Genomic DNA, 57,671 nt, shown 5'->3' with positions numbered 1-57,671 from the left:
GGCGACCTGGCCGCCGCGGGCGACCTGGCCGGCTGTGCCGTGGGGCGAGTCCGCGGTTCTCCTGCTGCCGGTCCTCCTGGTGGAGGTCCTCAACACGGACTTCTCGCAGGTCTCGTTCCTCGCGCTGGTGGCCGTCGTCGGGCACACTGCGTTCGGTGCGTGGTGGCACCGCCGCCGGGCCCTTGGGCGCCCGAATCCGGGCAAGCCGGCGCCTTCTGGCGAATCGCGGCGATCGAGCTCCTCGTGTTCGCGATCACCCTCGGGCGGGCCGTGGGGTTGTCCCGGACGCCGGCGCCCGTCCACGCGCCGACCGAGGTCGAGTCGAGCCTGCCCGTACCTAGTGCCCGCTGACCGACGCTCAGCCGATCGGATCCTGCCCGGGGCCCGGTTGGACCGTTCCCCCTGTCGACGAGCGGGGCTCGCGTCCGGCGAGAATAGCGTCCAGCACCTCGGCCAGCAGCTGGCTGTCCATCTCGCCGGTGATCTTGGCGACGATCGTCCCGGTGCGGTCGATGAAGAACGTCTCCGGTACGCCGTAGACGCCGAACTCGAGGGCCGCCCGAGAGCCGGGGTCCGCGACGTACCGATATCCCTCGCCGCGGCCCAGCTCGTCGAGGAACGCCACGGCGGATTCTCGCCGGTCCTGGAAGTCGACGCCGACGAAGGTGACCCCGGCATCTGCGTAGGCATCGTTGGCGGCAACGAGGACCGGGTGTTCGTTGCGACAGGGCACGCACCAGGAGGCCCAGAAGTTGACGACGACGATCTGGCCGCGCAGCTCGGACAAGGACACCGCACCGGACCCCTCGAGGTCGGGGAGGGTCAGATCCGCGGCGGCCCGACCGATCAACGGGCTGTCCACCAGGGTCGGGTCCTGCTGGATGCGGCTGCCCAGCACTGCGGCCACGCCGATCACCAGAGCGACGACGGACAGGGCCACGAGCCGAACCCTCCGCCAAGAATCTTGCTGGCGGGAGAGTGGGGGTGGCGTCATCCGCTACCGGCCTGGGCGCGGGCCTCGGCGATCAATGTCTCCACCTGACTCCGGGTTGCCGGCTCGATGTCGGTCCGCTGCTGGAGCTGCTCGAGCACGGTGAGCGCACCGGCCGGATCGGACAGGCCGTAGAGCGCGATGTTGGCCCTGAACCAGAGAGCCTCCACCGCCCGCGGGTCCTGGGCGAGTGCCCGGTCGACGTACTCCAAGGCCTGATCCGGCTCGCCGGCCTGCATCAGCAGCCATCCGTAGTGTGACTGCGCCTCGACGTTGCGGGGCTCGCGATCCAGTGCGACCAGGTAATGGCGGGCGGCAGCGAGGTAGTCGCCCTCGTCGAGGTAGCGATGAGCCAGTGCCAAGCGCATGTCGAGCACGTCGGGTTTCTGCGCGACGACGTCCTCCATCTCCTCGTTGGTGACCGTGGACAGGTCCCGCGGGGCGGTGTCCTCATCAGCGCCAGATGCGACCGGGCCGAGTGCCTCGTTGCCGCTCACGGTCCCGCCGGTCGGCCGCTCCCCGAGATAGACGGGGAGCAGCACGACCGCAGCGAACAGCGCGACGGCGACGGCGAGGCCGTACGCAACCAACCGCCCCCGCCGGGACGACCGGTCGGTCACCGAGGTGGCGCCCACCTCGTCGGGCGTCGGGGCGGCCAGCAGGGCGAGTGCCCTGGCTGCGGTCCGCTCGTAGGTCTGCCGCAACCCGTCGGCGACATCGGCAGGGAGTTCACCGTCGCGGACCTGCCGCTCCAGGTCGAGCAGATCGCGCAATGCCTGATCCCGCCCTTGTTCCAGGCGCAACCGGTCGACCGTCACAGTCGGTCCTCCTCCTCGGCGGTGGCTCGCATTCCGGCGACGGCCTCGGTGACCCGCTGCCGGTCGGCGTCGTCCAGCTGCCCCTGCTCGTCCGCAGGTCGTCGGCGGGTGAGGACCACCACGCCCGCGACCGCCGCGACCCCCAGTGGGATCAACCACAGCAACAGTGTGTCACCGCCCGCCGGCGGGTCGAGGAGGATCCAGTCGCCGTAGCGCGCGGTGAAGTACGCGACGATCTCTTGATCAGAGCGCCCAGCATCGACCTGCTCGCTGACGGTGGCCCGCATGGCCACGGCCGTGTCCGACATGGACTCGGCGATGGACACCGACTTGCAGACCGGGCAGCGCAGTCGCTGCTCTAGCTCGTACGCCCGGTCGGGGGGCTGACCGCTCCCGAACACCAGGCCGGCCACCACGACACCGAGGAGAGCGACGATCGCGCCCAGCACACCTGCGCGCTGAAACAGCTCACGCATGTCCGTCAGCCCCCACCGGGCCGCTCACTGTGGACGTCGTCTCGGCGGGCCGGCGACGGCGTCCCCCGAGCGCCCACAGTCCACCGGCGGCCATGAGCACGCCCCCGGCCCACAACCAGGACATGAGCGGGTACTCGTACACGTTGACCGCGACCGAGTCCGGTTCGAGGTTCGACAGCGCCACGTAGATGTCGCCGCTGGGCCGGTTCCACACCGACGGTGCGCCGATCGCCTGCGGCTGGTTGTCGAACGCGGTCAGCCGTGGGGTGGCGACGTAGTCGACCCGGTCACCGGTGCGGAAGACCAGGTGCGCGTCGGTGATCAGGCGATCTGCCTCGCGGTGCTCCTCCGTCTTGTCGAAGGTGACCGAGTAGCCGTCGAACTCGAGCGAACCCCCGAGGTCGAGGTTCTCCGAGGCCCGGGTCGCCAGGCCGCCGGAGACGGCGATGGCCAGGGCGACCACCGCCACGCCGAGATGGGCCAGCTGACCGCCCCAGTAGGCGCGCTGACCACGCAGCAGGTGCAGCGCCGCCCGCGGCGTGGCGCTGGGCAGGGTGACGACGAACTGCCGGACGGCGGCTGCGGCGATGGTCACCGCGAGAAGCACCACGGCGACCACGCCGACGGAACGGACGCCGGCCACCACAACCGCCGCGGCCGCGGTGCTACCTGCGAGCAACGGGATCCGCAGCCTGTTCCACAGGAGCGCCCCGGTGGCCCTGCGGTAGGGCATGAAGGGGCCAGCTCCCATGGCCAGCAAGAGGGCGAAGGACAGCGGTACGGCCATCCGGTCGAAGAATGGCCGGCCGACCGAGACCTGGCTGCCGACGATGGCCTCGACCAGGATCGGGTACACGGTGCCCAGCAGCACCACGAAGGCGAACAGGCTCAGGAGGAGGTTGTTCACCAGGAACGCGCCCTCGCGGCTGACCAGGGACTCCGGGCGGGACATCGAGGCAATCCGCTCGCCGCGCAGGGCGAACAGCGTGAATCCGACGACCAGGACCAGCACGAAGAAGCCGAGCAGCGCCGGGCCGATCGGTGACTGGGAGAAGCTGTGCACGGATACGACCACGGAGGAGCGGGTGAGGAAAGTGCCCAAGATGGTCAGCGAGAAGGTGGCCAGCACCAGGACGAAGTTCCAGGCCTGCAGCATGCCACGCTTGATCTGGACGACCGCGGAGTGGATGAACGCCGTCGCGACGAGCCAGGGGATGAGCGCAGCGTTCTCCACCGGGTCCCAGGCCCAGTAGCCGCCCCAGCCCAGCACCTCGTAGGACCACCACGCGCCCAGGACCAGGCCTGCGGTGAGCGAGGTCCAGGCGACGAGGTTGGCCCTCCGGGTGCGGCGCAACCAGTCGACGCCCCCCTGCCGCAGGAGCAGCGCCGACATCGCGAACGCGAAGGGCACCGTGAAGCCCACGTAGCCGAGGTAGAGCATCGGCGGGTGGAAGGCCACCATCACGTGGTCCTGGAGCAGCGGGTTGCCACCGGCGCCGTCGGTCGGGGGGACCGCCTCGAGGCCGAAGGGGTTGGCGACGGTCGCCACGAGGCCGAAGAAGAAGACCCCGACCACACCCATGACGGCCAGCGCACCGGTCCCGAGCCGGTCGTCGGTCGTGCGGACCTGTCGTAGCACGACGGCGGTGTAGCCCGCCAGGATCAGGGCCCAGAGGACGATGCTGCCCTCCAGGGCCGACCAGGCCCCCGTGATGCTGTACAGCACGTTGGTGGCCCGGGAGTGGTTCTCGGCGACGTAGGTGATGCCGAAGTCATCGGTCAGCAGGGCGACCTCCAGCGCTGCCATGGACAGCACGGCGCCGCCCACCACGCACTGGACGGCCGCCTTCAGGTGACCGCGGTCGACGGATTCCGGTCGCCGCTGAGCGCGTAGGCCGAGAACGGCCAGGACGAGCGACGACACGGCACCGAGAGCCGCCCCGCTCCAGCCGGCCGCCGCAAGGATCACGGTCACGGGGCGCTCCCAGGGGCAGGTGTCGGGTCTGCATCGGGTGCCCGGTAGTTCTCGTCGTGCTTGACGATCATGGTGTCGGCATCGAAGGTTTCGCCGTTCCACGAGCCTTCCAGGACGACCCCGATCCCCGGCCGGAACAGCTGGGCGGGGGAGCCCTCGTAGGCCACCGGCACCGCGGCGGCGCCGGGCTCGGTGCCCGAGACGACGATGAAGCGGAGCCCGTCGGGGGTCGACTCTGCGCTGTCCTGCTGGACCAGGCCTCCGATCTGGAAGCGGCGGTCGTCGGCGAAGTCCGCCCTCTGCGCCAGCGCCTCATCCGGGGTCAGGAAATACACGAGGTTGCCGTTGATGTTGCCGACGAACAGCACGCCGAGAAGGACGACAGCCATGCCGAGCACGGCCACCGCGGCGAGCCGATAGCGCCTCACCGCAACTGCCCGATGCCGCGGCGGACGGTTGCGGTGCGGTGGCGCAACGTCAGCAGATACCCACCCATGGCTCCGTAGGTGATGCCGAAGCCCAGAGCGACCCACGCCCACTCAGACATCAGGTTCAGTCCTTCTTCCGTAGTCGGGAGCCGTCACGGCCGCCCCGGCCAGATCGGCCGTGGCAGCATCCTGGGCGGCCGCAAGGGCCTCCTCGTCGGCTGCAAGTCGGATGCGGGACCGCAGCAGGACGGCGTAGACCGCCGTGAATGCCAGGACGTTGAGCACGAGGGCGGCGAGCATCCAGTGGTCGATGCTCGGGTCGCCGGGCCTGAGCACGGTGGGCGGCTGGTGCAGGGCACGCCACCAGATCACCGACATGTGGACGACGGGCACCTGTCCGAAGGCCAGGACGCCGAAGACGGCGGCGCGCCGGGCACGCACGGTCGGATCGAGCGTGGCCCGGCGCAGGGCCAGGTAACCCAGGTAGACGAAGAACATCAGCGCCGTCGTCACCAGTCGGGGGTCCCAGGTCCACCACACGCCCCACACCGGCTTGCCCCACACCGATCCCAGCACGATGGTGAGGCCGGTGAAGAAGACGCCGACCTCCGCGCTGGCCGCCGCCAGCCGGTCCAGCCGGGCCTTTCGCTTCCACAGCCAGCCGACGCTCGCGCCGAAGGTGATCGCGAAGCTGAGGTAGGCCAGCCAGGCGGCGGGGACGTGCACGTACATCAGCCGCTGCAGGTTGCCCTGCAACTGGTCCGGTGGCGCGGTGAGCGCCACGGCCAGACCGGTGGCCATGGCCAGGACGGCCACCGTGCTCAGGTGTCGCGAGAGCGGTCTCACGAGCCCTCCTCCAAGGATCGGGCGGACAGGACGACGGCAAGGGCGGCGACGAGGTCGACCAGCAACAGCAGCGCGAGCCAGTTCCAGGGGGGCCTGCCGTAACGGGTGGCCTCGGCGGTCTGGGTGGCCGCGAGCAGGAGCGGAAGAGCGAGCGGGACGACGAGGAGCGGGCCCAGCGTCGTGCGGCCGGCCAGGCCCTGGGTCAGTGCGCCGGCCAGGGTGCCGAGGACCGCGAGGCCGATGGCGACGAGCGGCAGGACCAGTACCAGCCACGGCCAGTTGTTCAGCGGCGGGTCGTAGACGATGACCGCCACCGGCAACACGGCCAGTTCGAAGGCGAGCAGGAGGACGGCGTTGGCCCCTGCACGCCCGAGCAGTTGGACGGCGGGATGGATGCCGGTGAGCCGGAGCAGCTCGACCTGCTGCGGCGCATCCACGGCGCTCTGCCGGAGCGTGATCAGCACACCGAAGAGCAGGACCACTGCCCAATACATGCCGGACCCGACCGAACGCAGCATCGGCACATCGGTGCCGACGGCCAGGGGAACCAGCAGCAGAGCGACCCCCCCGAAGGGCGCAGTCACCAGCAGCGCCTCGCCGGCCCGGACCTCCAGCCGCAGATCCTTCCGGGTCAGCTCGAGGGCCTGCAGGAGGGGACGCGGCGCCTCGGTTCGTGGAGAGATCACCGGTGCGCCTCGTTCACGGCGGCTGCGGACCGATCAATGGGACGCAGGCCCCCGTTCTCGAGCTCGACGATCCGGTCCACGGCCCCGGCAAGCCGGTCCCGTTCGTGCGATACGACGACCGCACCGCCGCCTCGGGCCCGTACCGCGTCGACGACGACCTCCACGAGCCCGGCGGACGCGCGGTCGAGGCCGGCATGGGCCTCGTCGAGGAGAAGCAGGCGGGGGCAGGTGATCAGGACCCTTGCCAGCTCTGCCCGGCGGAGCATCCCGTGCGAGCAGCGCTCTGCGGCGCGGTCCGCCGCGCGGCCCAGTCCTACGGTTGCCAATGCTGCCTCGGCGGCCCCGACGTCGCGGCCGGTGAGCCGGCAGTAGAAGGCCAGGTTCTCGCCGAGGGTGAGACGGGGGTACAGCGCCGGGGTGTGGCCGATCAGCGCGATGCCGGGGCGGATTCCCTCGACGTCGCGGGTACCGAGTCGGGCGCCGAGGACCCAGCCCGCACCCCCGAGCGGGGGGAGCAGCGTGGCCAAGATCCGCAGGAGGGTGCTCTTGCCCGAGCCGTTGGCCCCGATCAGGCCCACGGCTTCGCCGGGCGCCACGGTCATCGTCAGGTCCCGGAGCACGCGTGACCGCTGCACAGTGACCGACAGCCCGGCCAGGTGGGCGACGGCGGACGACGATCCGCCCGACGACGGCACGTCACTCCGGGAGATGAAGGGCGATCGGGGCTCAGGCACGATCCAGCTCTCTGACGGCCGAGGTTGGGGACGGGGGATGGGCCGCGTCGCCTACGGTACTTAGTAGGTAGGCCGGAGTGGGAACCGGCTGCCGGCGTCACGGCACACGCCCGGATCTGAGGTAGGTGGGGATGGAGCTCTTCGCCCTGATGTCGTTGGCGCTGGTCGCCGGCGTCGTGTCCTTCACCTCCCCGTGCACGCTCCCGCTCCTCCCAGGCTTCGTCTCCTACGTCTCCGGGTTGTCCGGGGAGCAGGGTTCGGCGACGGCGGGTGGCGGGCCGCTGGCCGCCCCCGCGCGGCGGCGGGTCCTCGTGGGATCGCTGCTGTTCCTGATCGGCTTCGCGGCGGTGTTCACCACCCTGGGCGCCACGTCCTCAGCGCTGGGCTTCCTGCTGGTGCAGAACCTGCGGGGGATCAACCTCGTCGGTGGCGCTTTCGTCGTGCTGATGGGCTTGGCGACGGCCGGCCTGCTACCGCTGCCGTTCCTGCACCGGGAGTTCCGCACCGACCTTCGACGTTGGCAGCCCGGCCCCGGGGGTGCCCTGCCGCTGGGGGCTGCCTTCGCCTTCGGCTGGACGCCCTGCGTCGGACCGGTTCTGGCCTCCATCCTGACGACGGCCGCCGGTACGGCCACCGTCGGGCGCGGGGCCCTCCTCCTCCTCGCATACTCGCTCGGGCTCGGACTGCCGTTCCTGCTGCTCGCCAGGGGAATGGCCCGCGGCGGCGGCCGGCTCGGCTGGTTGCGGCGTCATTCCCGGCGGATCGAGGTCGCCGGGGGAATCCTGCTGGTCGGGATGGGCGTGGCCATGATGACGGGCGGATGGACCGCGCTGATGAGCCGGATGCTCGCGTTCTACGCACAACTGGGATGGCCTCCCATCTGACCGCCGGTTCACCCCCGGCTGCCGCGGTGGCCCGGCGCTCGACGCATACCCCCTCTCGTGGGCCGGCGCCGTCTGATGGTCCGCGGCCCCGGCTACTGGACGCCGTTCGTCCCTTCTGCGGCGCGTCGGGGTCAGGAGCGCGATGGCCTGCGGTCTCTGTGCCGGACCGGGCGGGAGTGGCCGTGAACGGCCACGTCAGCGGGATCTAAGAGGATCGTGGGCGACGAGGTGGGTCGCAGGACCCTCCCTCGCGGGTGCGCCCCCCACGACCGTCGGAGCTCCCCGCCCAGGCGTGCTCGTTCTGCAGACGCCCAGAGGGCGGTCGCGCCGACAGCCCGAGCACCGGGACCGCCAGCTTGTTGCACACCGAGCAGCTGACGGCAAAAGCGGCGAGCAGCCCCCGCGCCCGAGACCGGTTCGCTGGCGACCGGGCACCGTCACGGGGCGGACGCCGACGTGCTGGTCGTGGGTCTCCTCCGCGAGGCCTGAGGGTGCACTGCATGGAGGATCGGTGGGGCGCGTCACTGCGGCGCCGCGCCGGTCCTGTGCGCCTACTGCGCATCGGGGGAGAAGACGCGCGGTCTCCTGTGCGTCAGGCGACCACGCAGCCGACGACCTCGAGCGCCAGCCAACCTGCAGCGGCAGGGAGCGACAGTGCGGCGATCGCTGCTGCTGTGCAGCCCATCAGACGCATCGCTCGCGACGCGCCGATACTCCCGGTGGTCAGCCGTGTCAGCCTGGCCTGGGTGAGATGGCTGGCCATCGCCAGCCCGACTGCAGGCGTGGGTTGTCCGGTGAGACGAGACAATGCCTCCTGAACCGCGCCGGCACTGCAGCGGCGGGCAGCCTGGGCATCGGCGGCGAGTTCGATGAGGTCAGCGAGGGCGGCGGGTGCGGCACGCAGGAACGGACTCATCGCAAACGCGGCAGCGAGGGTCTCCACGATGGCGACGAGCAGGTGGTGTCGCCCGCGTAGATGTGCACGCTCGTGTTCCATCGTGGCCGCCAGCGCCCTGGGCGTCAGGTGGTGGCGGAGGGAGTCGCTCATGATGATGACGCCGGGACGACCGCCGATCGACAGGGCGAGCGGCCGGTCGTCGCGAACCCACAGGGGGTCACCCGACGGCATGCCGGCGGCCAGCAGGCGGAGCTGTTCCACGTGCGGGGCCGTCGATCGGCGACGTCGTCGCCGGACGGTGAGCGCCCAGCCGATCCGCAGGAGGATCGTCGCCACGCCGATGACGCCGACGGCGGCGAGGCCTTCACGCCAGCCAGGCAGAGATCCTGAGGAGAGAGCCGTCCAGCAGCCACCTGCCAGACGGAAGATTCCTGCTGCCGGGTGTTCGTCGGCTGGCAGGGCGAGCAGGGTGATGCTGGCGACCGTCGACACGATCAGCCCCACCGTGGACAACAACCATCCGGTCAGCAGGATCGTGGGGTCGAGCTGCCGGTCAGCGAGCCACTGCAGCGGACGGTGTCCGTGCATGCCTACGACTGCACTACCGACGAGCAGTCCGAGGACACCGTTCATGACTGAGACGCTCGCCGGGCCAGGGCCTTCCGCAGGACGGAGGATTCCTCCTCGGAGGCGGTCTCGGCGAAGTGCAGGAGAACCGACTGCGGGTCCCCCGACGCGTCGAGCACTTCGCGCAAGGACGCCGTCGCCGCCTCCTCGCGCGTGAGGCTGGGGCTGTACCTGTACGCCTTGCCGGTGGGTTCGCGGTGCACCACCCCCTTGCCGTGGAGGTGGCTGAGGACAGTCATGACGGTCGTGTACGCGAGCGTGCGGTGCGACGGCAGCCGCTCGAGCACCTCCCGGACCGTCAGAGGAGGGTGGGAGGACCAGAGGACGTCCATCACGGCGGCTTCCAGCTTCCCCAGTCGTGGCATCGCCGTTCCCTTCCGTCCGTCGGCGGCACCATCGAGCCTCCGCGTCGCGCTGGTCCTCTGACCTACGACCTGGAAAGAGAGCCTACGGGAGCGGAAGTTCTCCAGGTTCCTGTGCGGTGGACCATTCCAGCTCGAGTGGACGTGGGCGGTGGCTGCCCCACCGTGAGACCGGACGAGGTGCTCTGGGCAGGGACGGCGACCAGTCGGCTGCGGCTGCCCCCACTGCGCGGTGCGGCCGGTCTCCTGTCCGCCTGCGCCCATTCCACCAGCGCCGTTCCACTACGGCCGGTAGTACCGTGGCTGCCGTGACGGGACTTGGCGCACCAGCGCGGCGACTCGGAGTCGTGCTCGTGCTGTTCGCGCTGATCTCGATGCACGGGTTGCAGTACCTGTCGGTCGGCCCCACTTCGGACCGACCTGCGTCGGCGAGCCCGGCCCACGGGATGGAGGTCGCCACGGACGGATCGGGCGCGGACCCCGTCGGGCTCGCCGACGGACCGGTGACGACGGGCGCAGACGGGGGGGCCCTGGCCGAGTCCCGGCCGCTGGTGGGGAACATGCCCGGTCACGGCATGCCGGCGCACGTCTGGTCGTTGTGCCTGGCCGTTCTCCTGGTCGCGTTCGCCGTGCTGGGCGCGGTGTACAGCCTGCGCTCGATGACCGCGCAGGCGGACGGAGCAGCGGCCGTTCCTCGCGGGTCCGTGCGACCGTCACGGCCCTCACGACCGCCCAATCTCTCTGCTCTCTGCGTCCTGCGGATCTAGGCCGACCACACCCGACCCCAGCGCGCTGCACGGGGTCAGACGGCACGGCCAACGACCTCATCATCGACAGGAGACATGCAATGACCCGCACCAATGTTCGACTCCACCGCCTCGCTGGCGGCCTCATCGCCGGGGCGGTCGTACTGACCGGCTGCTCCGGCGGTTCCGCCACCAGCGACACGAGCGCTCGGAGCTCCGCCAGTCAGTCCGCCAGTCAGTCCGCCAACTTCAACGACGTGGATGTCACCTTCGCGCAGGACATGATCGTCCACCACGAGGGGGCGCTCCAGATGGCTCAGCTGGCCGATGGGCGCGCTCAAGACCCGCGTGTCCTGGACTTGGCGGGCCGGATCGAGGCCGCCCAGGATCCGGAGATCCAGACCATGACCGGATGGCTGGAGGACTGGGGGCAGCCGACGTCCCCTGCGCAGTCCGGTGACATGTCGGGTGGCATGGACATGGGTGGCATGAACATGGACATCGAGGGCCTTGAGGCAGCCTCGGGGCCCGGGTTCGACCGGATGTGGCTGCAGATGATGACCGAGCACCACCTCGGGGCCGTGGACATGGCCCAGACCGAGATCGCCGACGGACAGAACGCCGATGCCATTGCGCTGGCGGAGCAGATCGTCGAGTCGCAGAGCGCCGAGATCGACGAGATGGGGACGATTCTGACCGAGCTCGGGGGCTGATTCCGGGCGAGTGGTGCTGTCGTCGTGCGACGGCAGCGCCACTCGTGCCCGCCCGTGTCACCTGTTTCGGCTGGCTGGCGGTGTCGAGGTCGGAGAGCTCTTGCGAACCGGAGGGTCCCACGATGATGCTGCTGGACCCGGCACTCGGTGCCCTGCTCCTGGTACTGATCCTCCGCGATGTCTTCCACACGCTCTTCCATCCCGCCGGCCAGGGCCGTCTCAGCCACCTCGTCCTCTCCGGGACGTGGCGGGTTGCCCGGTGGATCGGCGGCCCGACCCGTCTCGCCGAGCTCGCCGGGCCACTGGGCATGGTGGCCGTGGTCAGCATCTGGAGTTCGGGGGTCGTCTTCGGTGGCGCACTGGTCTACCTGCCGTACATCGACGGGTTCATGTACTCGACGGGTCTGAGCCCGACTGCGCGTGCGGATTTCCTCGACGCGCTCTACCTGTCGCTCACGACCACGAGCACGCTGGGTTTCGGTGACGTCGTCCCGACCGAGGGGTGGCTGCGCGTCGTGACACCGCTGCAGGCGCTGGTCGGGTTCTCACTCCTGACTGCCGCGGTGACCTGGGTTCTGCAGGTGTACCCGGCACTCAACCGGCGGCGCACGCTTGCGCTGCGGCTCACGACGCTGGAGCAGGCAAGCCTCCGCGAGGCACTGCCGCGGGCGGACTCCGCGATGCCAGCGCTGCTGCTCTCCGAACTGGCGGGACAGGTAGCGCAGATGCGCGTCGACCTGACCCAGTACGCCGAGACCTACTACTTCCGCTCCCAGGACTCCCGGACGTCGCTGCCCGCCGCCCTGCCGTATGCCCTGGACCTGGTCACCGCGGGTCGTTCCGGGCACGCGTGCCGACGTACGCCTCGCGTCGGGCCACCTCGCACGGGCGCTGGAGGACCTGACAGACCATCTGGGCCGCGAGTTGCTGAGGACCACGGGTGACGTCGAAGGGGTGCTGATGGCCTACGCGCATGAGCACGGCGAGACGACGATCCTCGGTCGGGGGCGGGGGCCTGTGCCGGACAGTAGGAACTGACGAGGGCGTGGCACCCGACGAGTGCGTAGCCCGACGATGGGTAACCGGGCCGGCCGTCGCTCCCTCTAGGGGTTCCACCCGGATCGTCCCCGTCGGGCATCGGCAGTCGGAGTGGACGCACCTGGCAGGGGTTGCACACCACGGAGGGGCGTCGTACCGTTTGGATATACCCCTACCGGGTAATGGAATGCGTGGAGAGGGTGCATGGACACGAACGGTGGATCCGGACCGCATGGATACATCCATCGCAAGGACGACTACCTCAAGCGGCTACGCCGCATCGAGGGCCAGGCCCGCGGTCTGCAGCGGATGGTGGAGGACGAGAAGTACTGCATCGACATCCTCACCCAGGTGTCGGCCGTGACGAAGGCGTTGCGGTCCGTCGCTCTCGGTCTGCTCGACGAGCACATGAGCCACTGCGTGGTCGAAGCTGCCGCCGCAGGTGGTTCGGATGCCGAGCAGAAGCTGCGCGAGGCATCCGAGGCCATCGCCCGTCTCGTCCGCTCCTGAGCCAAGGCGTCGTCGAGGACCAGCGGGACCCAACCGGTCCCCGCTACGAGAACAAAGCGCAAGAACGACAAGAGATCCGAGAGGAACACCTGATGAGCACCACCACGTACACCGTCGTCGGCATGACCTGTGGGCACTGCGTCAACTCCGTGACCGAGGAGGTCACGCAGGTGCCCGGTGTCACGGGCGTCGACGTCGACCTGGCCAGCGGCGGCCTCACCGTCACCGGCGATGCCGACATCGACGACGCCGCCGTGCGGGCCGCTGTGGAGGAGGCCGGCTACGAGGTCGCCGCGCCGGTCGAACAGCCCGCGTCGGCGACATCGTCCGGCTGCGGGTGCGGCTGCAAGTGACGGGACGGCGGTCCGGGACACCGGACCGCCGTCCCGGCACCTCGAATCAAGAAGAGTGGACGTCAACAGCACTGCGGCCAAGGTCGGCGCCTATGTGGCCGGCCTCGCTGTCGCCTTCGCCTCGGCGTTCGGTATCGGCAGCGCCGTGGGCCCGGTCGGGCCGACGGCAGACCAGACCGAGTCGCCGGCACCGGCGTCGGACGCCGGCCACGACGGCATGGACATGGACGGCGACACCGGCAGCTGACCGGGTGTCCTCGGCCGACGCAGACCAGCGATTTCTGACAGGGAGAACCAGTGAGCTCCGCGACGAACAGCACGACATCGCCGGCCCCGGCCGGCGGTGACCAGGTCGAACTCGCGATCGGCGGCATGACCTGCGCGTCGTGCGCCATGCGGATCGAAAAACGGCTCAACAAGCTCGACGGCGTAAGCGCGACCGTCAATTACGCCACCGAGAAGGCCAAGGTGACCTTCGCCGATGGCGTCGCGCCCGACGACCTAGTGGCGGCCGTGGAGAAGGCCGGCTACACCGCCCGGCTGCCCGAGCCGCCCCGCCCGGAGATGACCGGTGCGGAGGGCGAGGAGCCCGACGGGCGGGATCCCGTCGCCCCGCTGCGCCAGCGCCTCCTGGTCTCCACCGTTCTCACGGTGCCCGTCATCGCGATGGCCATGATCCCGGCACTGCAGTTTACCTACTGGCAATGGCTGTCTCTCACGCTCGCCGCCCCGGTTGTGGTCTGGGGGGCCTATCCCTTCCACCGGGCTGCCTGGACGAACCTGCGACACGGCGCGTCCACCATGGACACGCTCATCTCGATGGGCACCCTGGCCGCCTTCGGGTGGTCGCTGTACGCGCTGTTCTTCGGCACGGCAGGCGTGCCCGGCATGACGCACGCGTTCGAGCTGACCATCAGGGCGACCGACGGCGCAGCGAACATCTACCTCGAGGTCGCCGCCGGGGTGACCACGGCGATCCTCGCCGGCCGGTACGTCGAGGCACGGTCCAAGCGGCGCGCCGGCGCGGCACTGCGGGCGCTGCTGGAACTGGGTGCCAAGGAGGTCTCCGTCCTGCGCGGCGGGCGCGAGGAGCGGATCGGCGTCGACCGGCTGGCCGTCGGTGACCTGTTCGTCGTCCGCCCGGGGGAGAAGATCGCCACCGACGGCGTGATCACCGAGGGCTCCTCGGCCGTCGACGCCTCGATGCTCACGGGTGAGTCGGTCCCGGTGGAGGTCGGGCCCGGGGACGGCGTGGTCGGCGCCACCGTGAACGCCGGCGGCCGCCTCGTGGTGCGGGCGACCCGCATCGGCTCCGACACCCAGCTCGCGCAGATGGCGCGGCTGGTGGAGGAGGCGCAGAACGGCAAGGCCCAGGTCCAGCGGCTCGCCGACCGCGTGTCGGGGATCTTCGTGCCGATCGTCATCGCCCTGGCCGTCGCCACCCTGGGCTTCTGGCTGGGCACTGGCGCAGGCATCACGGCCGCCTTCACCGCCACGGTCGCCGTCCTGATCATCGCCTGCCCCTGCGCCCTGGGGTTGGCCACGCCGACCGCGCTGATGGTCGGCACCGGCCGGGGTGCGCAGCTCGGCATCATCATCAAGGGCCCCGAGGTCCTCGAGTCCACCCGCAAGGTCGACACCGTCGTCCTGGACAAGACCGGCACCGTGACCACCGGCCGGATGACCCTGCTCGACGTCGTCCCCGCCGCCGGCGAGGACACCGGCCGGCTGCTGCGGCTGGCCGGCGCGCTGGAGGATGCCTCCGAGCACCCCATCGCCCGGGCGATCGCCACGGCGGCCACCGAGCGCCACGGCGCCCTGCCACCGGTAGAAGGATTCAGCAACGTCGAGGGACTCGGCGTCCAGGGGATCGTCGAGGGGCACGCCGTGATCGTCGGCCGGGCCCGGCTGTTCGCCGAATGGTCCCAGCAGCTGTCCGCCGACCTCGAGCGGGCCACGGCCGCCGCAGAGGCGGACGGGAAGACGGCCGTCGTTGCCGGCTGGGACGGCGCCGCCCGCGGAGTCTTCGTCGTCGCTGACGCCATCAAGGAGACGTCGGCCGAGGCCATCCGCCAGTTGCGGGACCTCGGGCTCACCCCGGTGCTGCTGACCGGGGACAACCAGACCGTGGCCCGGTCGGTCGCCGCCCAGGTGGGCATCACCGAGGTCATCGCCGAGGTGCTGCCGCGGGACAAGGTCGACGTGGTCAAGCGGCTCCAGGGCGAGGGCAAGGTCGTCGCCATGGTCGGTGACGGGGTGAACGATGCCGCCGCGCTCGCCCAGGCCGACCTCGGCCTGGCCATGGGCACCGGAACCGATGCCGCGATCGAGGCCAGTGACCTGACGTTGGTACGGGGCGACCTGCGGGCCGCGGCAGACGCGATCCGGCTGTCCCGGAAGACCTTGGGCACGATCAAGGGCAACCTCTTCTGGGCTTTCGCCTACAACGTCGCGGCGCTGCCGCTCGCCGCTGCGGGCCTGCTCAACCCGCTGCTGGCCGGAGGTGCGATGGCGTTCTCGTCGGTGTTCGTGGTCTCCAACAGCCTGCGTCTGCGTCGGTTCAAGGCCCTCGCATCGGACACAGCGGACGGCAGAGCGGGGACGGGTCGACCGATCGATGCAGGTCAGCGGTCGGATGAGGTTGTTGAGGACAGCCGACGGTGAGCGCGTGCCCGGAACCCCCACGTCAGGGGCAGCCGCGCCGCACACTCCTTCGGGGCATCAGCGAGGCAGCCCGGACCTGCGGGCCGGCGATCAGGAGCGCGGCCACCAGCCCGAGAACGTTGCCGTCCCCGGTGCGGGCGTAGACGGATCAGGTCGCAGCGCAGGGGGACGGTGGCGGTCGGGCCGGCCTGGAGGACCGCACGGCCGGTCTTGCGTGCACGCATCGGGGCGGCGGCCACCTTCGGTCGCCGGGACCTCCTCGGTGGTGCAGGAGGCGGCGTCGATCGGCACCAGCAGGATCGCACCCCCGCCGTGACCGCGGCCCGGGCGCAGTCGGGGCGAACACCTCGTAGAAGATCATCTCACCCAGTCGACCGGCCTGGGTGCGCAGCACCCCCCGCCACGCCCCGGGCCGGCAGCGCGCCGTCGGGACTTCACGCCACCGCAGCGCCCCGGAACCCGTCCTGGTGGATCTCGATCAGCCCGGCGACCACTGTGCCCCGGCCCGCCGGGGCACATCTGCGACCCCAGCAGCTTCGGGTGTTCCGGCGACGGGGCCGGTGACGCCCAAGCTGCGGGCCCGTCGGCCACAGCGTCGACGGACGCGGCGTGCGCCAGCTGGGTAATCCCGCTCAGGTCGGCCTGAGAGTCGGCTCCCGCGGTCAGCCCGGCCGACAGGGCGGTGTCACCGTCGGACCAGGCTGCCGTCGCCACGTCCACGCAGACGAGATCCCGAGGAACGGGTGGTTGGCGCAGGCGGAGGGCACGACCTAGATTGGGCGGGGCCGGGGCCGGGGGCGGGGGCCGCCGGCGAGGACCTGCCGGTGACAACCGGCGTCTACGGTCGCCGAGGCGACGCACACCTCGGTGCGGCCGGGGACGGGAGATCGTCAAGGGATGACTGTCGTGGGCCGTCGGGTCCGAACCAGGTACGGATCCCGAGCCGCCTTCTGGCTCACACCACTCGGGGTGGCCGTGCTCGTCGGCGTGGCCGCCGTGCTGGCCGTCGGGGCTGTCATGACTGTGCCCTCAACCGGCCACCCCACCCCCGACATCCGGGTGGGGTGGGTGCTGCCGGCCAGCCGGCTTGTCTCCGATGTCAGCGGAGCTGTCACCGTGGGCTGTCTGGTCGCGGCTGGATTGCTGGTGCCCGGGGCCCGGTTCGTCAGCCCGGCGGGATATCAGTGGCTGCGGGCCGCGACCTGGTCCGCCGCCTTCTGGGCGCTGGCCGGGGCGCTGGCCCTGCCGGGCCTGCTGGCCGAGTTCCTCGACTCCGGTCTCGGCCAGGCGTCGCCGGTGGCCCTGTTCAGCTTCGTCCGCGACGTGCCCGAGGGGCGGGCGCAGGCGGCAGTGGTGCTGCTGACAGGACTGGTCGCGGTGGCCAGCCGCACGGTGCTGACCATGGCGGGCACCCGGGCGATGCTGCTGGTGTCCCTCCTGGCGACCGTGCCACCGGCCGTCATCGAGTACCTGGAGGACGACGGCAGCCGCGTCCTCAATGTCGCCGCCCTGGTCGGCATGATGCTGCACATCGCCGGGGCGCTGGCCTGGTCCGGCGCGCTCGTCGCCCTGCTGCTGCTCGGTAGCGGACCCGAGCGAACTCTCGCCGTGCGCCGGTTCAGTCGGGTCGCGCCGCTGCTCGTGCTCGCTGTGGGAGTGAGCGGGCTGCTCAGTGCGGCCGTCGTGCTGGAGGCACCGGGCCAGCTCCTCAGCACGGATTTCGGCCGCCTCGTGCTGCTGAAGGCCCTTGCGCTGGGTGGGCTGGTCACCGTCGGTTGGTGGCATCGGCACCGCTCGCTGCCGGCCCTCGACGCCGGAGACCGCTGGGTGTTCCGGCGCGTCGCCTGGGTGGAGCTGATGATCTTCGCGGCGACCATGGGACTGGCGGTGGCGCTGTCCCGGACGCCGGCGCCCGATGTGGACGAGCCGAGCGCGGTCGGCGCAGCGTCCGTCGTCGTGACAGCGGTGTGAGGTGGGGTGAGGATCAGCCGGTGGGCCCTCGCCCGGCCCGGGCTCGGCCGGGCCGTTGGTTCGTGAGCGGGGTTCACGGCCGACGAGGATCGAGTCGAGCACCTAGGTGTACCCGGCCAGGACCTCGGTGACAGGCGGGTAGTTGATCTTTGGGGGGGCCTCCGGGTGAGGTGTGGCTTGTCGAAGGTCACGCCCACCACCCGGAGGTCCTGGTGTCGCACGCTAACGCCCGTCTGAACGTCCTTCGCCCGTACCCTGATCGTCACCCGGTTTGGACGGATGTCGTATCAAGGCCCGCTGGCGGAGGTTCTGAGGCACGGCAGGGCGCTGCGATGGACCACGACGGCGAGCCGCCGGCCCGCAGCACGTTCGTCCAGCGCCTTCAGCGAACGGTCGCCGACTCAGCTGGGTTGGCAGCGCGCAGGTGGGGTGCGGGCTCCTGTCGGGGCTTCCGGCACCCCAGGCGCAGCACGACGCCGAGCCTGGACCGACTCAACTGCTCGATCTTCAACCCGGCGGCGCGCACGGCCATCTCGGGGCGGCGGAGCAGGTGATCCGCCGCTACCCGGACGACGAGTGGATCCAGCATCCGTTGCACCGCCCGCACCCTCGGCGAGGGGCTGGCGACGTGGTCCAGCAGCACCAGCCGGCCACCGGGACGCAGCACCCGGGCCATCTCCAGGACCGCGGCCTCGTCGTCCGGGATGCTGCACAGGGCCAGGGTGGCGATCACCGTGTCGAAACTGGCGTCCGGGAACGGCAGCTGTTGCGCGTCGCCCTGCTGCAGATCGACCGGCCGCCCCAGCCGCGCGGCGAGGGCCCGGACGCGGTCGACCCTGGCCGGACTGAGATCGAGGCCGGTGAGTCGGACATCCGCGGGCGTGCCCACAAGCCCATTCCCGGTCGCCGGAGACGAGGAGCCGCTCGGCGACGGCGATGATCTTGTCGTAGTGGTGAGCCTGCCGGTCGTAGATCGCGCGAACCCCGCGCGGTGTCCGTCCGTGCCGGGGGGTCGGTCGCGACGCCGGAGAAGCACTCACTGCCTTTCCTTGGTGGCTGTCGCTGCGGGCTGCCGGCGACCGGCGTCAGCCGAGGGACGCGGTGGCCGTGGTCCGACGTCTGCAACCCGCGGGTCGGTTGCAGGCAACGTGACCGTGAGTATCGCGCCCCCGGACTCGGCGTTGGCGGCAACGATCGTGCCGCCGTGCGCGTGGACGAGTGCGGCGACGACGGCCAGCCCGATGCCGGAGCCGTTGGCGCGGGCTCCGCTGCCGCGGAAGTAGCGGTCGAAGACCCGGGGGATCTCCTCCGCCGGAATCCCCGGCCCGTCGTCGCGGACCGTCATCTGGACCTGGTGGTTGCTGCAGCCTGTGCTGACATCGACGCGCCCGCCGGCAGGGACGAACTTGGCCGCATTCGTGAGCAGATTGGTGACCACCTGTGCGAGCCGGACAGGGTCGCCGGTGACCTGGGCCGGCGCGAGTCGGAGTGCCACCTGCAGCTGTCGCTCGGCGAAGCGCGGCTCCAGTCCGGCGACGACGGATCGAACGACGTCGGGGAGATCCACTCGAATGCGTTGCAGCGAGAAGGAGACCGCATCAGCGCTGGTCATCGTCTCCAGGTCGGCGACCAGGCGGCCCAGGCGCATGGTCTCCTCGTGCAGCGAGGAGATCATCTCCGGTGTCGCGTCGAGGACGCCGTCCTGGACGGCCTCCAGCTGGCTGCGCAAGATCGCCAGCGGCGTGCGCAGCTCGTGGGCGACGTCGGCGGCGAAGGACTGCCGAAGGGACTCCTGCTGCTCGGCAGAGGAGGCCAGTTCGTTGAAGGCTCGCGCCAGCTCGGCTACCTCGTCCTCGCCGGTCACCGCGGCTCTCCGGCTGCGCTCACCGCTGCGCAGGTCGTGCGCCGCGGCGGTCAGTTCGGCGACCGGCCTGGTGATGCGTCGGGCGAGCAGCAGGCCCAGCACGGACGCGACCACGGCCACCGCGAGACCACCGGCCAGCATCAGGCCGTTGACACTCGTGCGGAAGTCCTGGTCGGCCACCGGCACGCTGCCTTCCGCAAGGGCCATCACCAACGTGCCCCGGGGTTGTCCGTCGATCGTGACCGGAACATCAACCGGCTCGGCCAGCGGCCCGGAGCCCATCATCCGCTGATGCATCGCGGCCATCCCGGCCGTGTCGCTGCCGGCGGTCGGCCAGATCAGCTGGCCGGCCGGATCGAGCAGGCGCACGTCGGCGCCGGCCATGGCCAGGCCCGGTCCCAGCTGCTCCAGGCGGTCGACGTCCCAACCACCGGCCGGGGAGAATGCGGTGGTCACCGCAGCGGAGATCTGCTCGATCCGGGCGGTCCGTTGCTGGTCGAGGTAGGAGTCGAAGCGACTCCGGAATGCGAGGTTCACCAGCAGTGCGGCGAGCAGCGCGGCCACGACGGCGATCACCGCGAAGCCCAGTCCCAGACGCCGCCCCAGTGAGCTACGCATCGGGGCGCGCACCGAACTTGTAACCCACGCCTGGCACGGTGACGACGAACGTCGGCTCACGGGGGTCGTCACCGAGCTTGCGGCGCAGGTTCTTCACGTGCGCGTCGACGGTCCGCTCGTATCCTTCGTAGCCCTGCCCTTGGACGCGGCTGACCAGCTCGTACCGCGACCACACACGACCGGGGCGCGACGACAGGGTCACCAGGAGATCGAACTCGGTGCGGGTGAGGTCCAGCGGAGCAGCGTCGAGGACGGCCTCCCGGCTCTCCCGGTCCAGTGACAGGCGGCCGCCGAGGAAAGTGGGGATCCGGCCGTCCGGGCCTATACCGCCCCGACGGAGCACGGCCTCGACCCGGGCGACGAGTTCCCGGGGGCTGAAGGGCTTGGTCACGTAGTCGTCGGCGCCCAGCCGCAGGCCTGCGATCCGGTCCCCCTCGCTGGCCCGTGCGGTCAGCATGATCACCGGGATCTCACTGGACCTGCGCAGCAGGCGTAGCAGCTCCTCACCCGGGATGTCGGGGAGCCCCAGGTCCAGGACCAGCAGGTCCGGGCTGAGCCGCTCGGCCGTCTCCAGCGCAGCCAGTCCGGTGTCGGCCTGCAGGACCCGGAAGCCCTCGCGCCGCAGATAGGCACTGACGAGCTCCCGGATCTTGTCCTCGTCGTCGACGACGAGCACCGTGGCCAGGTTCCTGTCGGGTGCGCCTTCTGTGGTTCGCACCATCTCAGCCGGCCCTGGTCAGGGTCGGGGAGCGGCGGAACCGGTCGGCCCGGTCGGCGACCAGGAGGCCAACTCCCCCGGCCACCAGCGCCAGGGACCACGACCGGGGCTGCGTCAGGCCCAGTGTCATCGGCGTCCATCGGCTGCGCAGTTCCCACAGCAGCCCCCCGAGGGCGATGGCGACGACCGCCTCGTAGAGCGCCGTCGGGTGGACAGGGACGGTGGTGGGCATCGTCCCGTTCGGGAAGGCCATGGCCCACGGTAACTCCGCCGATGTCCCGTAGGTGCCGTCCCCGGACAGGAGGCAGCCGGTGCGGCCGACCCCGTAGGCGAAGGACGGCGGCGCAGCGACGATTCCGGCCAGCGGCACCAGCGGCATTCCGCACCGCCGGGCCAGGACCACGACCGTCAGCGCACCGGCGATGAGACCGCCGTACCAGGTGAAGCCGGACGATCCGAAGGAGAGCGGGGAAAGGCTTCCGGCGTGCTCGGCCAGGTAATACAGCTCGCCAGCCACGAAGCCCAGGACCGTGGCCCAGACGACAAGCGACCACGCTCGGTCGGGATCCCAGCCCAGCCGACGGAGCTCCCGGGCCGAGAGGTAGCAGGCGAGCAGGGCAGCGGCCACCTTGCTCGCGTCGTAGCTGTTGATCGGGAAGCCGAGCATCTCGAACAGGACGGGCCGCACCGGATGTTGCCCTTCTCGTCGTCGTCGTCGTCGTCGCGCTGCCCGCAGGCAGCACAGCCGGCGGCACCGGGCTCCTGCGGGGCGTCAGCTCAGGGGCGTCAGCCGCCGACGGCGGGCACCGTCACGGCGTGCCGGGGTCGTTCTGCCCACCGGCGCCGCCCCCGTTCCCCATGTCCCCGNCCGGACGCATCGGGTACCGGGTCGGACATGGGCACGATGATGAACGCCGGGTCGTTCATCATCCTGCCCACGTCCGTGCCGGCGTTCATCGAGGGGATGAAGACGCTGATGTCGGAGATGATGTCGGACTCCCCGATGCCGGAGCAGATGCGTTCACTGATGGAGGGCATGGGGGGCATGTCCGGCGGGGACATGCCCCCCATGCCCTCCATCAGTGAACGCATCTGCTCCTGCATCTGGGAGTCCGACATCATGTCCGACATCAGCGTCTTCATCCCCTCGATGAACGCCGGGTCGTTCATCATCGTGCCCATGTCCGACCCGGACCCCGAGGTGTCCGAGTCCGAACTGGCCAACGCCGCGGCTGGGATCCCGATGATGGCGCCTCCGACGACCACGCCGGCTGCCAAGGTGACGATCGATCGCTTGTTCATGCCTGTCTCCTTCTCGATGGGCGGATCACCTGTGCGGTGACCTGACTCGAGAGTGCCCGCGGTGTGTGAAGAACGTGTGCGCTCGCCGCGTGGATCCGACGCGGTTGCGCCGGGGCCGCACCCCGGACCGGGGCCGACCACGGATACCACGGGGCGCCGGCCCCCGGCGTCCGCGATGATCAGCGACTTCCCGGGGACGGGCCAGTGACAGGCTCCGCCTGCTCCCGACGAGCAGGCTGACGGTGCGTGTTCGTCGTGTCGTCGTCCGTCAGCAGGGACGTCGCGCTGATCAGCGACACACCCGGCACGACGTTCGTCCAGCTGAGGCCGGCTTGCCGGTGGTGGGCCGTCGTGGTCCTTCGCCGACGTCAGCGAGCGCCCAGCGACGTCTCCACCACGGGCGCGAGGCTCACCACGATGACTCCGAGGACGAGCACCCCCACCCCGCCCGCGACGGCGGCTGCTGTCGCGAACGGCGCGAGCCCCGCGGCCGGTTCCATCGAGTCGTCCCGGCGGAAGGCCGGGCCCAGCCAGCGCAGGTAGTAGAAGAGACTGGCCACGGTGTTGACCGCGGCGATGACGACGAGCCAGGCGAAGCCGCCGTCCCAGGCGACGGTGAACACGCCGAGCTTGCTGAGGAACACCGCGGTCGGCGGGGTGCCGACCAGGCTGAGCAGGCTCACCACGAGGGCGGACCCCAGCCAGGGATGAGTGGTCGCCAGGCCCGTGTAGTCCTCGACGGTGCGTCGTCCCGGCGCGGCGGCGATGACGGCGAAGGCGGTGAGGTTCGTGACGGCGTAGCCGCCCAGGTAGACCAGCAGCGCGGGCAGGGCGGCCGCCGTCCCACCGACGACGGCGACGGGAAGGAGCAGGTAGCCGACCTGGCTGACCGTCGACCAGCCGAGCAGGCGCCGGACGTCGGTCTGGGCTAAGGCCGCGAGGTTGCCCACGGTCATGGTGACCGCGGCGAGGACGGCGACGAGCAGCGGCCAGTCCACCGAGTCCGGCATCACGGTCATCAGCCGGTACGCCGCGAGAAGCGCGCCCAGCTTGGGGATCGTGGTGAGGAACGCCGCGGCGGGCGTGCCCGCGGCCTGGGCTGCGTCGGGCACCCAGAAGTGCCCTGGTACGCCGCCGGCCTTGAACATCAACCCGCCCAGGACGGCGAGGAGGCCGAACGCGACGGCGGCGGCCGGCGCACGGGCGAGGCCCAGGGCGAGCTCGGGGTAGGCGGTCGCGCCGCCCACGCCGTAGAGCACGCTGACGCCGAGCATGAGGACGATGCCGAACAGTGCGCCCAGCAGGTAGGTCTTCATCGCCGCCTCGGCCGCGCCGGGCGAGCGCAGCATCCCGATCAGGCCGTAGAGGGGGATGCTGCCCAGCAGGAAGCTGGCGACGAGTACGAGCAGATCGGTGGTGCTGCCCATCACCACCGCGCCCAGTGCGCTGAGCAGCAGCAGGGCGTAGGTCTCACTCTCCCGGCGGGTGCCGGCGAGCTCGTCGACGCCCAGCCCGATGACGAGCAGGGTGGCGGCGACGACGACCAGCCGGAGGAACACCGTGCCGGTGTCGATGATGAAGGTCGTCCCGTAGACGGACTGGATCGGATCGCCGAGTGCTGCGGCGGCGGCGATGCCCGCGCCGAGCAGTGCCGCCACGGCGACCAGCCGGGCGATCCACTGCCGGTGCCGGGGCAGGAAGGAGCCGGCCAGGAGCGTGAGCACCGCGCCGAGGATCAGGAAGATCTCCGGGAGCAGGGCGAGGGGTTTCTCGTCTGACACGATGCGCCTACCGGCTGACCAGTTCGACCACGGCGGCCGAGCCGGGGGCGATCAGGTCCAGCAGCGGCCACGGGACGACACCGATGAACAAGGCGAGCACCAGCAGCCCCGCGATCGGCAGGGTCTCGCGCAGGTGCAGATCGGGAAACCCGACGGCCCGGCCCCCCACGGTGCCGGTGAGCAGCTTCTGAGCCGAGCGGAGGAACAGTGCGGCGGTGATCAGGATGCCGGGCAGCGCGAGGGCGGCGACCCAGGTGGCGCCGATGCTGCCGGCGAAGACCTGGAACTCGGCGATGAACCCGCTGAATGCCGGCAGGCCCAGCGAGGCGAACCCCCCGATGGCGAACAGCGTCGCGAACCGCGGGGCCGGGTCGGCCAGGCCGCCGAACTCACCCATCTCATAGGTCTCGCGGCGGTCGTACAGGACCCCGGCCAGCAGGAACAGCGCCGCGGTGATCAGGCCGTGGCTGACCATCTGGGTGACCGCGCCGACGACCGCCAGCTCGCGGGCCGCGGCCGTGTCGTCGGCGAGGATCCCGGCGGCGCCGACGGCCACGACGACGTAGCCCATGTGGTTGACCGAGGTGTAGGCGATCATCCGCTTGACGTTGCTCTGCGCCAGGGCCACGAGTGCGCCGTACAGCACCGAGACGATCCCGACGATCAGGATGACCCAGGACCACGCCTGCCACGCCTCGGGCAGCACCGGCATGGCGATCCGGACGAAGCCGTAGGTGCCCATCTTCAGCAGGATCGCGGCCAGCACGGCCGAGCCGACGGCGCTGGCGTCGGTGTGCGCCGGCGGCAGCCAGGTGTGGAAGGGCACGGTCGGGGTCTTGACGGCCAGACCGAGCAGGATCGCGGCAAGCACCAGCCCGCCGACGACGGGGCGCCCGGCCAGCGGCGCGGCGGCCACCAGCTCGGGGATGTCGAAGGTGTGCGGATCGGCGGCCAGGTAGAGGCCGATGAACCCTAGCAGCAGGGCCAGGCTGCCCAGGAAGGTGTAAAGGAAGAACTTCAGCGCCGAGCGGGCCGCGTTGCCGTGTCCCCACCCGGCGATGGCGAAGTACATGCCGACGATCGACAGGTCGAAGAACAGGAAGAACAGAATGAGGTCCTGGGCGACGAACAGGCCCAGGGACACCGACTGCAGGAAGAGGAACAGCGCCGCCTGCTGACGCGGCCGGCGGTCCTCGCGGATCGCATACACCGCGCAGGCGGTGAAGACCACCGCGGTCAGGGCGACCAGCGGCAGGGACAACCCGTCGACGCCGACGTGGTAGCTGCTGTTGACCGACGGGATCCAGCGCAGCCGTTCCTCGAAGGCCAGGCCGCCGTCCGGGGGCGTGTCGTATCCGGCGACGAGCACCCCGATGAGGAGGAGCTCGGCGACGGTGACCACCAGCCAGGACCAGCGGGCGGCACGGTCGGGCATGGCGGGCAGCACCGCCAGGATCAGGGCCGCGGCGAGGGGCAGGAATACGATCAGGCTGAGCACGAAAGCGCTCCCTTCCTGCAGATGTCCGACAGTCGTCCTCCGGGTGTCCCGTTGTGGGAGCGGGTCGCCGTCATATGAGCACCACCAGCAACAGGACCAGACCTGCGCCCAGAACCACGGCGGCCTGGATGTAGTACTCGTGCAGCTGGCCGGTCTGGGTTCGCCGGACCAGGCCGCCGAGCCGGCGGGTCCCGGTGGCCACCCCCTGGACCGCGCGGTCGACGCCGCGATCGTCGACCTCGGCGGCGACCGTTGCGGCGCGGACGGTGCCAGGGCCGGTGGCGTCCACCGCCCGGTCGAGCACCCGGTCGTCGAAGCGGGCCAGCGCCTCGGCCACTTGCAGCACCGGCCGGACGACCAGCGCCTGCGTCGCCGGCCCGAGCCCCAGCCACCGCGCGGCCCAGCGCGGCTCGGGCAGCGGCCAGCGGGCCACGGCCAGCACCACCACGACGGCCAGCACGGCCGAGATCGCAAGCTCCAGGACGCCGGGCCTGGGGGCCGCGGTCTCACCGAGGGCACGGCGGAGAGCCTCGCCGACGGGCGGCCAGACGAGCAGCCCCAGGACGGCAGCGCCACCGGCCAGGACCACCAGGGAGATTTTCTCCGCGACGCCGACGTGCCTGGTGCCTTCCTGCTCGGTGTCGTACCCGGCCTCGGCATCGGCGGGCCGGTCCCGCCAGACGATCCACAGCACCTTGCCGGCGTAGGCGGCCGACAGCGCGGCGGCGGCCAGGCCGACGAGGTAGAGCGCCAGGGACTGCTCCCGCGCGGCGGCGAGGACGTCGTCCTTGGTGGCCCACAGCGACAGCGGCACCACCCCGGCCAGCGACAACGCACCGATCGCGGCGGCCACGCCGACGACCGGCCAGCGCCGCGCGGCGCCGCGCAGGGCGGACAGCTGCTTGGTGCCCAGGGCGGTCAGCCAGGCCCCGGCGACAAGGAACAGCAGTGCCTTGGTCGCGGCGTGCGCCACCAGCTGCGCGACGCCGCCGGACACGTTCGCGACACCGGCGGCGAGCACGACGAAGCCCAGCTGCGCGGAGGTGGAGGCGGCCAGCAGCTGCTTGAGATCGCTTTGTGCAACGGCGACCGCACCGAGGGCGAGCGCGGTGAGCGCACCAATCCAGGCCGTCGTGGTCGCCGCCCACCCGGTGGCCGCCAGCAGGGGCTCGATGCGCAGGAGCAGGTAGCCGCCCATCGCCACCATGGCGGCGGAGTGCAGCAGGGCGCTGACCGGGCTGGGGCCCTCCATCGCCCGGGACAACCAGAAGGAGAAGGGCAGCTGTGCGGCCTTGCCCAGCGCCGCGACCAGGATCCCGGCAGTCACGACGTCCCGCCAGGGGTCGGCCGCGCCGGGCAGGTCAGCCAGCACCAGACTGCTGCCACCGGCGAGGGCGGCGCCGGCGGCAAGGTAGAGCCCGAGGTCGGCGGTGCGGGTGGTGAGGAACGCCGTCGTCCCGGCCGAGACCCGGTCGGGCTCGCGCCACCAGTAGCCGATCAGCGCGAACGACGTCGCCCCCATGATCTCCCAGGAGAACAGCAGAGCCGGCAGTGTCGTGGCGGTTGCGGTGATCCCGACCGCGGCGGCGAACAGCAGCATCAGGCCGTGGAAGCGGGCCGGCCGGTCATCGATGTCCGCGGTGGCGAACAGCAGCACCAGCAGGGTCACCGCCGCGACCGTCACGACGACGACCGCCGAGAGCGCGTCGACGGCCAGGCCGAAGTCGGCGCCGGGCAGGAACGGCACGGCGGTCTGCGGGCGCAGCACCGCCACGGCGATCGCGGCGCCGAGGGCCAGCGCGGCCGCAGTGACGGACACGGCCGGCGCCGGACGGTCCGCGCGCCGCCCGACCAGGCACAACGCGGCACCGGCGACCGCCGGGAGGACGATGAAGGTCCACAGCAGGACCACGCCGGCGGTGCTCGTCCCCGTTGCACCGCTCACTGCGACAGATCCGTGGCCATGTCGGTCATGTCGGCGTCACGGCTGCGGTGCAGCAGGGTGGCGACCCCGAAACCCATGGCCATCTCCACGGTCATCGCGGTGATCACCACGAGCAGGAGGACCTGCCCGTCGGGGGCGGGGGAGAGGAACCACCAGAAGCCCGCGGCGGCCAGGATGACGCCGTTGAGCATGAGTTCCAGGCCCATCATGACCATGACGACGACCTGCTGGGAGATCGCGCCGTACAGACCCACGCTGAACAGCGCAGCGGCGACCAGGAGCACGGTCTGCAAGGTCATCGCTGCACCCCCTCGGGCCGGCGGGCCGTGGCAGAGCGCCGACGCAGGTCGTCGCCGAGCCGGTCGTAGCGGCCGCTGGGGGCAGCGAGCACGATCGCGGCGACGATGGTGGCGAAGAGAACCGGGCTGACCGTGATCATCACCAGCATCTTCGGGCCCATGAGCGCTTCGCCGAGGGCGACGGTGAGGTCGGTACCGGTGACGCCCCGGCGGCTGGGCCACGGGATGAACAGCGCACCGGTGGCCAGGACGGCGAACGTGCCGACGGCGACGGACAGGGCGCCCTTTGCGCTGTGCACCATGTTCATCGGCATGAGTGCCGGGTTCATGCCCATGAACATGATCATGTAGATGGCCATGATCGCCATCTCCATGACCATCATCAGCACGGTGATGACCCCGATGAACTCGAGATTCATCAGCAGCAGGCTCAGGCCGACCGCGACGAACGAGGCGGCCAGGGCGTAGGTGGCGCGGGCCATGGAGTCGACCACGAAGACCGCGACCCCGGCGGCGACGGCGATCACGGCCAGTACCCAGAAGACGATGTCGGTGAGCATCTCAGCCTCTTCCCACGACGACGACGGAGACGATGAGAACCTGGAGCAGGACCAGCGGCAGCACGACCAGCCAGGCAGCCGCGGCGATGCGGTCGGGGCGCAGTGCGGGCAGCCGTCGGCGGAGCAGGACCAGGGCGGCCAGGAGAATCCCGGTCTTGACCAGCACCCACAGCCAGGCCGGTAAGACGGGGCCGGCGCCCCCGCCGAGGAAGAGCGTGACGCCGAAGGCTGAACCGGCGGTCAGCAGCGCCCAGCGCCCGGCCAGCAGCAGCCACCGGTCGATCCCGGACGTCTCGGCGAGGACTCCGCCGGCGATGTCGGCGCCGAACGGGGTGCTGAACGGGCCCCACACCGAGAATCCCATCAGGGCAGCGCAGAAGACGAGGAATGCGACCGGCATCCAGACGATGAACCACAGGCCCTGCTGGGCGGTGACGATGTCGCCGACCCGCAGGCTTCCCGCCGCGGTCGCCGGCGCCGTCAGGGCGAACATCAGCGGCAACTCGTAGGACAGTGCCTGGCCGAGGAAGCGGTAGCCGCCGATCAGCGAGTGCGCGCTGTTGGGCCCCCAGCCGGCGAGCCAGACCAGCGCCCAGACCAGGATGTCCATGGCGTTGAACCAGACGAGCCCGACGGACATGTCCGACAACGTCCAGGCACCGAGCGGCACGACGACGATCTTGAGCAGGGCGGTGACCAGCAGGCCCGCACCGGCGGTCCGCCACAGCAGCCGGTCGGCCGCGACGGTCGTTCTCCGGCGCTGGCGCAGCAGCCGAGCGGTCTCCGCCCAGGGCAGACGCAGGCCCTGCTGCCAGGGGTGACCCGCAGCGCGGGCAGCGATGGCACCGTCGAGCCCGGTGGCCACCGTGGCCAGGGCCAGCAGGAGCAGGGCCCCCAGCGGCGCCCAGGCCGCGGACACCTGGACGATCTCGACGGCGTTCATCGCGCCGCCGTCCCGGTCGACAGGTGGGCACCGGTGTCCAGGTCCAGGCTGGCGACCAGCAGCCGGACGGCGCCGATTTCCAGCCCCGGCAGGAGCTCGGCCAGGATCTCCGGGGAGACCGGGGCGGGAAGGCGGTCGCCCTCGAGGGCGGACCGGGCTTCGGTCAGGCAGATCACCAGCCGGTCGTGCACGTCGCCGGTGGCTCGATCGTCGAGCCCGAGCTCCTCGCAGGTGCCGCTGCTGATCGGACCGGTCCCCCGCAACGACCAGCGCAGGACCCATGATCGACGGATCCGGGCGACCAGGCGGTCCACCCCGGCCGCCACACTCGCATCGTCGTTGCCCGCCAGGAGATCGTCCCGCAGCCGGAGCGCATCGGTCGCCCGGGCCTCCCAGCCGGCGAGGTACAACAGCCGGGCTGCTCGGTCCAACCGGTCCACCGCGGACGCACCGGGCATCGGCGGATCGGGGACCGCATCGACGGCAGCGCCGAGCACCTCCGGTCGGGCCTCCGTCACGACGTCCCCCGACAGGGTGCAGTGCAGGAGTAGGCCGGCTGGCCAGTGCGGGAGAACTGGTCCCAGCGGTACGTGGAGGACGTCCATCTCGAGGCCGTCCCGGTCCTGCGCCCCACCTGCGAGCGGAATCCCACCCGGCTCCATGTCCATGTCCATGTCGCCGCCACCGTCGTTCATGTCGCTGTCGTTCATGTCGCCGTCCGACCCGTCGGAGGCGTGCTCCTCGTCGGCGTGCTGGTTCTCCGAGCCCCCCGAATCTTCGTCGTCCTCGTCGTGCTCGGCGCGTGTGCCCATGGCCGGGTCGGGCGAGCGCTGTGCCGCGTCCGCCCGCTGGTGGCCGGTGTCGAGCAGCGCGGCGGCAGCCTGCTCCATTGCGGCATCGACCGCGGAGCGCGCCGTCACCGTCGCCCTCGCGCGGGGTCCGGGCACCTGCTCCCAGAGCAGGCCCACAGCCTCGGCCAGACGCGGTCCCGGAGTGCCACAGGTGAGCAGGACATCGGCGTCGGCGGGGGAGGACGCCAGCCGCCAGCCGCGCCGCCGAATGGCGAGCTCCGCGGCGTAGCGGGTAGCAGCCCAGCCGGGGACCTCCACGACCAGCACGCAGGTGCGCCGGACCGCAGCCTCGGCCAGGCGCCGGCTCAGGTCCACTGCAACGCACCCTCACGCCAGGCCCACACGACTCCGACCATGAGGACAATCAAGAAGGCGAACATCTCGACCACCGCGGAGACGCCGACCCGGCCCACCACGGTGGCCCACGGATACATGTAGAGCATCTCCACGTCGAAGGCTAGGAACATCAGGGTCAACGGGTAGTACCGCGCATGGAACCGCGAGAGTGCGTGCTCGGGCGGTCTCCACCCCGATAGGAACGGCAGCGTGGGCAATGACGACGCAGCCACGGACGTCGACCGGTGCACCAGATAGGCGGTGGCGGCACCACCCACCCCGAGCGCCAGCATCACTGCAGCACTGAGAAACACAGCCACCACCTTCTGCTCGCGGCCGGACGCACGTCTGGGACAGTCTGCGGCTGGGCCGCGGGCTGGGCCACCGCTGGGCCGCCGCGACCTACCCGCGTCGGCTACGGATGATGCGAAGGGCTGGCGACTGCCGGGCACCGGGGGAGAGTCCCCTGAAGTGGTGTAGATCGGGCCCTTGATCTTGATGGCCGTGTCGGTCACCGACGCGAAGGGGCCACCGCGTGAAGCTCTGTGAGAACCCGCCAAGGAACTCGCAGAACGGAACACACGATGGCCCTGAACCAGTCTGCCCTGCTCGAGCTGAGCGAGGCACTCCGCACCGCCGACTCCGGTGAGCTGATGCGCCGGCTGCTGCACACCATGCTGCAGGCCCTGATCGACGCCGAGGCAACCGCACAGATCGGCGCCGGCCCGCACGAGCGCACCGGCACCCGCACCACCAGCGCAACGGCACCCGAGACAAGCTCGTCGCCACGACCGCCGGCGACTCGACGGTGAAGATTCCCAAGACACGCACCGGGTCGTTCTTCCCCTCCCTGCTGGCACCTCGACGGCGGATCGACGTCGCGCTGCACGCGGTGGTCATGCAGGCCTGCGTCGAGGGCGTGTCGACCCGCAAGGTCGATGACCTGGTCGCCGCCCTCGGCGTCGAGTCGGGCATCAGCAGAAGCGAAGTCAGTCGGATCTGCGCTGGCCTGGACGCCGACGTCGCCGCCTGGCGGTCCCGGGACCTGGGCGAGCAGCCCTTCCCGTACGTGTTCCTGGACACGACCTACTGCAAGGCCCGGGTCAACCGCCGGGTCGTCTCCCGGGCGGTGGTGATCGCCACCGGGGTGGCCGCTGACGGCCGGCGGGAGGTGCTGGGGGTCGACGTCGGTGACAGCGAGAACGAGGTGTTCTGGACCGACTTCCTACGCTCGCTGCGCGACCGCGGCCTGGGCGGGGTGCAGCTGGTCATCTCCGACTCCCACCGCGGCCTGACCAACGCCATCGGCACCGTGCTGGCCGGCGCGGTCTGGCAGCGGTGCCGGGTGCACTTCATGCGCAACGTCCTCGCGCGCACGACGAAGGGGCAGGCGGAGATGGTCGCCGCGGCGATCCGCACCGTCTTCGCCCAGCCTACCACCGACACCGTGCGCGACGCCCGGGAGGACATCACCGCCTTCGCCGACTTCCCGCAAGCCCACTGGCGCAAGATCTGGTCGACCAACACGCTGGAACGGCTGAACAATGAGGTCAAGCGCCGCACCGACGTCGTCGGCATCTTCCCCGACGACCCCTCCCTGCTGCGGCTGGCCGCCTGCGTGCTCATCGAGGCCCACGACGAGTGGCAGGTCTCAGACCGCCGCTACCTCTCCGAGGCCTCAATGGCGCTACTGACCCCGCCAGCGCCCACCGCACTGCCCACCCGCAACACCGACCCCGGCGAGGTGATCGACAACCCGACCGCGCTGACGGTATAGCCACCCTCACCGCAGAGCAACACGCGACGAGCTACACCACCCCACGGGACGCGATCCGGGTTCCATCCGGCGCGATCACGTCCGCGGCTGCGTGGCGGTAAGGGCTGGCAGTTCGCCCCGACAATCCTCAACCGTGCCCGTGACGAGTACCGGCCGTTAGAGGCGACCGACCCCCTTCTGAGGTCGTAGGTCCCGGCGCCGTCCCACTGTCCTTGCGAGCGACCCGGCGATGGCCGGGACCCCTGAGTCCATAGCCGAGAAGGTGATCGAAGCGCGGCCCCAGCCCTTGCGTTCCAGGTGCGCCGGACCGGAGCGGGCTTGACCCGCGGCTGATGGAAGCTCGCAGCCACCACAAGGTCGAGGTCATGGCGGCACCGCGGTCCGCTCGTACTCAAACGGTGCCGCGGGACACCGTGAACGGCGGCCCGGGACACCGCGGTGGAGCGGGTGACCGGGATCGAACCGGCATGGCCAGCTTGGAAGGCTTGAGACTCTAGCCCTGTTCCCGCAGGCGGGACGTGAGGCACGCGGATGCCGTGCCTTCCGCGTGCCTTCAACACCGCGCTTGCAATGCCGGCGCATGCGGCGTCCCGGCTCCTCTTCGGCTCGGGGGTAACCCAGGGTGGGAGACGTCATGTCCTATCGCGGGGCGAGGCGATCAGCACCTTCCGGACCGAACAAGGTCGACGGGTTCGACGCCGTCGCCCTCGCGATCCGCCTCTGGGTTGCTCCATGGCTCTGCGGAGCTGGCCGCCTCCTCGGGGGGCGGCCTGCTGCCGCGCAAGGAGGCGTTGCGCTTGCGGCGGGTAGGGGCGATCGCGGTGTCGTCGATGTCTCGGCCGTCACCGTGGCGTGCGCCAGCGAGCCGGTCAATGACCGGGAGTCTGCTCAGTAGTGCCAGTCTCGGCATGGCTCAGACGTCTGGGTGGGCTGTGGAGTTGTCTATGGACGGCCCTCGATCAGGAGGTCGTCGTGTCCCCCACACCCTCTCGCAGGACCGTGTCGCTCCATCTCAGAGCGAGCCGGCGGGCTGGGGGCTGCGGAGCAGCGCCCCGGCCTCGGTGGCGGGCATGGGCCGGTAGAGCAGGTAGCCCTGGGCCTGGTCGCATTCCTGCGCCTTGAGCTGCGCCAGCTGGTCCGGCTCCTCCACGCCCTCGGCGACGACGGTCAACCCGAAGGTGTGCGCCGCTCTGATCATTAGGGCGACGAGCTCGCGGTGGGCGGGCTCCGTGGAGGCCACGAAGCTGCGGTCGATCTTGAGCGTGTCGACCGGCATGTTGCGCAGCTGGCCGATGGAGGTGTATCCGGTGCCGAAGTAGTCGATGGCGATGCTGACGCCCATGGCGCGCAGCTCGGTGAGGTGGTCATTGGCCAGCGGGTCGTCGACCAGCACGGTCTCGGTGACCTCCAGGACCAGCAGGTGAGCGGGCAGCCCGGACGCCTCCAGCGCGTCGGCGACGTCGCTGATCACCCGCGGGTCGGCCAGGTGCCGTCCAGAGATGTTCACCGCGATCGTCGGGTCGGGCGCCCCCGGCGCGGCGGGGGACTCGGCCCGCCACTGCGCCAGCTGGCGGGTGGCCTCGTGCAGCATCCAGCGGTCGACCTCACCGATCAGTCGGGACCCCTCGGCCACGGGGATCCACTGGTCTGGAGCGACCGGTCCGACACCGGGTCGCGTCCAGCGGATGAGCGCCTCGTAGCCCATCAGCCGGTCGGTGGCGACCTCCATGACGGGCTGGTACGCCACCTGCATCTCACCGTTGGCCAGGCCGGTGGCGATCGCCACCTCCAGTGCCGCCCGCTGGTTGAGCTGCCGCCGCAGGGTTTCGTCGAAGATCTCCGCGCGGCCACGCCCCGCAGCCTTGGCGCGGTAGGCGGCGGCGTCGGCCTCGGCGAAGAGCACGTCGGCGTCGGTGCTGCCGTCCCGGCTGACCGCTACGCCGATGCTGGCGCCGATCCGGACCTGGGCACGCTGGACCACCATCGGCTCGCTGATCGAGGAGATCAGCCGGTGGCTGAGTTCCAGCAGGTCGTGCTCGGTGTGCACGGGCTCCACGAGGACGACGAACTCGTCGCCGCCCAGGCGGCAGACCACGTCGCCGGGCCGGACCCCGGCCGTGAGCCGGCGGGCGACCTCGCGCAGCACCTCGTCGCCGGCGGCGTGCCCGTGCCCGTCGTTGACCGCTTTGAAGCCGTCGAGATCCACGAAGAGCAGGCCGGTCATCTGACCGGACCGCCGGCCGCGGTGCAGCGCGCCGGTGACCAGCGTGACGGCCTGGGCGCGGTTGGGCAGCTCGGTGAGCGCGTCGTGGGTGGCCTGGTGGGCGAGGGCGGACTGCAGCTCCTCGCGCTGGCGTACCGCGTGCACGATCTCCTTGACCGACGCGTGGACGACCTCACCGAGCGGTCCGGGCAGCGGCTGGTCGAGCAGGGCGTCGTCGAGGTCGCCGCGGGCGACGGCCTGGGCCTGGTCCTGGATCCGGCGCAGCCCGGCGACGGCGGCTCCCAGCGCCGCCGAGACGGTGCGCACCTCGCGCGGTCCGGCGACCTCCACCTCCACCAGCGAGCCCTCGCTGATCTGGCTGGCCTGCCCGGCCAGCAGTCGCAGCGCGCCGGCCACGCTGCGGCCGAGCACCAGTGCGGCGAGCAGCGAGACGGCCAGCAGGCCGGCGGCGAGGAGAAGGATCCCCCGCAGCTGACCGGTGGCCTCCTCCCGGTCGGCGGACACCAGCGTGTGGGCGTTGCCGATCGCGGTCTCGACGAGCTCGCCCAGCAGATCGTTGCGCTCCTGGGTCTGGACGAGCAGCGTGGCGATCTCGGCGACGGACACGGTGGGGGTGTCGCCGTCCGCACCGCTGGTCAGCACGCCGTCCACGGCGCCCACGGCGTCGGACGTCTGCACGGCCCGCCATGCCTCTCGCAGCGAGGGCTGGGACAGGGACTTCATCTGGCGTTCGGCGTCGCTGTAGTCGAGCAGGGCGGTCTGCCACGCGGTGCGCGAGCCGATCATGCTGTCCCCGCCGGCGAACATGGACCCGAAGAAGAGCGGGAGCTGCCGGCTGGCGACCTGGCTGAGCCGCGCGATGGACTGCACGTCCTGGAGTGCCCGCAGGGTGACCCCCGGGATCCCTTCCGCGGTGGCGGCGGCTGCGGCGGCCTGCTGGGCGGTCATCAGATCGTTCGAGACGGCCAGGAAACGGAAGTAGACGTCCTCGATGTCGAGGTTCAGCGTGTTGCCACCGGAGCGCAGCAGGGCCAGGTCCGTCGCGGCGCGCTCGGCGGCAGCGGAGCCCACCGAGCCGGCCGGCACGCCGGCCAGCGCCCGATCGGTCACCGCTCGGACCCGCGCGGAGTCGCGCGCCATCGTCTCGGCCTGTACCTCCAGCAGTCCCGGCGGCAGGTCGAGCATGGCGATGGCCTCCGGGTTGGCGACGACGTGCAGCCACAGGAACGGGATCAGCTCCTGCTCCACGCTCCGGCGCGCGCCGTCGAGGGCCGCGAGGGTCCGCATGCCGTTCTCCGCGCGTGCGGCACTGTCCGCCTCGCTCGCCCGGGTCTGTGCCGCGGCGGTGGCCAAGACCATGACGCCGAGGAGCGGCAGCAGCACGAGCGCCGTCAGGTAGCACCACAGGGGCGAGGCGCGGCGCATGCTCTGCTCGGAGAACCGCACGAATCGCATGGTTCCGTATCGGTACGGCTCAACTCGTCTTGAGCGCGACCACCCATTCGAGGGGGGCGGTGTCCGTGACCGGTCGTGCCCGTCGGCCCCGGCGAGGTCCCTCGGGTCAAGCCCGGCGCGCACCGCTACACGCCACAGCGCCTCGCTCACGGCCTGAGGTGGGACGTGTCACGGAACGATGGGGACTCGCAACCTGATCGTGGAACCCGCCGCGGACCTCTGCCCGGGTGCAGGTCTCGCTGGGGATTGGTCGAAAGATGACGTGTGCAACCATCCGTTCCGAGCCGGTACGGGAATAGGCTGAAGTCCTCGCACGCGGGCGCCATGGCCCGGTGGCTGTGGTGCCGCACGTTGATTGGCGGCGACTGATGGGTGCCTCGGTAGTGGCCTGGGAGGCGACGGGGGAAGCGCTGTCGCGCCTGCTGGAGGAAGCCTTACCCGCCTTCACGTGGACCCTGGTTGCGGCGTTCTGTATGGGCGGCGTGGCGGTGTCCTGCTACGGCCTCTACGCCGCGGGTCGGCACCTGCTCCACGGTGCACCGGGGCGGTCCGGGCCGGTCGATGGCTCACCTGCACCGCGATTCGACGATGAGCTCGTGCACCGGGAAGCGGCGCGTGGCATCGCCGCCCTGGAGTCGTGGCTGGGCCAGTCATCGCCGGGGTCGACGGGAGGCGACGAGGCGGGATCCAGCGCCGAGGGCTGACCGGATGGCGGACTGCGTAGGTGGGGAGTTCCACCGGCGGCGGTAGAGCTGGAACCTTCGTCGGCAACGCCTTATGGTTGGCCCATGCAACTGGGTGGGGCCGGATCGGCTGAGGGGTCCATGGTGCGCATCGAACGTGAGCTGACCCATCTGGTCCGCCGGGCTCAGCGCGTCCAGCTCCACACCGATGGGCCCGTGGAGCCACTGGAGCGGAGCGCATACACGATCCTGGGCTTCCTCAACGACGAGGGACCGATGCGCAACGGGGCGTTGGCGGCCCGGTTGTACCTCGACGCCTCGACGGTGAGCCGGCACGTGGCCAGCCTGCAGCAGGCCGGGCTTGTCACGCGCGAGGCGGACCCCGAGGACGGGCGGGCCTGCCGGCTGCGGCTGACATCGGCGGGGCGGCGTGCGGTCGCTGGGACACGTCAGGTCCGCCGGAATGCCGTGCGCGAGCTGATCGGCTCGTGGCCGATCGACGAGCAGGACACCTTTGCAGCGCTGCTGGAACGGTTGAACGCAGGTCTCGACGGCAGAGTCACCGAGGCAATGGCCGGCGGAGCGCCGTCGCCCTCCGGCGCGAGCCCGGACAGATCCGCCGCAACCCCCGACGAAGCCGGTTCGAAAGAGGTCCTGCGCGCGTGAGTTCCCCTGCTCCTCACAGCCAGACGCCGGACTCCTCGAGCGGCCACCAGGGCCTGCCACCGTTGGAACACCGGCAGATCCTGACCGTGCTGCTCGGGCTCATGCTGGGCATGCTGGTCGCGGCGCTCTCGCAGACCATCGTGGCCACGGCGTTGCCGACCATCGTGGGCGAGCTCGGTGGGCAGGAGCAGCTGGCCTGGGTCGTCTCGGCGACGCTGCTGACCTCCACCGCATCCACACCGATCTGGGGCAAGCTGTCCGATCTCTACGGGCGGAAGATCATGTTCCAGTCCGCCATCGGGATCTTCCTGCTCGCATCCTTGGCCAGCGGCTTCGCGCAGGACATGGCGCAGTTGATCGCGTTCCGCGCGGTTCAGGGGCTGGGTGTCGGCGGACTGATGGCGTTGTCGCAGGCGATCATCGGCGACGTCGTCAGCCCGCGGGAGCGTGGTCGCTACCAGGGCTACATCGGTTCCGTGTTCGGGATCGCGACGGTCGCGGGACCGCTGCTCGGCGGGTTCCTCGTCGAGCACCTGTCCTGGCGGTGGACCTTCTGGGTGGGCATCCCGATCGGCGTGGCGGCCCTGATCGTCACCGAGCGCGTGTTGAAGCTGCCGTTCCCGCGCAGCCGGCACTCCATCGACTGGCTCGGTGCCTTCTTCATCGTCGCCTCGGTCAGCGCGCTGCTGCTGATGCTGTCGCTGGGCGGCAAGGAGTTCGCCTGGAACTCGGCCTGGACCTATGCGCTCGCCGCCGCGGCCGCCGTCCTGCTGGTGCTCGCCGTGTGGCAGGAGCGTCGCGCAGGCGAGCCGATCATGCCGCCGCACCTGTTCGCGAACCACACCTTCGTCGTCACCAGCCTGGCCGGCTTCGTCGTCGGTGTCGCGATGTTCGGCGCGATCATCTTCCTGCCGCAGTACCTGCAGATCGTCAAGGGGGAGTCGCCGACTGCTTCGGGGCTGCTGACGCTGCCGCTCATGGTGGGCCTGCTCGCTGCCTCCATCGGCTCCGGGCGGGCGATCACGGCCACCGGTCGGTACAAGATCTTCCCGGTGGTCGGCCTCCTGATCGCAGCGGTCGGGCTGGGGCTGATGAGCCGGCTCGCCGTCGACACCTCCCTGGTGGTGGCCGGGCTGTACATGCTGGTCACGGGCGTCGGCATCGGCCTGGTGATGCAGGTGCTGGTGCTGGCCACCCAGAACGCCGTGGAGCAGAAGGACCTGGGCGTGGCCACCTCCGGGGCCACGTTCTTCCGGTCACTGGGCGGCGCTTTGGGGGTGGCGGTGTTCGGCGCCCTGCTCACCCATCGCCTCGCCGACACCATCCCGTCCCGCCTCGCCGAGGCCGGCGTCCCGGCCGACCGGATCGCCGGCGGGACTCCGACGCTGGGCAGCCCCGAACAGATCGGCGCACTGCCCGAACCGGTGCACACCGCGGTCATCACCGGCTTCGCCGACGCGCTGCAGACCACTTTCCTCGCCGCCGTGCCGTTCGCTCTGCTCGGGTTCCTCGTGCTGCTGTTCTTGCGGGAGACCCCGCTGCGCGAACACGCGCAGGAGCACACCACCGGGGAGAACGTCGCAGAGGCCTTCGAGACGGCGGTCGATCCGGACTGCGATCTCGGGCATGGCGCGGACGATGCCGGACGCAGGAGCGCTTCCGACGCCCGCGGATCGGCCGGTGCGCGACTTCCGAAGGCCGAGCCATAGCGGCCTCTGCCGTCGGTAGTCGCGGGACCACCGGACCAGCCAGGCCAGCCTGTGTCTCCGGGGCGCTACAGCTAGCTGCCCCCAGATGCTGCCCGCAGACGGAACCCTTCCCTTTCGCACTGCACCGCGGGACCATGGTTGCAGTTCGCAACAGCCGGGGGTGACCCGCGGCGGTCGTGACGCTGTGAGCGGGCAGACCCCTGGAGAGAGGGGGGGCGGTGGAGTACCTCCTCCGAACCAGGCTGTACCTCTACAGCCTCGGCTTGTGGCTGCTGCGCGCGGCCCGTTTGCTGCTCTGGTGCCTGATGACCGGCAGCCTGGCCATGGGCACGGCGTGGACAGGACGTCCCGCGGTGCTGACCGACTGGCTGGCGGCCGGGCCCCCGACCTGGCGGCGACCGGGGCGCCAGCAGATCATGATCGCGCTCGAGGCGGCACGAGGGGTCGCCGCGATGGAATCGTGGATACGGGCCGGCTGCCCATCGGCGGCCGATCGGCCGGAGCGGGATCGAACTGAACGGCCCAACACCTCCGACTGAGCGCGGCCTCGAACGGGAGGCGCGAATGCTCAGGAGTCGGCGGCGCCGGGCTCTCTCGGGCCCGGGGCTTTCGAACTCGTCGATGGGACAGGGATCCCATCTGCGGCTCGGCCGGCGCGGCCGTCACTTACGCCGGCCGCCGGCCGGGACTTCCGACCGTTCGTGGACGGCCGCACCGGGAGCCCGCGTTTCCGCTCCTTCCAGCGGCCGGGGCTGATCCCTTTCCACCGTCGGAAGGCATGGACGAAAGTTGAGGCATCCGTGTATCCGAGCCGTCGAGCGACCTGCTCGACGCTCAGACCGGCGGTCACGAGCAGCTCCTCCGCCAGGTGTTCACGTGTCTGCTCCACGATGGCGCGGAAGGTGGTTCCGTCGTCCTCGAGCATTCGGCGCAAGGTCCGCACGCTGACGTGCAGCTCGGCGGCGACCTCCTCCTGTCCGAGGATCCGGCCTCCCGTGTGCACAAGGAGGTCCCGCACGCGTCCGCTCGTCCCCTGCCGTGAGTGGCGGCGCTGGAGGAGGTCCCGGCACTGGGCCTGGCAGAGTGCGGCGGTCAGGGGGGCCGCCTGCGGCAATGGCTGGTCGAGCAGGGCAGCGTCGAAGGCCAGCATCGACCGTGCGGTCCCGAACAGGGATGGCACGCCGAACGCGGTCTCGTACCCCGTGGGGTCGGCCGGTTGCGGCAGTCGCAGCGTCACGCGCAGCGGCACGACCGGGCGGCCGAGGGTTTCGCGCCACAGCTGGAGGGCCGCCGAGGTGTCGCGGAGCAGGACGAAGCGCCGGACGTGTTCCGGGACGTCCAAGTCGTCGAAGAACAGCCGGACCTCGCCCTCGTCCTCCTGGGCGCTGATGCGCGTCAGGGCGTAGGTGAGGTCGACGAACCGCATGGCGACCTCGTGTGCCTCACGCAGGGTGCGGCTCGAGAGCAGGGCGAAGCCCCAGATGCCGTAGCTCGCGAGCCGGTACCGCCCGCCGGCGGTCAGGCCTGCGTCCTCGGGCAGCGACTCGGCGACCGCGGCGATGGCGCGCAGCTCTTGGGCGCCGGTGATCTCGGCGTCCGGGTCCTCGAGGGCTGCTTCCGGTATCCCGCCGCCGGCCAGGACATCACGGCGAGGCAGGCCGTGCTCCATGGCGAGCGCGCACAGCAGAGCCACGCTGCCCGTGCCGCGGACGGGGGCGTCGAAGGGCTGAGGGTTGGCCGAAATAATCAACTTACGGCCTATTGTGTCATGGCTCACGTGGAACTCTCGCGGCTAGCTTCCGTGGTGACCGCCGTCACCCGGCAGATGGGTACCGAGCATGACCTTGACCGCAGACGCAGCACCTGGCACCGCCGAGGAAACCCAGCACGTCGACGTGCTCGTGGTCGGCGCGGGAATCTCCGGGATCGGTGCTGCCTACCACCTGAAGGAGCAGTTCCCGGGGAAGAGCTTCGTCATCCTCGACGCGCTGGACGCCCGGGGCGGCACCTGGTGGACCCACCGTTACCCCGGCGTCCGGTCCGACAGCGACCTGTTCACCTTCGGGTACGGGTTCAAGCCCTGGCGGGGCGCGTCGATCGCCGCCTCGGAGGAGATCCTGGCCTACCTGGACGAGGTCATCGAGGACAACGACCTGGGTGACCGGATTCGCTACCGGCACCGGGTGAGCGCGGCCAGCTGGTCATCGGAGGAGAAGCGCTGGACGGTGCACGTGACCCGTGAGGACACCGGCGAGTCGCTGCGCTTCACCACCGACTTCCTCTGGATGTGCCAGGGCTACTACGACCACTCCCGGCCCCACCGGCCGCAGTGGGAGGGGCTGGACCGGTTCCGTGGTCAGGTCGTGCACCCGCAGCAGTGGCCGGTCGACCTCGACTATGCGGGCAAGCGCGTCGTCGTCATCGGATCCGGAGCCACTGCGGCCACCCTCGTGCCGGCCATGGCGCAGGAGGCGGCGCACGTGACGATGCTGCAGCGCTCGCCGACGTTCTTCTTCGCCCGCCCCAGGACCCACGAGCTGGCGAACACGCTGCGCGCCCTGGACGTCCCTGACGAGTGGACCCACGAGATCCTGCGGCGCGCGTACATCGCCGAGGGCGACGAGATCACCCGGATGTCCAAGGAAGCGCCGGAGGAGCTGCGGGCCTTCATCATCGAATCGATGCGTCCCCTGCTGCCTGAGGGCTTCGACATCGACAAGCACTTCAACCCGACCTACCGGCCGTGGCAGCAGCGGCTCGCCCTCCTCCCGGACGGCGACCTCTTCACCGCCATCCGGGAGGGCCAGGCGTCGGTCGTCACCGACACGATCGACACGTTCACCGAGACCGGGATCCGCACCTCCTCGGGAGAGGAGCTGGAGGCCGACATCGTCGTCACCGCCACCGGGTTCGACCTGAGCCTGTTCGGGGGGGTCGCCTTCACCGTCGACGGGGAGCCGGTCGACTTTACCCAGCGGGTCACCTGGCGCGGCATGATGATCAGCGGCGTGCCGAACATGGCCTACGTGTTCGGGTATTTCCGCGCCAGCTGGACCCTTCGTGCGGACCTGGTCAGCGAGTTCGTCTGCCGGTTGCTCGCGCACATGGAGAAGCGGGGTGCGACGACAGTCGTCCCCACGCTGCGTCCGGAGGACGCCGGCATGCAGCTGCGGCCATGGGGCGATCCGGAGAACTTCAACTCCGGCTACGTCATGCGCACCATGCACCTGATGTTCAAGCAGGGTGACCGAGAGCCCTGGCTCCACCTGCTCGAGTACGCCGAGGAGCGCGACTCACTGCCTGCGCTCGAGCTCGACGACACCTCGTTGGTGTACGGCTGACCGGCCGGCCGGCGGTCGCGCTGCACCACCCACGAGTTCTTTCCGCACGTCCCGAGTCGTTCCCAGAAGGAGAATCCTGTGCCGGTTGACCCGCACATCGCCGCCGTCCTCAGCATGCTTGACCAGGCGGGCATGCCCCCCATGTACGAGGGGACCGCAGAGGCCGGGCGCGACCAGTACCTCGCGCTCACCCACGGCTCCCGGGCGCCCGAACACGTCGTCCAGGTCGGGAGCAGTGAGGACCGCACGGTGCCCGGCAGCGAGGGTGACCTCAAGGCGCGCGTCTACCGCCCCGAAGGCGAGGGCCCTTTCCCCACGGTGATCTTCTTCCACGGTGGGGGCTGGGTCATCGGTGACCTCGACACCCACGACAACATGGCCCGCAACGTCTGCAAGGGCAGCAGCGCCGTCGTGGTGTCCGTGGACTACCGGCTCGCGCCGGAGCACCCCTTCCCCGCCGCAGCGGACGACGCGGTGGCCTCCGCCCGTTGGATCGCCCAGCATCTCGACGAGTTCGGCGGAGACCAGCGGCTGGGTCTCGTCGGGGACAGCGCCGGCGGCAACCTCGCGGCTGTCGTGGCGCAGGTGCTGCACGCCGACGGGACAGCGCTGGTCGCCCAGTTCCTGATCTACCCGGCGGTGGACGCGGAGGGGGAGTACCCGTCCCGGGTCGAGAACGCCAAGGGCTACTTCCTGGAGAAGGACACCATGGATTGGTTCTACGGCCACTACGCGGGGGCATGGGACGACGCCAAGAACGCCCGCCTGTCGCCGCTGCACGCCGACCTCACTGGACTGCCCCCGGCGGTCGTCGTCACGGCGGAGTTCGACCCGCTGCGGGACGAGGGCGAGGCCTACGGCGAGGCGCTGCGTGCCGCGGGCGTCGCCGCGGACGTCCACCGCTACGACGGCATGATCCACGGCTTCTTCGACATGGGCGCGATCTCGCCCGCCGCGCAGAAGGCGATCGACGAGAGCTCTGCCCGGTTCGGCGAGCTGCTGCGCGGCTGACCGACCCCTGGATGCAGCCGGCTCCGTCCATTGGGCGGGGCCGGCTGCCCCGCACAGCCGGCGGCTCCCGGGCCGGGGCCGGGGCGAACCGCGGGTCGGTCACGCGGGAGAGGGGTCCCCTGCTGGGACGAAGTCCCGCGACACCACGCGGAGATCGGTGCGGCCGGCGGACGCGGGCGAGCACAGCCACCGGATGGCCGGGCCCATCACCGGGTTCCAGGAGCCCGGCTCGGGCCTCGTCCGGTAGGTCGTCAGGGATCATGCCGGTGACAGTGGCCCCACCGGGCAGCAGCAGGTGGACGTCCACGCCGGTGCCGGCCAGGTCGGCGGCCATCACGTGCGACATCGCGTCGGTGGCGGCTCGGGACGGGCCGTAGGGGACGAACCCTCGGCGGCGCATCGTCTCCTCGTTGATGCTGACGTTCACCACGGTGCCGTGCCCGGCAGCGACCATGTCGGGCACGACCGCGCGGGCGACGAGGAAGTAGCCGGTCACGTTGGTGGCCATCAGGTCGGCGAACCCCGCCGGGCTGACATCGTGGAACGGTCGTGGCTCGGTGAGGAACCGGGGATTGACCGTCCGCATGCCGATGCCGGCGTTGTTGACCAGGACGTCGATGCCGCCGAGGGCCGCGCGCGCGGCCGCCACGCCGTCGGCGACGGAGGCCTCGTCCCGCACGTCCATCGCGATCCCGGTGGCCGATCCCGGGCCGGCGGCCGTCTCCTGCTCGGCGACCCGGCGGGCACGGTCGGCGTCCCGGCCGGTCAGGACCACCGAGGCCCCGCCGGTCACCAGGGCCCGCACCATGCCCAGCCCCAGCCCGCTGGTACCGCCCGTCAGCAGGACCCGGACGCCGCTGACATCGGCGTCTCGCGCTTGCCCCTCGACCGCCCGCTCGGGCATGAGCTCCTCCGCCGCTCCGTCCCACGTTCGCCAGACCTGCCATGACTCCAGAGCCCCCGCTGGGCGCTGCCGCCGGGCGATGACGAGCGGGAAGGTCGGGGCCAGGATCCAGCGGGTCACCCACCCACGGGTGATCGCCCGGAGCCGACCAGCGCCGGTGGTCAGGAAGGTGGCTCCGATGATCGGGAGCGGCCGGTCGCTGAACCGTTCGACGAAGCCGCGCCGCCAAAGGGGGCGGGCCCGCCAGAAAGCCGACCCGGGGTGTTGTGCGCCACATCGCCAGATGGCTAACCTGACGGGGTCGTCAAGTTTGTCTCCGTGGCCAGCGCCCATGACCCGCAGGAGCCTCCGTGCGCTTCACCGACGAGCACCGCGCCTTCCGGGCATTGGTCCGGGACGTCGTCGAGAAGGAGATCGCCCCGCACGTCGACGAGTGGGAGCGCGCCGGCATCTTCCCGGCGCACGAGCTCTTCCCGAAACTCGGCGAGCTGGGCCTGCTGGGCCTGGAGTACGACCCCGAGTACGGCGGGCAGGGGGCCGACCACATGTACTCGGTCATCCTCGTCGAGGAGCTGCACCGCTCCGGGTGCGCGGGGATCCCGATGGCCATCGGCGTCCAGACGATGATGGCCACGCCGTCGCTGCACGAGTTCGGCAGCGACGAGCTCAAGCGCCGCTACCTGGAGCCGGCCATCCGTGGCACTGCGGTCTGCTCCATCGCGGTGACCGAGCCGGCCGCCGGCTCCGACGTGGCCGGGTTGCGCACCCGAGCCGTGCGCGACGGCGACGACTGGGTGATCAACGGCAGCAAGCTCTACATCACAAACGGCACCCAGGCCGACTGGCTGTGTCTGCTCGCCCGCACCTCCGACGAGGGCGGCCACCGCGGCATGTCCCAGATCATCGTGGAGACGAACACGCCCGGCTTCTCCGTCTCGCGGACGCTCGACAAGCTCGGCAACCGGTCCTCCGACACCGCCGAGCTCTTCTTCGACGACGTCCGGGTCCCGGTGTCCAACACGATCGGCCAGGTCGGGCGCGGCTTCCAGCAGCAGATGGCGCAGTTCGTGGTGGAACGCATGTTCGTCGCCTACGGCGCGGTGACCAGCTGCCGGCACGCCCTCGAGCGCACCCGCGACTACCTCAAGCAGCGGCAGGCGTTCGGCGGGCCGCTCATGGCCAGCCAGTACCTGGCCTTCCGGCTGGCCGAGCTGTCCGCGCAGGTGGACCTGCTGCAGTCGCACAACTACGCCTGCGCGGAGGCGTACCTGGCCGGGGAGGACGTCACCCGGCAGGCGACAGTCGCCAAGCTGACAGCCGGCCGCCTGCTGCGCGAGGTCGCCGATACCTCCATCCAGTTCCACGGCGGCATGGGCTACATGGAGGAGACCTGGACCTCCCGGTTCTTCCGCGACACCCGATTGGCCTCCATCGGCGGCGGCGCCGACGAGGTGATGCTCCAGGTGCTGGCGCGGATGGACGGGTTCACGGCATGACGGCGACCGGCAGCGCGCTGCTGGAGCAGCTCGTCGGCAACCTCGAGGCCGAGTGCGCCGACCTCGACGCGCGGGTCGCCCCGCTGGAGGCAGCCGCCTGGCGTGCTCCTACCCCCGCGGTCGGCTGGGACATCCGGGACACCATCAACCACCTGGCCTTCTTCGACGCCGACGCCCGGCTGGCGGTCACCGGTCCGGATGCCTTCACCGCGCTGGTGCAGCGAGTGACCGCGGACGGCGGCGACTACGTCGAGCAGCGCACGCTGGAAGGCCGGGACCTGGAGCCGGCCGAGGTCCTGGACCGCTGGCGCACGGGACGTGCCGAGCTGGCCGCAGCACTGCGGGTCGCCGAGCCCGGGATGCGCGTCCCGTGGTTCGGCCCGCCCATGAGCCCCGCCTCGTTCGTCACCGCCCGGTTGATGGAGACCTGGGCCCACGGGCAGGATGTCGTCGACGCGCTCGGGCAGCAGCGTCCGGCCACCTCCGGGCTGCGCGAGGTCGCCGAGATCGGCTACCGGGCGCGCCCGTTCTCCTACGCGGCCCGCGGCGCGACCATGCCCGAAGCGCCGGTGCGGCTCGAGCTGACCGGGCCGGACGGCCAGAGCTGGACCTGGGGCCCGCCCGAGGCGGCGGACGTGATCAGCGGCCCGGCGCTGGACTTCTGCCTGCTGGTCACCCAGCGCCGGCATCGCGACGACCTGGCGCTGACAGTGCGGGGGGCGGCGGCGCAGGAATGGGCCCGGATCGCGCAGGCCTTCGCCGGCCCCCCCGGAGCCGGGCGGGAGCCGCTGCGATGAGCGCGCCGCTGCGGGTGGCCAACGTCTCCGGTTTCTACGGCGACCGCCTCTCCGCAATGCGGGAGATGCTCGACGGCGGCGACGTCGACGTCCTGACCGGCGACTACCTGGCCGAGCTCACCATGCTCATCCTCGGCCGGCAGCGTGCCGGCGACGCGGCCGCCGGGTACGCGCGCTCGTTCCTCACCCAGCTCGAGGACTGCCTCGGCGACGCACTCAGCCGGGGGGTTCGGATCGTCAGCAACGCCGGCGGGCTGAACCCGCGAGGGCTGGCCGACGCGGTACGTGAACTCGGCACGCGGCTCGGGGTCGAGGTCCGGGTGGCCACTGTCAGCGGTGACGACCTGCTGCCCCGGCTCGTCGAGCTGAGCTCCGCCGGCCGCCTGCGGGCCGGTGAGCGGCCACCGGCGGACGGTGACGGGGCCGCGGGGGCCGGGGAGTTCCCCGACACGCTCACCGCGAACGCCTACCTCGGCTGCTGGGGCATCGTACGGGCGCTGGAGGCCGGCGCCGACGTCGTCGTCACAGGTCGTGTCACCGACGCCAGCGTGGTCGTCGGCCCGGCGGCCTGGCACCACGGTTGGGGCCCCGGTGACCTCGACGCGCTCGCCGGGGCGACCGTCGCCGGGCACGTGCTCGAGTGCGGCGCGCAGGCCACCGGCGGCAACTTCAGCTTTTTCGCCGAGCTGCTCGACGCCGACCCCGGCTGCCTGGACCGCATCGGTTTCCCGCTCGCCGAGATCGCCGCCGACGGGACCTCCGTGATCACCAAGCACCCCGGCACCGGGGGAGCTGTCACCGTCGGAACCGTCACAGAGCAGCTGCTCTACGAGTGCACCGGCAGCCGCTACGGCGGGCCGGACGTCATCACCAGGTTCGACCAGCTAGAGCTTCGGCAGCTGGGGCGTGACCGGGTCGAGATCACCGGGGCCCGCGGGCTCCCGCCAGGGGGGTGGCTGAAGGTGGCGACGAACCGTCTCGGCGGCTTCCGCAACTCCATGACCCTGCCGCTGGCGGGGCTGGGCGGCGACCGCAAGGCGGAGCTGCTGCGCCGGCAGCTGGCTCCGGCGCTGGAGGGGGTGGCAGAGGCCGTCGTGACCCTGGCGCGCACGGACTCCCCGGACGCCGGCTCCGAGGAGGAGGCGAGCGCCCTGCTGCACGTGACGGTGAAGGACCCGGACCGGGAAAAGGTGGGCAAGGCGTTCACAGTGCCCCTCATCGAGCTGGGCCTGGCGAGCATCCCCGGCTTCTTCGCCACCACCGCCCCGCCCAGCCCGTCGGCCTACGGCGTGTACGCGCCAGCCTGGGTGCCGGCCGAGGACGTCGACCAGCTGGTGGGCCTGCCCGACGGCGGCGCGGAGACAGTTCCCTCGGCGCGGTCGCGGCCGGCCGGCGCCCAGGACGACGAGCCCGCGGAACTGGTGGCCGGCGGTGGGCCGTCGCCGGGCGGCCCCACCCGCCGCGTCCCACTCGGCCGGGTGGTCGGCGCCCGGAGCGGTGACAAGGGAGGGGCGGCCACCCTCGGCGTGTACGCCCGGAACGACCAGGGCTACGCCTGGCTGGCCGCCTTCCTCACCGAGGAGCGGCTGCGCGAGCTGCTGCCCGAGGCGGCCGGCCTGCCGCTGACCCGGGAGCTGCTGCCCGGGCTGCGGGCGGTGCTGTTCCAGATCCACGGCCTGCTCGGCGAGGGCGTCGCCGCCGGCACCCGCTTCGACCCCCAGGCCAAGGCCGTGGGGGAGTGGCTGCGCTCCCGCGTGGTCGACGTCCCGGTGTCCCTGTTCCCGGAAGGACGAGTGTGACCATCCTCGCCGAGCGCGCCGCGGAGAACCGTGCCGCGCTGCTCGAGCGCCTCGCGGAACTCGACGAGCAGCGCGCCCTGGCCAACCTGGGGGGCAGCGAGAGCGCCCTGGCCCGGCACCGCAAGCGCGGCAAGCTGACGGTCCGCGAACGCATCGAACTCCTGCTGGACCGGGACAGCCCGTTCCTGGAGCTGTCCCCGTACGCCGCCTGGGGCACCGACTTCCCGGTGGGCGCCAGCCAGGTCACCGGCATCGGCGTCGTCGAGGGCGTGGAGGTGATCATCTCCGCCAACGACCCGACTGTGCGGGGCGGCACCTCGAACCCGTACACGCTGCGCAAGGCGGGGCGGGCGCACGACATCGCCGAGACCAACCGGCTGCCGTTCCTCAGCCTGGTGGAGTCCGGCGGCGCCGACCTGCCGACCCAGTCGGAGATCTTCATCCCCGGCGGCCGCGGCTTCCGCAACCTCACCCGGCTCTCCGCCCAGGGCATCCCGACCGTCTCCCTGGTCTTCGGCAACAGCACCGCCGGCGGCGCCTACGTGCCGGGGATGAGCGACCACGTGGTGATGATCGACGGTCGCAGCAAGGTGTTCCTGGCCGGACCGCCGCTGGTGAAGATGGCCACCGGCGAGGAGGCCGACGAGGAGTCCCTCGGCGGGGCCTCGATGCACGCCCGGGTCTCCGGCAGCGCCGACCACCTCGCCGTCGACGAGGTCGACGCCATCCGGATCGGCCGGCAGATCGTGCGCAATCTCAACTGGCGCAAGCGCGGACTAGGCCCCTCCCGGCCGGCCGACCCGCCGCTGCACGACCCCGAGGAACTGCTCGACCTCGCCCCGGCCGACCTCCGGCAGCCGCTGGACCCCCGCGACGTGCTCGCCCGGATCGTCGACGGCAGCCGCTTCGACGAGCACAAGCCGCTCTACGGCACCTCCCTGGTCACCGGCTGGGCGAGCATCCACGGCTATCCGATCGGCGTGCTGGCCAACGCCCGCGGGGTCCTCTTCCGGCAGGACGCCGAGAAGGCCGCCCAGTTCATCCAGCTGGCCAACCAGACCGACACCCCGCTGCTGTTCCTGCAGAACACCACCGGCTACATGGTCGGCACCGAGTACGAGCAGGACGGCATCATCAAGGCGGGCTCGCAGATGATCAACGCCGTCTCCAACAGCGCCGTCCCGCACATCACGGTCAACATCGGGGCCTCCTACGGCGCCGGCAACTACGGCATGTGCGGCCGGGCCTACGACCCCCGCTTCCTGTTCACCTGGCCCAACGCGAAGAGCGCCGTCATGGGGGCGGCGCAGCTCGCGGGCGTGCTGGACATCGTGGGCCGGGCCAGCGCACAGGCCCGCGGGCGCGACTACGACGAGGAGGCCGCCGCGGCGATGCGGGCCGCCGTGGAGCAGCAGATCGAGGCGGAGTCGCTGGCGCTGTTCCTCTCGGGCCGGGTCTACGACGACGGGATCATCGATCCGCGCGACACCAGGACCGTCCTCGGGCTGGCGCTGTCGGCGATCCACAACGCCCCTGTCCGAGGTCTGCACGACGGATGGGGGGTGTTCAGGCTGTGACCGCTCCCCGGAACCTGACGAGCGTCCTGGTGGCCAACCGCGGGGAGATCGCCCGTCGCGTGTTCGCCACCGCGCGGGCCATGGGGATGCGCACGGTGGCCGTGTACTCCGACGCCGACGCGTCCGCGCCGTTCGTGGCCGACGCGGACATCGCGGTCCGGCTGCCGGGCAACACCCCGGCGGAGACCTACCTGCGCATCGATTCCATCGTGGCGGCCGCGCTGCGGGCCGGCGCTGACTGCGTGCACCCCGGCTACGGCTTCCTCTCCGAGAACGCCGACTTCGCCCGCGCCGTGCAGGCGGCGGGGCTGGTCTTCGTGGGCCCGAGCGCCGAGGCCATCGACGCCATGGGCAGCAAGCTGGCCGCCAAGGCCCGCATGCAGGAGGCCGAGGTGCCCACCCTGCCCAGCGTGGACGCCACCGGGCTGTCCGGATCGGAACTGGAAAAGGCCGCCGCCGACGTCGGCTACCCGCTGCTGGTCAAGGCGTCCTTCGGCGGCGGCGGCCGCGGCATGCGGGAGGTCCGCCGTCCCGGGGAGCTGGCCGAGGCGGTAGAGGGTGCCCGCCGAGAGGCTGCCTCGGCCTTCGGCGACGGCACTGTCTTCCTGGAGCGGTTGCTCGAGCGGCCCCGGCACGTCGAGGTCCAGGTCTTCGGCGACAGCCACGGCACGACGGTGGCGCTGTTCGAGCGGGAGTGCTCCATCCAGCGGCGCCACCAGAAGGTGGTCGAGGAGGCGCCGTCCCCGGCGGTCGGCCCCGAGCTGCGGGAGCGGCTGCAGGCCGCCGCTGTCGCCGCGGCCAGGTCCATCGACTACCTCGGCGCCGGCACCGTGGAGTTCCTGCTCGACGATGAGGGCGACTTCTACTTCCTCGAGGTCAACACCCGCCTGCAGGTGGAGCACCCGGTCACCGAGGCGGTCACCGGCCTGGACCTGGTCCGGTTGCAGTTCGACGTCGCCGCTGGCCGGCCGCTGCCCGACTCGGCGCTGCGGCCTCCCCTGAACGGGGCGGCGATCGAGGTCCGCCTCTACGCCGAGGACCCGGCCCGGGACTGGTTGCCCCAGTCGGGGCGGCTCGAGGACCTCCACGTCCCCGCCGACGCCGAGTTCCGGCTGCCCCACGGGCCGGGCATCCGGCTGGACAGCGGTGTCGCCCCCGGCAGCGAGGTGGGCGTGCACTACGACCCGATGCTGGCCAAGGTCATCGCCTGGGCGCCGGACCGGACCTCGGCCGCGCTGGCCCTGGCCGGCGCGCTCGAACGCGCCAGGCTGCACGGGCTGACCACCAACCGTGACCTGCTCGTGCGGGTGCTGCGCAGCGGGGCGTTCCTCGCCGGTGAGACCGACACCGGCTTCCTGGACCGGCACGGCCTGGACGTGCTGGCCGCACCCCTGGTGGACGCCGAACGGCTGCGACTGCACGCGCTCGCGGCCGCCCTCGCGGGGGCGGCGCTGCGGCGGGCCACCGCGCCGGTGCTCGCCGGCCTGCCGTCGGGGTGGCGCAACAACCCGACGCAGGCGCAGACCACTGTCTTCGACGCCGGGACCGTGCGGTACCGCCTCGATAGAGGCGGCCTGGCTGCCGACGTGGACGGCACCCCCGTGGAGGCGACGCTGCTGGGCGCCGAGGTGCTGGCGCCGGGCAGGGTGCTGATCGAGCTGGAGGCCGGCGGCCTGCGCTCCGCCTTCGAGGTGCACGTGGCCGGCGACAGCTGCTACGTCGACGAGCCGGGTGGGTCCACCGCGCTTGTCGAGCTGCCGCGCTTCCCCGACCCCAGTGCCGCCATCCCGCCCGGGTCGCTGACCGCCGCCATGCCGGGCTCGGTGACCCGGGTCGCCGTCGCCGAGGGCGACCGGGTGACGGCGGGGCAGCCGTTGCTGGTGCTCGAGGCGATGAAGATGGAACACCCGGTGACCGCCCCCACGGCAGGCGTGGTCACCGCACTGCACGTCACCGTCGGCCAGCAGGTGGAGACCGGCGCCGTGCTCGCCGTGGTGGAGGACCAACCCGCGCCCGACCGAGGAGAACCTGATGCGTCCTGACCTGTCCGGGATCGATCCCCTCCAGCTGAATCTGGCCACCCGCCTGTCGGTGGGGGACATGCTCACCCGCTCGGCATTCCAGTTCCCCGATCGGACCGCCGTCGCCGACGGCGCCGAGGAGATCAGCTACGCAGGGCTCGACGCCGCCGCCGAGGCATTCGGGCGCGGGCTGCTCGACGCCGGTCTGCAGCGCCAGCAGCCAGTGGCCTTCCTGCTGGGGAATTCGTGGCGGTTCGTGGCCACGTTCTTCGGCTGCGCCAAGGCCGGGCTGGTCGCCCTGCCGGTCAACCTGATGCTGCCCGCCGACGACGTGGCGTGGATCCTGGGCGACTCGGGCGCGCGGGCGGTGGTCGCCGATCCCGCGTTCGTCCCGATCCTCGAGCAGGTGCTGCCCGACCTGCCGCAGGTCACCACAGTGGTGGTCACCGGGGAGGCGCCGGCCTCGGTGGCCGGTCGCCCGGTGCTGCGCTGGGACGACGTGGCCGCGGACCCCACCCCGCTGCAGGTGGTGGTGGAGGACCGCGACACCCTGCACTGCCTCTACACCTCCGGCACGACGGCCCGGCCCAAGGGCGTGCTGACCAGCCACCTGGCCGTCCACGTGGCGGCACTGAGCAATGCGCTGCAGGTGGGTCACCGGCACGGGCACGAGTTCTCCGTGGCCCCGATCGTGCTCCCGCTGTTCCACACCACCGCGCTGGACACGCTGCTGCTGCCCGTGCTGCTGACCGGCGGAACGGCGATCCTGCCCGGTGGTTTCGAGCCCCGGTCCTACCTGGACGTCGTGGAGAGCCGCCGCGCCACGCACCTGCTCCTCCTCCCCATGATGTGGGCCGCGGTGCTCGCCACCCCCGGGCTGGACGAGCGGGACCTGTCCTCGGTCCGGCTCTGCATGTACGCCATGGCCCCGATGCCGCAGGAGCGGATCGGCCAGATCGCCGCCGCGTTCCCCGGCGCCGACGTGCTGCTGGGCTCGGGGCAGACCGAGTGCGTGCCGGCCACGGTGCTCCAGTGGCCCGCTCACCAGGACACGAAGAGCGGCTCGTGGGGCCCGGCGGTGGTGACTGTCGACACCCGGATCATGGGACCGGCCGGGGACCTGCTTCCCCGGGGCGAGACAGGGGAGATCGTCTACCGGGGTCCGCACGCGATGAGCGGCTACTGGAACAACCCGGCGGCGAACACCGCGGCCTTCGCCCACGGCTGGTTCCACAGCGGCGACGTGGGCCACCTCGACGAGGAGGCTGTCGTCTGGTTCACCGACCGGGTGAAGGACATGGTGAAGACCGGCGGGGAGAACGTCTCCTCCGTGGAGGTCGAGCGGGTGCTGCTGAGCTTCCCGGAGATCACCGAGGCCGCTGTCATCGGGGTGCCCGACGACCAGTGGGGCGAGGCTGTGACAGCTGTCGTCGTCGCCGCCGACCGCGCCGCCGACCCCGCCGACCTCGCGCAGCGGCTGACCGCGTTCTGCCGCGAGCACCTGGCCGGCTTCCAGGTCCCGAAGCGGATCGAGGTCCTCGCCGGCCTGCCCAAGACGGCGACGGGCAAGATCCAGAAGCACGAGCTGCGAGCGCGGTTCCGTGGCTGATCAGGAGCTGGTCCACGTCGACCACCGTGGGCCCGCCGCGGTGGTCACCCTGGACTCGCCGCACAACCGCAACGCGCTGTCAGCCGCGCTCCTCGAGCAGCTGCATTCCGCGCTGCGGCAGACGATGGGCCAGCCCGCCGTGCGCGTCCTCGTCCTCACCGGGGCCGGGCCGGTGTTCTGCTCCGGCGCGGACCTCAAGGAGGAGCGGACGGGCGTGCGGCCGGTGGTCAACCTGCCGGAGGTCCTCACGCTGATCATGGAGGGACCCAAGCCGGTGGTGGCGCGGGTCAACGGGGCCGCGCGCGCCGGCGGGCTGGGCCTGGTCGCAGCCTGCGACCTCGCGGTGGGTCTCGCGGGCGCGACGTTCGGGTTCAGCGAGGTCCGCATCGGCGTGGCCCCGGCCATCATCGCCGTGCCAGTCCTGCGCCGGATGGACCGCCGCGCCGCGCGCGAGCTGTTCCTCACCGGCGAGCAGTTCGACGGGGTGCGTGCCCGGGAGGCCGGCCTGCTGGACCGTGCGGTGGCCGACGACGAGCTGGACGAGACAGTCGACGCGCTGGTCGGGCAGCTGAGCCGGGGAGCCCCCGAGGCGCTGGACATCACCAAGCAGCTGCTGCGGGACATCCCGGGCGCTGACTTGCAGGAGGACCTCCGCCGGATGGCCGAGGTCTCCGCCGAGCGGTTCCTCTCGGCCGAAGCGCGGGAGGGCATCGCCGCGCTGCTGGACAAGCGCCTGCCCGCCTGGGTGTCACCGGCGGGAGCACCGACCGGAGGAGGAGCCGCATGACCGAGACCGATGTCCTCGCGCCCGTGGGGGACCCGTGGAGCACGCTTGAGCGGGTGGCGTTGCGGCGGCTGGCCCGCGACTTCGTGTCCCGCGAGATCGCACCGCACATGGAGGAGTGGGAACTGGCCGGTGAGCTGCCGCGGGAGCTGCACCGGAAGGCGGCCGACGTCGGGCTCCTCGGCGTCGGGTTCGCCGAGGAGGTGGGCGGCAGCGGCGGCGACCCCATCGACTCGGCCATCATCACCGAGGAGATCCTGCAAGGCGGCGGCTCCACCGGCGTCTGCGCCTCCCTGTTCACCCATGGCATCGCCGTTCCGCACATCGCCGCGCACGGCAGCCCGGACCTGGTCGACCGCTACGTCCGGCCGACGCTCGCCGGCGAGCTCATCGGCTCTCTGGGGGTCACGGAGCCGGGCGGAGGCTCCGACGTCGCGAATCTGCGCACCCGCGCGGTGCGCGAGGGCGACGAATACGTGGTCAACGGCGCCAAGACGTTCATCACCAGCGGCGTCCGCGCTGACTTCGTGACCACCGCCGTGCGCACCGGCGGACCCGGTCACGGTGGAGTCTCACTGCTGGTCATCGACACGGACACGCCGGGGTTCACAGTGTCCCGGCGGCTGGACAAGATGGGCTGGCGGTGCAGCGACACCGCCGAGCTGGCCTTCACCGACGTGCGGGTGCCGGCCGCGAACCTGGTCGGCGCGGAGAACTCCGGGTTCGTGCAGATCATGCAGCAGTTCCAGAGCGAGCGGATCGGCCTGGCCGTCCAGGCCTACGCGACCGCAGCTCGCGCCCTGGATCTGGCGCTCGCGTGGGCGCGGGACCGGGAGACCTTCGGGCGGCCGCTGTCCTCCCGCCAGGTGATCCGGCACAAGTTCGCCGAGATGGCCCGTCAGGTCGACGTGGCCCGCTGCTACACGCGGGCGGTCACGCAGCGGTACCTGGCCGGCGAGGACGTCGTCACCGAGGTGTCGATGGCGAAGAACACAGCCGTCTACGCCTGCGACTTCGTGGTGGATGAGGCGGTGCAGATCTTCGGCGGCATGGGCTACATGCGGGAGTCGGAGGTGGAGCGCCACTACCGCGACGCGCGGATCCTCGGCATCGGCGGCGGGACGAACGAGATCATGAACGAGGTCATCAGCAAGCGGATGGGCCTGTGACCTCGGAGCCCGCCCGCCCGCTGCGGGTCACCGGTACCGAACAGGAACGGGCCTGGGCCGAGAAGGTCCTGCCCCCGGTCGAGATGGTCCAGCAGGGGCTGTGGTCCATTCCCGTCCCCATCCCGGACAGCCCGCTGCGCTATGTGCTGGTCTACGCCCTCGAACTGGACGACGGCCTGGCCCTGATCGACGCCGGATGGGACACCGACGACGCCTGGCAGGCCCTGACCCACGGGCTCGCTACCGCGGGGCACGCGATGGGCGACGTCCGCGGCGTGATGGTGACGCACATCCATCCCGACCACTACGGCCTGGCCGGCCGCGTCCGCGAGGCGTCCGGTGCCTGGGTGGGACTGCATCCCGACGACGCCGCGCTGCTGCCCGCTCGGTACGGGGCCGGCATCACCGACCTGCTCGACGACATGGCCGCGCTGCTGCGGAACTGCGGCGTGCCCGAGGACGAGCTCGGGGTCCTGGCCGGCGCCTCGCTGGCGATCACCGACTACGTCCGCCAGGCCGAACCCGACCGCCTGATCCGCGACGGCGACCGGCTGCCACTGGCGGGATGGGATCTGCGTGCCGTGCACACCCCCGGCCATTCGCCCGGCCACCTCTGCTTCCACGAGAACCGTCGTCGCCTTCTCTTCTCCGGCGACCACGTCCTGCCCCGCATCACGCCCAACATCGGGGTGCACGCTCAGTCGCCCGGCAACCCGCTGGCCGACTTCATCGACTCGCTGGCGCGTGTGGGAGCGCTGGACTCGGACGTGCGCGAGGTGCTGCCCGCGCACGAGTACCGCTTCGCCGGCCTCGCGGCGCGCGTGTCGGCGCTCGTGGCACACCACGACGCGCGGCTGGAGGAGGTCCGCGCTGCCGCGGCGACGGCGCCCACGACGTGGGAACTGACCGCAGCGCTGACCTGGTCGCGGCCCTGGGACCAGATCTCGGGCTTCATGCGCAGAGCGGCTGTCGCCGAGACCCTGGCGCACCTGGTCCTCCTGGAGAGCAGAGGACGGGTGCGGCGCAGCCGCGAGACGCCGTGGCGCTGGGTGCAGCACTGACTCGCCGGCCACCCATCCACGCCATCTCGGCCCGTGGCCGTCCGGTCAGCCCGCCCCCGCCCGGCCGCCGCCGGGCCACGCTCGCGGCGCCAGACCGATCGCCCCGGCCCACAACCGGGTGAGGACGTCGACTGCCGCCGCCTCGTCCAGCCCCTCCACCGGGTCCTGCCACAGGTGGGCGAAGGACTCCACCATCGCGCCCAGAGCGCTGGCCGTCGCCCGCGGCGGCAGCTGCGGATCGGCGAGCCCCAGCTCCTGCAGCCGGATCAGGCCCTCCATCCCTCGTTGGACGAACGACTCCCGGATCTCCAGCCGCAGCCGGAGGAAGTCCTCCCGTGTGTCCGCCAGCGAGTCCAGCACCCGCAGGATGCGGGAGTGCCGGGTGACCGCACGCAGGAAGGACCGGTTCGCCGCCTCGATCCGCGCATACGCCGCGTCCGCCGGCAGGCGACTACCGATCGAGGTCGCGGAGAAGATGTCCGCGGCGACCTCGGAGATGATCTCGCGGAGCAACATCTCCTTGGAGTCGAACCACGTGTAGAACGTGCCATGGGAGACCCCGGCGCGCTGCGCCACCGCGTCGATACCGACGGCCGAGAAGCCGCACTCCTCGAACAGCTCCCTTCCGGCCGCCAGCAGCGCGGACCGGGTGCGACGGCCACGCGCGGTGGCTGGAGGGGATGCCGGTCCTGCCGACGTCATGCCTCGTCCCTTCATCCGGCGGTCGCGAGTGGAACCTCATCTTGACGGAACCGTCAAGTCTGGCCAAGCTGGCCGTGACTCAGGTCACCGGACCGTGGGGCTCTCGGGAAGGACGGCACATGGACAAGGGGATCGGCAGCTGGGTCGCCACGAGGGCGTTCCTCTCCGGGGACCGGGTCGCGCTGGTCCAGGGTGAGCGACGGCTGACCTATGCCGACCTCGACGGGCGGACCGACCAACTGGCGCGGGCGCTGCGCGCACTGGGGGTGCGCCGGGGTGACCGCGTCGCCGGGCTGCTCCTGAACAGCGTCGCGTTCCTCGAGACGATGCTCGCCACGGCGAAGTTGGGGGCGGTGTTCGTGCCGATGAACGTGCGACTCGCGCCGCCCGAGGTCTCCTACCTCCTGGCCGATTCGGGGGCCGACACCTTCGTGTACTCCGCGCCTCTCGC

At 71.4% G+C, this 57,671-nt stretch carries 51 protein-coding genes and 2 pseudogenes (2 of these 53 running past the window's edge); 27 read left to right on the top strand and 26 right to left on the bottom strand.

Annotation, left to right across the window (positions count from 1 at the left end; all coding sequences use genetic code 11):
* A protein-coding gene (locus LFA75_RS04055) for a sensor histidine kinase (RefSeq protein ID WP_225236123.1) crosses the window boundary here: on the top strand, positions 1-351 show its final stretch. 597 nt of this gene lie to the left of the window's left edge; the window shows 351 of its 948 coding nt (coding positions 598-948); its start codon lies beyond the left edge, outside the window; it ends in the stop codon at positions 349-351.
* 7 nt (positions 352-358) lie between these two features.
* Here LFA75_RS04055 and LFA75_RS04050 read toward each other — a convergent pair whose 3' ends face one another.
* From LFA75_RS04050 to LFA75_RS04015, 8 genes are all read right to left on the bottom strand, one after another.
* Entirely contained in the window at positions 359-940 is a 582-nt protein-coding gene (locus LFA75_RS04050; RefSeq protein ID WP_225232412.1) for a TlpA family protein disulfide reductase, read from the bottom strand.
* A 50-nt stretch (positions 941-990) separates the two neighbouring features.
* The gene (locus LFA75_RS04045; RefSeq protein WP_225232411.1) at positions 991-1,809 is read right to left on the bottom strand and encodes a tetratricopeptide repeat protein; all 819 of its coding nucleotides are present in this window, start codon (positions 1,807-1,809) and stop codon (positions 991-993) included.
* Positions 1,806-2,258, bottom strand: a complete 453-nt coding sequence (locus LFA75_RS04040) for a cytochrome c-type biogenesis protein (RefSeq protein ID WP_225232410.1) — start codon at positions 2,256-2,258, stop codon at positions 1,806-1,808. Before LFA75_RS04040 ends, LFA75_RS04045 begins: the two co-directional genes overlap by 4 nt.
* Before the next feature lie 19 nt (positions 2,259-2,277).
* On the bottom strand, positions 2,278-4,092 hold the full coding sequence (locus LFA75_RS04035) for a heme lyase CcmF/NrfE family subunit (RefSeq protein ID WP_225232409.1): 1,815 nt from the start codon (positions 4,090-4,092) through the stop codon (positions 2,278-2,280).
* 164 nt (positions 4,093-4,256) lie between these two features.
* Positions 4,257-4,664, bottom strand: coding sequence for a cytochrome c maturation protein CcmE (locus LFA75_RS04030; RefSeq protein ID WP_455428450.1), 408 nt, complete (start codon positions 4,662-4,664; stop codon positions 4,257-4,259).
* Positions 4,665-4,799: 135 nt separating this feature from the next.
* Positions 4,800-5,534 (bottom strand): cytochrome c biogenesis protein CcsA, encoded by a 735-nt coding sequence (gene ccsA / locus LFA75_RS04025; protein WP_225232407.1) that lies wholly within the window; start codon positions 5,532-5,534, stop codon positions 4,800-4,802.
* Complete coding sequence (locus LFA75_RS04020; RefSeq protein WP_225232406.1) at positions 5,531-6,220, bottom strand: heme exporter protein CcmB; 690 nt, start codon at positions 6,218-6,220, stop codon at positions 5,531-5,533. Before LFA75_RS04020 ends, ccsA begins: the two co-directional genes overlap by 4 nt.
* Positions 6,217-6,954: an ABC transporter ATP-binding protein gene (locus LFA75_RS04015; RefSeq protein ID WP_225232405.1), complete on the bottom strand. Its 738-nt coding sequence runs from the start codon at positions 6,952-6,954 to the stop codon at positions 6,217-6,219. The genes LFA75_RS04020 and LFA75_RS04015 overlap by 4 nt, the downstream gene beginning before the upstream one ends.
* 131 nt (positions 6,955-7,085) lie before the next feature.
* On the opposite strand from LFA75_RS04015, the gene LFA75_RS04010 reads away from it, so the two are divergent.
* On the top strand, positions 7,086-7,838 hold the full coding sequence (locus LFA75_RS04010; protein WP_225232404.1) for a cytochrome c biogenesis CcdA family protein: 753 nt from the start codon (positions 7,086-7,088) through the stop codon (positions 7,836-7,838).
* Positions 7,839-8,430: 592 nt separating this feature from the next.
* Here LFA75_RS04010 and LFA75_RS04005 read toward each other — a convergent pair.
* Together LFA75_RS04005 and LFA75_RS04000 are read right to left on the bottom strand one after the other, a co-directional pair.
* Entirely contained in the window at positions 8,431-9,369 is a 939-nt protein-coding gene (locus LFA75_RS04005) for a M56 family metallopeptidase (RefSeq protein WP_225232403.1), read from the bottom strand.
* Complete coding sequence (locus LFA75_RS04000; protein ID WP_225232402.1) at positions 9,366-9,728, bottom strand: BlaI/MecI/CopY family transcriptional regulator; 363 nt, start codon at positions 9,726-9,728, stop codon at positions 9,366-9,368. Before LFA75_RS04000 ends, LFA75_RS04005 begins: the two co-directional genes overlap by 4 nt.
* Before the next feature lie 344 nt (positions 9,729-10,072).
* Here LFA75_RS04000 and LFA75_RS03995 point away from each other — a divergent pair, with 344 nt between their 5' ends.
* The 8 genes from LFA75_RS03995 to LFA75_RS03960 all read left to right on the top strand — a co-directional run bounded on the left by LFA75_RS03995 (position 10,073) and on the right by LFA75_RS03960 (position 17,720).
* Positions 10,073-10,492, top strand: coding sequence for a DUF6153 family protein (locus LFA75_RS03995; RefSeq protein ID WP_263639349.1), 420 nt, complete (start codon positions 10,073-10,075; stop codon positions 10,490-10,492).
* An 80-nt stretch (positions 10,493-10,572) separates the two neighbouring features.
* Positions 10,573-11,184, top strand: a complete 612-nt coding sequence (locus LFA75_RS03990; protein ID WP_225232400.1) for a DUF305 domain-containing protein — start codon at positions 10,573-10,575, stop codon at positions 11,182-11,184.
* Between the two features lie 122 nt (positions 11,185-11,306).
* Positions 11,307-12,128 carry a potassium channel family protein gene (locus LFA75_RS03985; RefSeq protein WP_225232399.1) on the top strand — a complete coding sequence of 274 codons (822 nt, stop codon included), beginning with the start codon at positions 11,307-11,309 and terminating at the stop codon, positions 12,126-12,128.
* Positions 12,129-12,426: 298 nt separating this feature from the next.
* Positions 12,427-12,732, top strand: a complete 306-nt coding sequence (locus LFA75_RS03980) for a metal-sensitive transcriptional regulator (protein ID WP_225232398.1) — start codon at positions 12,427-12,429, stop codon at positions 12,730-12,732.
* A 92-nt stretch (positions 12,733-12,824) separates the two neighbouring features.
* A complete protein-coding gene (locus LFA75_RS03975) occupies positions 12,825-13,085 on the top strand; it encodes a heavy-metal-associated domain-containing protein (RefSeq protein ID WP_225232397.1) in 261 nt (86 codons plus the stop codon).
* A gap of 55 nt (positions 13,086-13,140) precedes the next feature.
* Positions 13,141-13,332 carry a hypothetical protein gene (locus tag LFA75_RS03970; protein WP_225232396.1) on the top strand — a complete coding sequence of 64 codons (192 nt, stop codon included), beginning with the start codon at positions 13,141-13,143 and terminating at the stop codon, positions 13,330-13,332.
* 50 nt (positions 13,333-13,382) lie between these two features.
* Entirely contained in the window at positions 13,383-15,749 is a 2,367-nt protein-coding gene (locus tag LFA75_RS03965) for a heavy metal translocating P-type ATPase (RefSeq protein WP_225232395.1), read from the top strand.
* Between the two features lie 969 nt (positions 15,750-16,718).
* On the top strand, positions 16,719-17,720 hold the full coding sequence (locus LFA75_RS03960; RefSeq protein WP_225232394.1) for a CopD family protein: 1,002 nt from the start codon (positions 16,719-16,721) through the stop codon (positions 17,718-17,720).
* Between the two features lie 382 nt (positions 17,721-18,102).
* Here the strand turns inward: LFA75_RS03960 and LFA75_RS03955 are convergent, their stop codons facing one another.
* The 12 genes from LFA75_RS03955 to LFA75_RS03900 form a co-directional block, all read right to left on the bottom strand.
* Positions 18,103-18,609 (bottom strand): class I SAM-dependent methyltransferase, encoded by a 507-nt coding sequence (locus LFA75_RS03955; protein WP_225232393.1) that lies wholly within the window; start codon positions 18,607-18,609, stop codon positions 18,103-18,105.
* Between the two features lie 147 nt (positions 18,610-18,756).
* On the bottom strand, positions 18,757-20,160 hold the full coding sequence (locus LFA75_RS03950) for an ATP-binding protein (RefSeq protein WP_225232392.1): 1,404 nt from the start codon (positions 20,158-20,160) through the stop codon (positions 18,757-18,759).
* Between the two features lie 34 nt (positions 20,161-20,194).
* Complete coding sequence (locus LFA75_RS03945) at positions 20,195-20,878, bottom strand: response regulator transcription factor (RefSeq protein ID WP_225232391.1); 684 nt, start codon at positions 20,876-20,878, stop codon at positions 20,195-20,197.
* Between the two features lie 46 nt (positions 20,879-20,924).
* Positions 20,925-21,608, bottom strand: a complete 684-nt coding sequence (locus LFA75_RS03940) for a prolipoprotein diacylglyceryl transferase (RefSeq protein WP_225232390.1) — start codon at positions 21,606-21,608, stop codon at positions 20,925-20,927.
* Positions 21,609-22,590: 982 nt separating this feature from the next.
* Positions 22,591-24,003: an NADH-quinone oxidoreductase subunit N gene (locus tag LFA75_RS03935; RefSeq protein WP_225232389.1), complete on the bottom strand. Its 1,413-nt coding sequence runs from the start codon at positions 24,001-24,003 to the stop codon at positions 22,591-22,593.
* A 7-nt stretch (positions 24,004-24,010) separates the two neighbouring features.
* Positions 24,011-25,501 (bottom strand): complex I subunit 4 family protein, encoded by a 1,491-nt coding sequence (locus LFA75_RS03930; protein WP_225232388.1) that lies wholly within the window; start codon positions 25,499-25,501, stop codon positions 24,011-24,013.
* Between the two features lie 70 nt (positions 25,502-25,571).
* Entirely contained in the window at positions 25,572-27,446 is a 1,875-nt protein-coding gene (locus tag LFA75_RS03925; RefSeq protein WP_225232387.1) for a proton-conducting transporter transmembrane domain-containing protein, read from the bottom strand.
* Positions 27,443-27,745 carry an NADH-quinone oxidoreductase subunit NuoK gene (locus tag LFA75_RS03920; RefSeq protein WP_225232386.1) on the bottom strand — a complete coding sequence of 101 codons (303 nt, stop codon included), beginning with the start codon at positions 27,743-27,745 and terminating at the stop codon, positions 27,443-27,445. The genes LFA75_RS03925 and LFA75_RS03920 overlap by 4 nt, the downstream gene beginning before the upstream one ends.
* On the bottom strand, positions 27,742-28,305 hold the full coding sequence (locus LFA75_RS03915) for an NADH-quinone oxidoreductase subunit J (RefSeq protein WP_225232385.1): 564 nt from the start codon (positions 28,303-28,305) through the stop codon (positions 27,742-27,744). The genes LFA75_RS03920 and LFA75_RS03915 overlap by 4 nt, the downstream gene beginning before the upstream one ends.
* Before the next feature lies 1 nt (position 28,306).
* Positions 28,307-29,248 (bottom strand): complex I subunit 1 family protein, encoded by a 942-nt coding sequence (locus LFA75_RS03910; RefSeq protein ID WP_225232384.1) that lies wholly within the window; start codon positions 29,246-29,248, stop codon positions 28,307-28,309.
* Entirely contained in the window at positions 29,245-30,414 is a 1,170-nt protein-coding gene (locus LFA75_RS03905; protein WP_225232383.1) for a hypothetical protein, read from the bottom strand. Before LFA75_RS03905 ends, LFA75_RS03910 begins: the two co-directional genes overlap by 4 nt.
* A complete protein-coding gene (locus LFA75_RS03900; RefSeq protein WP_225232382.1) occupies positions 30,405-30,749 on the bottom strand; it encodes an NADH-quinone oxidoreductase subunit A in 345 nt (114 codons plus the stop codon). The genes LFA75_RS03905 and LFA75_RS03900 overlap by 10 nt, the downstream gene beginning before the upstream one ends.
* 270 nt (positions 30,750-31,019) lie before the next feature.
* Here LFA75_RS03900 and LFA75_RS03895 point away from each other — a divergent pair.
* Positions 31,020-32,212: pseudogene (locus tag LFA75_RS03895) on the top strand (IS256 family transposase).
* Between the two features lie 1,012 nt (positions 32,213-33,224).
* On the opposite strand, the gene LFA75_RS03890 reads toward LFA75_RS03895, so the two are convergent.
* Entirely contained in the window at positions 33,225-35,891 is a 2,667-nt protein-coding gene (locus LFA75_RS03890; protein WP_097196965.1) for a putative bifunctional diguanylate cyclase/phosphodiesterase, read from the bottom strand.
* A gap of 332 nt (positions 35,892-36,223) precedes the next feature.
* Between LFA75_RS03890 and LFA75_RS03885 the strand changes: the two genes are divergently transcribed.
* The 4 genes from LFA75_RS03885 (at position 36,224) to LFA75_RS03870 (ending at position 39,488) form a co-directional block, all read left to right on the top strand.
* Positions 36,224-36,595 carry a hypothetical protein gene (locus tag LFA75_RS03885; protein WP_135095154.1) on the top strand — a complete coding sequence of 124 codons (372 nt, stop codon included), beginning with the start codon at positions 36,224-36,226 and terminating at the stop codon, positions 36,593-36,595.
* An 84-nt stretch (positions 36,596-36,679) separates the two neighbouring features.
* Entirely contained in the window at positions 36,680-37,240 is a 561-nt protein-coding gene (locus LFA75_RS03880) for a MarR family winged helix-turn-helix transcriptional regulator (protein ID WP_097196967.1), read from the top strand.
* Positions 37,237-38,949 carry an MDR family MFS transporter gene (locus LFA75_RS03875; RefSeq protein ID WP_097196968.1) on the top strand — a complete coding sequence of 571 codons (1,713 nt, stop codon included), beginning with the start codon at positions 37,237-37,239 and terminating at the stop codon, positions 38,947-38,949. Before LFA75_RS03880 ends, LFA75_RS03875 begins: the two co-directional genes overlap by 4 nt.
* A 218-nt stretch (positions 38,950-39,167) precedes the next feature.
* On the top strand, positions 39,168-39,488 hold the full coding sequence (locus LFA75_RS03870) for a hypothetical protein (protein ID WP_097196969.1): 321 nt from the start codon (positions 39,168-39,170) through the stop codon (positions 39,486-39,488).
* Between the two features lie 29 nt (positions 39,489-39,517).
* Here LFA75_RS03870 and LFA75_RS03865 read toward each other — a convergent pair whose 3' ends face one another.
* Positions 39,518-40,726: an AraC family transcriptional regulator gene (locus LFA75_RS03865; RefSeq protein WP_097196970.1), complete on the bottom strand. Its 1,209-nt coding sequence runs from the start codon at positions 40,724-40,726 to the stop codon at positions 39,518-39,520.
* A 61-nt stretch (positions 40,727-40,787) separates the two neighbouring features.
* Between LFA75_RS03865 and LFA75_RS03860 the strand changes: the two genes are divergently transcribed.
* The gene (locus LFA75_RS03860) at positions 40,788-42,290 is read left to right on the top strand and encodes a flavin-containing monooxygenase (RefSeq protein ID WP_097196971.1); all 1,503 of its coding nucleotides are present in this window, start codon (positions 40,788-40,790) and stop codon (positions 42,288-42,290) included.
* 78 nt (positions 42,291-42,368) lie between these two features.
* On the top strand, positions 42,369-43,301 hold the full coding sequence (locus tag LFA75_RS03855; protein ID WP_097196972.1) for an alpha/beta hydrolase: 933 nt from the start codon (positions 42,369-42,371) through the stop codon (positions 43,299-43,301).
* 316 nt (positions 43,302-43,617) lie between these two features.
* Here LFA75_RS03855 and LFA75_RS24055 read toward each other — a convergent pair.
* Positions 43,618-44,109 (bottom strand): annotated as a pseudogene (locus LFA75_RS24055) (SDR family NAD(P)-dependent oxidoreductase); the annotation flags it as partial.
* Between the two features lie 446 nt (positions 44,110-44,555).
* Here LFA75_RS24055 and LFA75_RS03845 point away from each other — a divergent pair.
* Genes LFA75_RS03845 through LFA75_RS03805 form a run of 9 tightly spaced genes read left to right on the top strand, consistent with a single transcriptional unit; the run spans position 44,556 to position 56,518 of the window.
* Positions 44,556-45,701, top strand: a complete 1,146-nt coding sequence (locus LFA75_RS03845) for an acyl-CoA dehydrogenase family protein (RefSeq protein ID WP_097196973.1) — start codon at positions 44,556-44,558, stop codon at positions 45,699-45,701.
* The gene (locus LFA75_RS03840) at positions 45,698-46,498 is read left to right on the top strand and encodes a TIGR03084 family metal-binding protein (protein ID WP_097196974.1); all 801 of its coding nucleotides are present in this window, start codon (positions 45,698-45,700) and stop codon (positions 46,496-46,498) included. Before LFA75_RS03845 ends, LFA75_RS03840 begins: the two co-directional genes overlap by 4 nt.
* Positions 46,495-48,297 carry an acyclic terpene utilization AtuA family protein gene (locus tag LFA75_RS03835; RefSeq protein ID WP_225232381.1) on the top strand — a complete coding sequence of 601 codons (1,803 nt, stop codon included), beginning with the start codon at positions 46,495-46,497 and terminating at the stop codon, positions 48,295-48,297. Before LFA75_RS03840 ends, LFA75_RS03835 begins: the two co-directional genes overlap by 4 nt.
* Complete coding sequence (locus LFA75_RS03830) at positions 48,294-49,874, top strand: acyl-CoA carboxylase subunit beta (protein ID WP_097196976.1); 1,581 nt, start codon at positions 48,294-48,296, stop codon at positions 49,872-49,874. Before LFA75_RS03835 ends, LFA75_RS03830 begins: the two co-directional genes overlap by 4 nt.
* A complete protein-coding gene (locus LFA75_RS03825) occupies positions 49,871-51,916 on the top strand; it encodes an ATP-binding protein (protein WP_225232380.1) in 2,046 nt (681 codons plus the stop codon). Before LFA75_RS03830 ends, LFA75_RS03825 begins: the two co-directional genes overlap by 4 nt.
* Positions 51,906-53,504, top strand: coding sequence for an AMP-binding protein (locus LFA75_RS03820; RefSeq protein WP_097196977.1), 1,599 nt, complete (start codon positions 51,906-51,908; stop codon positions 53,502-53,504). Before LFA75_RS03825 ends, LFA75_RS03820 begins: the two co-directional genes overlap by 11 nt.
* Positions 53,497-54,291 (top strand): enoyl-CoA hydratase-related protein, encoded by a 795-nt coding sequence (locus tag LFA75_RS03815; protein WP_097196978.1) that lies wholly within the window; start codon positions 53,497-53,499, stop codon positions 54,289-54,291. The genes LFA75_RS03820 and LFA75_RS03815 overlap by 8 nt, the downstream gene beginning before the upstream one ends.
* Entirely contained in the window at positions 54,288-55,457 is a 1,170-nt protein-coding gene (locus tag LFA75_RS03810; RefSeq protein ID WP_097196979.1) for an acyl-CoA dehydrogenase family protein, read from the top strand. Before LFA75_RS03815 ends, LFA75_RS03810 begins: the two co-directional genes overlap by 4 nt.
* Positions 55,454-56,518, top strand: coding sequence for an MBL fold metallo-hydrolase (locus LFA75_RS03805; protein WP_209305940.1), 1,065 nt, complete (start codon positions 55,454-55,456; stop codon positions 56,516-56,518). Before LFA75_RS03810 ends, LFA75_RS03805 begins: the two co-directional genes overlap by 4 nt.
* A gap of 45 nt (positions 56,519-56,563) precedes the next feature.
* Here LFA75_RS03805 and LFA75_RS03800 read toward each other — a convergent pair whose 3' ends face one another.
* A complete protein-coding gene (locus tag LFA75_RS03800; RefSeq protein ID WP_167758201.1) occupies positions 56,564-57,220 on the bottom strand; it encodes a TetR/AcrR family transcriptional regulator in 657 nt (218 codons plus the stop codon).
* A gap of 119 nt (positions 57,221-57,339) precedes the next feature.
* Here LFA75_RS03800 and LFA75_RS03795 point away from each other — a divergent pair, with 119 nt between their 5' ends.
* A protein-coding gene (locus tag LFA75_RS03795; protein ID WP_097196981.1) for an acyl-CoA synthetase crosses the window boundary here: on the top strand, positions 57,340-57,671 show its 5' portion. 1,216 nt of this gene lie beyond the right edge of the window; the window shows 332 of its 1,548 coding nt (coding positions 1-332); its start codon is at positions 57,340-57,342; its stop codon lies off the right edge, out of view.

It is taken from the genome of Klenkia terrae, from assembly GCF_900491935.1.
Classification (GTDB): Bacteria; Actinomycetota; Actinomycetes; order Mycobacteriales; family Geodermatophilaceae; genus Klenkia; species Klenkia terrae.
This window is presented reverse-complemented; position numbering and strand designations above follow the sequence as displayed.

What these genes read in the sequence shown, in the direction of transcription:
- LFA75_RS04035 (WP_225232409.1), bottom strand. Translation starts at nt 4,092, where the DNA reads ATGGCAGCGCTGGAGGTCGCCCTGCTGACCGATGACTTCGGCATCACC.
- LFA75_RS04010 (WP_225232404.1), top strand. Translation starts at nt 7,086, where the DNA reads ATGGAGCTCTTCGCCCTGATGTCGTTGGCGCTGGTCGCCGGCGTCGTG.
- LFA75_RS04005 (WP_225232403.1), bottom strand. Translation starts at nt 9,369, where the DNA reads ATGAACGGTGTCCTCGGACTGCTCGTCGGTAGTGCAGTCGTAGGCATG.
- LFA75_RS04000 (WP_225232402.1), bottom strand. Translation starts at nt 9,728, where the DNA reads ATGCCACGACTGGGGAAGCTGGAAGCCGCCGTGATGGACGTCCTCTGG.
- LFA75_RS03990 (WP_225232400.1), top strand. Translation starts at nt 10,573, where the DNA reads ATGACCCGCACCAATGTTCGACTCCACCGCCTCGCTGGCGGCCTCATC.
- LFA75_RS03985 (WP_225232399.1), top strand. Translation starts at nt 11,307, where the DNA reads ATGATGCTGCTGGACCCGGCACTCGGTGCCCTGCTCCTGGTACTGATC.
- LFA75_RS03980 (WP_225232398.1), top strand. Translation starts at nt 12,427, where the DNA reads ATGGACACGAACGGTGGATCCGGACCGCATGGATACATCCATCGCAAG.
- LFA75_RS03975 (WP_225232397.1), top strand. Translation starts at nt 12,825, where the DNA reads ATGAGCACCACCACGTACACCGTCGTCGGCATGACCTGTGGGCACTGC.
- LFA75_RS03920 (WP_225232386.1), bottom strand. Translation starts at nt 27,745, where the DNA reads ATGACCTTGCAGACCGTGCTCCTGGTCGCCGCTGCGCTGTTCAGCGTG.
- LFA75_RS03915 (WP_225232385.1), bottom strand. Translation starts at nt 28,305, where the DNA reads ATGCTCACCGACATCGTCTTCTGGGTACTGGCCGTGATCGCCGTCGCC.
- LFA75_RS03910 (WP_225232384.1), bottom strand. Translation starts at nt 29,248, where the DNA reads ATGAACGCCGTCGAGATCGTCCAGGTGTCCGCGGCCTGGGCGCCGCTG.
- LFA75_RS03890 (WP_097196965.1), bottom strand. Translation starts at nt 35,891, where the DNA reads ATGCGATTCGTGCGGTTCTCCGAGCAGAGCATGCGCCGCGCCTCGCCC.
- LFA75_RS03880 (WP_097196967.1), top strand. Translation starts at nt 36,680, where the DNA reads ATGCAACTGGGTGGGGCCGGATCGGCTGAGGGGTCCATGGTGCGCATC.
- LFA75_RS03860 (WP_097196971.1), top strand. Translation starts at nt 40,788, where the DNA reads ATGACCTTGACCGCAGACGCAGCACCTGGCACCGCCGAGGAAACCCAG.
- LFA75_RS03840 (WP_097196974.1), top strand. Translation starts at nt 45,698, where the DNA reads ATGACGGCGACCGGCAGCGCGCTGCTGGAGCAGCTCGTCGGCAACCTC.
- LFA75_RS03835 (WP_225232381.1), top strand. Translation starts at nt 46,495, where the DNA reads ATGAGCGCGCCGCTGCGGGTGGCCAACGTCTCCGGTTTCTACGGCGAC.
- LFA75_RS03820 (WP_097196977.1), top strand. Translation starts at nt 51,906, where the DNA reads ATGCGTCCTGACCTGTCCGGGATCGATCCCCTCCAGCTGAATCTGGCC.
- LFA75_RS03810 (WP_097196979.1), top strand. Translation starts at nt 54,288, where the DNA reads ATGACCGAGACCGATGTCCTCGCGCCCGTGGGGGACCCGTGGAGCACG.
- LFA75_RS03800 (WP_167758201.1), bottom strand. Translation starts at nt 57,220, where the DNA reads ATGACGTCGGCAGGACCGGCATCCCCTCCAGCCACCGCGCGTGGCCGT.